Consider the following 57,671-nt stretch of genomic DNA (forward strand, 5'->3'; position numbering starts at 1 on the left):
CTAACTTGCTAACTTGCTAACTTGCTAACTTGCTAACTTAAACGCCTACTTTTTATCCGCTATGCTTGCTTAATCCGCTATCTGACCAAATAATTGCCCCCTAGACTCGACTATCATAAATATTAGGTTATAATGCCGCGTCTATTGTTTAACATAGTGCCCGAAGGGCAGAGCAGCATTGGTATCTTATAGTGAAGATGGGGTTGATAAGTCGCTTTAATGACTTTAAACGTGCCAAAACGCATAGTGATTACCGTGTTTGTAAGGAAGGCGAACAGTCGCCAAAATTGAAGATTGAGGTATATCATGCAAGTTTCTGTTGAGACGACTCAAGGCCTTGAGCGCCGTCTGACCATCACCGTTCCTGCAGAGAACGTTGAGACCGAAGTAAAAAAACGCTTACAACAACTGTCTAAAACCCAGCGTATTGATGGTTTCCGTCCTGGTAAAGTACCAACGTCTGTAATCAACAAACGTTACGGTGGCGCAGTTCGTCAGGAAGTTGCTGGCGAAGTAATGCAACGTAATTTTTATGAAGCTATCGTAGCTGAAAAAATTAACCCTGCTGGCGCACCAACATTTGCTCCTAAAGCACTTGAAGCAGGTAAAGATTTAGAATTTTCTGCAACATTTGAAGTTTACCCTGAAGTTGAAGTTCAAGGTTTAGATAAAATCACTGTAGAAAAACCAGCTGTAACTGTAACTGACGAAGATTTAGCAAACATGCTAGAAACACTTCGTAAGCAACATGCATCATGGGCTGAAGTTGATGTAGCTGCTGGCGAAAAAGACCGTGTAACGGTTGATTTCGTAGGTACTATCGACGGTGAAGTATTCGAAGGCGGAAAAGCTGAAGACTTCCCATTAGAACTTGGTCAAGGTCGTATGATCCCAGGTTTTGAAGATAACATCGTAGGTAAAAAAGCAGGCGAAGAAGTTGTTTCTGACGTAACTTTCCCTGAAGATTACCATGCTGAAAATCTTAAAGGCAAAGCAGCTCAATTCACTATCACAGTGAAGAAAGTTGAAGCGCAAGAGCTACCTGAACTTAGCGAAGAATTCGCAACTAAGTTTGGTGTAACTGAAGGCGGTGTTGACGCTCTTAAAGAAGAAGTTAAAAAGAACATGACACGTGAACTTGACCAAGCGGTTAAAGCTAACGTGAAAGACCAAGCAATTAAAGGTCTTTTAGCTAACAACGAAATCGATGTGCCTAAAGCGCTAGTAGATCAAGAAATTGATGCACTACGTCAACAAGCTGCACAACGTTTTGGTGGCGATGCTAAAAACATGCCTGAGCTTCCAGCAGAGTTGTTCCACGAGCAAGCTGTAACACGCGTTAAAACTGGCCTATTATTAGGTGAAGTAATTAAAGCGAACGAGATCAAAGTTGATGATTCAAAAGTTGAAGCGTTAATTGCAACAGTGGCTTCTGCATACGAAGATCCAACTGAAGTTGTAGAATACTACAAAGCAAATGATCAACTTATGCAACAGATGCGTAATGTAGCAATGGAAGAGCAAGCTGTTGAAGCTATTTTAGCTAAAGCAAATGTAACTGACGTTGAAAAAGCATTTGATGACATCATGAATCCGCAGCAAGGTGCTTAATAAGTCATTGACTTAAGTCCTCGCTAACGATTAAATGGCTCGTGTTACTCTGTTTTATGCAGCGTGCCCGAGCCATTTTAGTTTGTGGCCTTCAATTTTGCCAAAAAGATAACTATGCTTTTCTTATAATAAGGATAAGTATAAGCGCATAAGGAATAAAATAAGTATGAACACTGGTATTACAGATCCTCTAAATGCATTAGTTCCAATGGTTGTTGAACAGACAGCAAAAGGCGAGCGCTCGTATGATATTTATTCGAGACTATTAAAAGAGCGAATCATATTTTTAACGGGCCAGGTTGAAGATAACATGGCGAATCTAATTTTAGCGCAAATGTTATTTTTAGAATCAGAAAACCCAGAAAAAGATATCTTTTTATATATCAATTCACCGGGTGGTTCAGTGACTGCGGGTATGGCAATCTACGACACCATGAATTTTATTAAACCAGATGTAAGTACAATTTGTGTTGGTCAAGCGGCTAGCATGGGTGCATTCTTATTAACAGCTGGTGCAAAAGGCAAACGTTATTGTTTACCTAATTCACGCGTGATGATTCACCAACCATTAGGTGGTTTCCAAGGTCAAGCATCTGACTTTGAAATACACGCTAAAGAAATCCTGTCTATTAAAGACAAATTAAACCGTTTAATGGCAGAGCATACTGGCCAACCATTAGATGTGATTTCAAAAGATACAGACCGTGATAACTTTATGAGCGCAACTCAAGCCGTTGATTATGGTTTAGTTGATGCGGTATTTACTAATCGCGAAAGTAAGTAAATATAACAGCGAGTAGTTAACGCTACTTGCTGAAGTCGTTTACACTGTGAAAACCAAAGATTTTTGGTATAGTAAAACGTATTAAAATAGCTGCTAAGTAGTTTGGCAGCCAACGTATAAGATGAGGTAGCTGAATGTCTGACACTCCTACAGACGGCGACAAAAGTAATAAATTGTTATACTGCTCTTTTTGTGGCAAAAGCCAGCATGAAGTTCGTAAACTCATTGCAGGGCCTTCAGTATACATTTGTGATGAATGTGTTGAGCTGTGTAATGACATTATCAGGGAAGAGATCAAAGACATTGCGCCTAAGCACAATACCTCTGATAAACTGCCTGCACCAAAAGAAATTCGTAATCATTTAGATGATTATGTTATTGGTCAAGATCACGCTAAAAAAGTATTGTCAGTAGCGGTTTATAACCACTACAAACGATTACGTAATCAAAGCACCAAGGTCGACATTGAGTTAGGTAAAAGTAATATCTTACTTATTGGCCCAACCGGCAGTGGTAAAACATTATTAGCTGAAACGTTAGCGCGTTTATTAGATGTGCCGTTTACAATGGCCGATGCAACCACACTAACTGAAGCTGGTTATGTGGGCGAAGATGTTGAAAACATCATTCAAAAGTTGCTACAAAAATGTGATTACGATGTAGAAAAAGCGCAACGTGGTATTGTTTACATTGATGAGATTGACAAAATTTCACGTAAATCTGATAACCCGTCGATCACTCGTGATGTATCTGGTGAGGGCGTGCAACAAGCACTGCTTAAACTAATTGAAGGTACTGTGGCATCTGTGCCACCACAAGGCGGACGTAAACACCCACAGCAAGAGTTTTTACAGGTAGACACCTCTAAAATCTTATTCATCTGTGGTGGCGCATTCTCTGGTCTTGATAAAGTGATCGAGCAGCGTAGTCATAAAAATACCGGTATTGGTTTTGGGGTAAACGTAAAAGAATCTGCGGCGAGTCGTTCTTTAAGTGATACATTTAAAGATGTTGAGCCAGAAGATTTAGTGAAATATGGTTTGATCCCTGAGTTCATTGGTCGTCTACCAGTAGTGGCAACCTTAACTGAACTCGATGAGTCGGCTTTAGTGCAAATATTAAATGAGCCTAAAAACGCCTTAACGAAACAGTACGGCGCATTATTTGGTATGGAAGACGTTGAACTTGAATTCCGTGATGACGCACTGCGTGCTATCGCTCATAAAGCGATGGAGCGTAAAACAGGTGCCCGTGGTCTTCGTTCAATCGTTGAAGCGGTGTTACTCGATACTATGTACGAACTTCCTTCAATGGAAAACGTCAGCAAAGTCGTGATTGACGAAACCGTGATCAAAGGTGAATCAGATCCTATTTTGATTTATCAAAGCGCTAGCCAAGATAAAGCAGCGTCTGAGTAAAATTTACTCATTTTGATAATAAAAAGGAGCCTAGTGCTCCTTTTTTTATAATTTATTTAATCCAGTTGCGTTAAATTGTTGAACTTTACTTAGGTTATCCCCATATACTTGAGTAATCTTTAAAATAAATGAAGAGCGAAGAGAAAAATAATGACGCTTGAGAGAACAGATCGAGTCGAAATCCCGGTGCTAGCACTGCGCGATGTCGTGGTATATCCGCACATGGTGATCCCGCTTTTTGTAGGCCGTGAAAAATCAATAAAATGCCTTGAAGCGGCAATGGATAAAGACAAACAAATTTTCCTTGTTGCGCAAAAAGACGCGACCGTAGATGAGCCTGAGCAAGATGATATTTACCGTGTTGGTACCATAGCCACGGTATTACAATTGCTTAAACTTCCTGATGGCACAGTCAAAGTACTGGTTGAAGGCACACAGCGAGCAAAACTAGAAAGCTTTATTGATAATGAAGACTTTTTTGTTGCTAATGCGCAGTTTATTGGTTCAGAAGAAATCGATGAGCAAGAGCAAGATGTATTTATTCGCAGTGCCATCAGTCAGTTTGAAGGCTATGTAAAGCTAAATAAAAAAATACCACCAGAGGTGTTAACCTCGGTCAGTGGCATTGATGAAGCGCCGCGCCTTGCCGATACGATGGCAGCGCACATGCCGCTGAAAGTGCCTGAAAAGCAAAAAGTACTCGAAATCACCAATGTTACAGAACGTCTTGAATATTTAATGGCGTTGATGGAAGGTGAAATCGACTTATTGCAAGTTGAGAAAAAAATTCGTACCCGCGTTAAAAAGCAGATGGAAAAGTCGCAACGTGAGTATTACCTCAATGAGCAAATGAAAGCCATTCAAAAAGAATTAGGCGAGCTTGACGACGTACCAGATGAATTCGAAGCACTGAAAAAGCGCATTGAAGAATCAGGTATGAGCAATGACGCACAAGAAAAAGCGAACTCTGAACTTGCTAAGCTTAAAATGATGTCGCCTATGTCGGCAGAAGCCACGGTTGTACGTTCATACATAGACACATTAATTAATGTGCCATGGAAAAAACGTTCGAAAGTGAAAAAAGACTTAGCGGGCGCACAAAAGATTTTAGACAGCGACCATCATGGTCTTGATAAAGTCAAAGAACGCATCATTGAATATCTCGCCGTGCAACAGCGTACCAATAAACTCAAAGGACCAATTTTGTGCCTTGTGGGTCCACCAGGTGTTGGTAAAACGTCATTAGGTCAATCGATTGCTCGCTCGACAGGGCGTAAGTATATTCGTATGGCACTAGGTGGTGTTCGTGATGAAGCAGAAATTCGTGGTCACCGTCGTACTTACATAGGTTCAATGCCAGGTAAGTTGATTCAAAACATGAGTAAAGTGGGCGTTAAAAATCCATTATTCTTGTTAGATGAAATCGATAAAATGTCATCTGATATGCGTGGCGATCCTGCATCGGCACTGCTAGAAGTACTTGATCCTGAGCAAAATAGCCATTTTGCGGATCATTACTTAGAAGTCGATTATGACTTATCTGACGTAATGTTTGTTGCTACATCAAACAGCTTTAACATTCCTGGTCCGTTATTGGATCGGATGGAAGTGATCCGGTTATCGGGTTATACCGAAGATGAAAAGCTGAATATTGCCAAAGAGCATTTAATTGTTAAACAAGTTAAGCGCAATGGCTTAAAAGATGGCGAATTAATCATCGAAGACAGTGCAATCATCGGCATTATTCGTTATTACACCCGTGAAGCGGGCGTACGTAACTTAGAACGCGAAATATCTAAGTTATGCCGTAAAGCGGTGAAGAATATCTTGCTTGAAAAAGGCACTAAAACAGTCACTATTAATGCTGACAACCTTGAAGATTTCTTAGGTGTGCAGCGCTATGATTATGGTAAAGCTGAAGACGGCGATCGCATTGGCCAAGTTACAGGTTTAGCGTGGACTGAAGTGGGCGGTGATTTGCTGACCATCGAATGTGCCGCAGTACCAGGCAAAGGTAAACTAAGCTACACCGGGTCACTAGGCGATGTAATGCAAGAGTCGATTCAAGCAGCTATGACAGTTGTACGTAATCGCGCTGATGCATTTCGTATCAACAGTGATTTTTACGAAAAACGTGATATTCATGTTCACGTACCTGAGGGGGCAACTCCAAAAGATGGACCAAGTGCTGGCGCCGCGATGGTAACAGGTTTGGTATCAAGTCTTACAGGTAACCCGGTACGTGCTGATGTGGCGATGACGGGTGAAATCACCTTACGTGGTGAAGTATTACCAATTGGTGGCTTAAAAGAGAAACTATTAGCCGCTCATCGTGGTGGAATTAAAACGGTCATTATTCCAAAAATTAACGAACGTGACTTAAAAGAGATCCCTGACAATGTATTGGCAGGACTTGATATTCACCCAGTTACGTGGATTGATGAGGTTTTAAAACTGGCTTTAGTACACCCAGTTGAGAGTTTTTCAGTCGAAACATCAAAAAACCAGTAAAAAAGCGAAAAAAAGTGCTTTAAAGGGCTTTTCAAATCTAGATGGTATGATAAGTTAAGCACTGGTTTTCAAGCCGAGGCCTTATGTGGCCTAGGCTGAAGAAAAATTACAATCGTATGAGCATGAAAAAGTTTGCTCTAAAATTTTCAAAATAGTGATGTTAGTTTAAAAAACAATCGCTCTTGATAATAACAATGAAAGAGGATGATATTGTGAATAAATCTCAATTAATCGATCAAATCGCAGCTGATGCTGACATTTCTAAAGCGGCTGCGGGTCGTGCACTTGATTCATTCATCGAGGCTGTTTCTGGCGCTCTTAAAGATGGCGACTCAGTAGCATTAGTTGGTTTCGGTACTTTCTCAGTACGTGAACGTGCTGCACGTTCAGGCCGTAACCCACAAACTGGCGAAACAATTCAAATCGCTGCAGCGACTATCCCAGCTTTTAAAGCAGGTAAAGCGCTTAAAGATGCATGTAACAGCTAATCACTGCTCTTTAGTGAGTTAGTTTGGTAGTGTAAGAAGTTAATCGCTTTTACAGCTTAATTAACGTTCTTTCTCGCCAACTGCTTCAAGTAAAAAAGCGTATCTGGTAAGATACGCTTTTTTTACATAAGCAAGGCGATTTCTGCCTCGAATAGAATAGAGATAAATAAATGCTTGAGAAAATCAGAGAAGGTTCACAAGGACCGGTAGCTAAAATTATTTTAGGCGCGGTGATTTTATCTTTTGCCTTAGCAGGGATCGGTGGTTACTTAGGTCAAACCACAGAGCAGCCCGTAGCTGAAGTAAATGGAGTTAAAATTAGCCAAACCGAGTTTAGCCGTGCGTTCCAAAATGAACGTGCACGTTTAGAGCAACAATTTGGCGAATACTTTGCACAAATTGCTGCTGATCCAAATTACATGGCACAAATTCGTCAAGGCGTCGTTGACCGTCTAGTACAACAAGAATTGCAAACTCAACTAGCGGCCGAACTTGGCTTACGTGTTAGTGACGACAGTGTTCGTAAAGCGATTTTAGAATTGCCATACTTCCAAATTGGTGGGCAATTTAACAACGATCGTTACTTACAAGTTATCCGTCAAATGAACTTTCAACCTGACGCATTTCGTGAATATTTACGTGAAGAAATGACTCGTAGCCAGCTAATTTCAGCGGTTGCAGGTACCGATTTTGCTCTAAATAGCGAACTGACTAATGCCGTTGCGCTACAACAGCAAACGCGCAATATTGACTATGTCGTGATCAGCAAAGAGTCTTTACAGCAAAACGTGACAGTAACAGAGCAAGAAATTGCCGATTACTATGATCTAAATATGTCGCAGTTTTTAGCGCCAGAGCAAGTATCAGTAAACTACATTGATTTAAATGCAGCTAACTTAACACTTGAAACTCATGTTAGCGAAGCAGACGTTAAAGCATATTATGATCAAAACAAAGCACAATACGTCGAACCTGAAAAACGCCGTGTATCGCATATCTTAATTGATAACAGTGAAGATGATGATGCAGCAAAAGCCAAAGCAGAAGACTTGTTAGCACAATTACAACAAGGCGGTGACTTTGCGGCATTAGCAGAATCATCATCTGATGATACCGTTAGTGCTGAAATGGGTGGTGACTTAGATTGGATAGAACGTGACATGATGGATCCTGCTTTTGAAGATGCGGCATTCGCATTAGCAAATAAAGGGGATTTTTCAGACGTTGTACAATCTGAGTTTGGTTACCATATTATTCAGTTAACTGATATTCAGAGCCAACAAGTAAAAGCGTATGACACTGTTAAAGCTGATTTACGTGCTGAGCTTGAGCGTACTGAAAAAGTAAATGCATTCTATGAAAAGCAAACAGAAATGGGCGCTATTGCATTTGAAATTTCAGATACCTTGGTTGATGCTGCAGAAGTTGCCGGTGTTGAAGTACAAACAACAGCATTAGTTGACCGTAATTCTCTACCTGCGCCGCTTAATACACCAGCGGTATTAGCTGCAATCTTCTCACCAGATGTGCTTGAAGATAAAATGAACTCTGAGGTTATCGAAGTGGGCGATGAGCATGTTGTGTTAGTGCGTGTTAAAGAGCATGTACCAGCTGCAACAAAAGCACTTGCTGATGTATCAGAGCAAATTAAAGCACGTTTAGTTAGTGAAAAAGCTTCAGAGCTTGCGAAAGAAAAAGCAACAACACTATATGCTGAAATTGAAGCTGGCAAGAGCTTAAATGACCTAGTAACTGAGCAAAGCTTAGAACTTCGTCAAGAAGCGGCACTAACCCGTCAAGCTTACACTGTTTCGCCTGCAATCGTTCAACATGCCTTTAAAATGGCACACCCAACTGACACACCAGTAGTTGAAAAAGTTGACCTAAACAACGGTGACGCGGCAATCGTAGCACTTAAAACAGTGACTAACGCTACTGTTGAAGACGAAATTGACGCACAGCTTAAGCAAAATATTACTATGACCCAAGTTAACAAAAACTACATGGTATTCATTGAAGCTTTAAAAGCAAATGCAGAATTAAACTTACCTAAAGCGCAAGCCGCCACAGAGTAATAGTTAATTAAGCAAACCTAAAAAAGCGCCTAATGGCGCTTTTTTTGTGGGTAGAATATAAAGGTTAAAGGTGCTAGGTTAAAGTTAAAAGGTACTAGGTGAGTGGCTTGTAGGCTCGAGTTTACCCCGCGCAATTATGTATAAGTTTTAAGTGCCGTAGTGGTATCTCAGTTGTGCGATTAAAAGCGTATCGTCTTGGTACTTGTATACTATTCTGTGCTCATCATTTATCCGTCGAGACCAATAACCTGATAAACCATGCTTGAATGGCTCAGGCTTTCCGAGTCCTTCATGTGGACTGCGTTGAATATCTTTAATCAGTAAATTTATACGTTTTAGTATTTTTTTATCATGGCCTTGCCAATAAAGGTATTCTTGCCACGCATGGGTAGAGAAGGTCAATTTCACTCAAGCAACTCTCTTTGTGTGCCTTTACCTTGCTCAAGTTCGGCAATTGACTCCAAAAGCTTGCGGACATTGGCCGGGGATCTAAGTAGGTAAGTGGTTTCTTGCATGGCGTTATAATCTTCTAACGACATCATAACCACTGGGCTTTCACTTTTACGGGTAATAATAATCGGCGCATGATCATCGCACACCTGCGCCATGGTACTCGCTAAATTAGCACGAGCAGCAGTATAACTAATAGCATCCATAACAACTCCAAAATGTTCATGTACGTTAATTTGTACATTATAACCTATACACAAATAATAAGTCACTTTAAATTAAGACACAGGAGATAGGTTAAAGGTTGAAGGTGCTAGGTAATTAGGTGCTAAGGGAGTGTGGTGTTGTAGGCTCGAGTTTACCTCGCGCTGCTACGCGTAGGTTGGGTAGAGTGAAACGAAACCCAAGGAAAAAACACCCTGTCAGTCTGGATCTAGGTACTGCATTATCGAGTGTTTTTATTTCTTCGATGTATTCTGAATTTTGGCAAAGCCACAATGTGCGGATTTTAAATGTGGAGGCGAAGGCGGAACTTTGAAAATCTAGAACCATTGCCTTGTTATACCTTACCTTTAATCTTATCTAATAATTTTTTAGGATGAAGCTTCAGCGCTCCCCATTTAATTTCTCCTAAACTAAGAGAGCCGTCTAGTATTTCAATATCATCTGAATTCCTCATGCTTTGAATCAGCATCAACTCCGAACTCTTTTTATCATAACTCTCTTTTAAATTCATGATAGAAAGCTCCTTCATTTCAATGATAGCATCCTTCATTTGAATTTGTGTTTTAAAGCTCTCAATCTGATTTGTAAGCATTTGAACTTTAAATTTATCCTCTGTAGATATTTTTGTATCTAATGCAGGCAAATACTCTGAGTATGGCAAAGAAATGTATTGATAAAACAGCATTTCAATTTTACTTGTTAATTCACTTGCATCTTCAGGAGATACAATTATAGATGTTTGACCGTTTTTATTTTCTGTTGAAACACTTGCATCTATCCCAAGGTTTCGTAGAAATTCACCAAACCAGATTAAATATTGTGAGCAAATAGATTCATACTCTTTGGGGAATTCAAAAACTTTTACAAACAAGTCTTTTGATTTGTTTTTAATAAGTTTTATTAGTAAAGACTGGTAGGTTTCTTTAGCTATTATAATGAGTGGCTCTATTTGCTTTATAATTTCTCCTTGGCTAACAACTAAGGTTATATTTAGAGACGCCCAGCCTTCATCCTTTGTTATTTGAGAATTAAAACCAGAGCGCCTAATTTCATCTTTATAGCATTCCAAAAACTCTTGGATTGTTATAGGCTGATTCCAATCTTCCCAATTAAAGGTAACATGGAGTATAAGCTCTACAGAATTACCATCACATTTGAAATCAATCCAATTTACATTAGAGAACTCATCTGATTCGAACTCAGACAAGTATTGAAGACCTGATGGTATTTCATCTACTTTTTTTTCAATGATTTTCGTTGTGAGATCAAAATCTATATCCTCACAATAAAACCTCAATAGATCTTTGTGATAACTTTGCTCAGGTATAACAAGAAGCTCTGTGTCATTTTCTAGCAAAATTAAGGAGTTTTCTTTTTCAATAAATTTCAAATTCAAAATTTACCCCTTTGGGATACAATTTAATCAGAGGGCACTTTCCTCTTTTACACAAAAGGCGTGTCCTCTTATTTACATTACATACTAATAACAAATTATGTAACGGTTTGCTACTTATATACTTTCAGTCTATTTATTATCAAATGGAAAAATAAATGCACTTTCCCCATATATTGACTTCATGAATCACAGTTCATGACTGACCGCATATTGCTTTAAATTTCTTATCAACTCGAACAATAAACGTTGGGTTTCGTTGCTTTCTACCCAACCTTGTTAAAACTCCGGGCTGCTCTGGCTTTTCCTAGAACCTTTCGCCTAGCACCTCGTAGCTATATTCAACAACTCAACAATTTCTGGGTGACTTTTGATTGGGGCTTTTGGAATATATCTTCCGTTCTACCGTATTCAACGATTTCACCGTGATCGAGTACTACAAGTTGATCGCTGATGTGGCGTACTAAACTTAAGTGGTGAGTGATCAAGATATAACTGAGACCTGTGTCCTGTTGTAGCTTGAGTAGCAGATTGACAGTTTGTGCGCGTACAGAAGGGTCCAGAGATGATAATGCTTCATCAAGTACTACAACCTTAGGGTCGAGTATTAATGCACGTGCTAGAGCGACACGTTGCAGCTGACCGCCACTGAACATATGTGGGTAGTAATACTGATGGTCGTTTAATAAACCTACTTTAGACAGTGTTGCGGTGATTTTTTCAGCGCGAGTTACTTTATCCAAAGAAGTATTATATTGCAGGCAATCGTCGAGCATATCGCCGATCGTTAAACCTGGGTTTAGCGAGGCTTCGGAGTCTTGGAAAATCATCCGAATATGGCGGCATTGCTGATCGCGAACGCCTTTGTTTTCGATGATGTTGCCATCGAGTAGGATTTGCCCAGTATCTGCGCTGTCTGCTCCAGCGAGTAATTTTGCTAGGGTACTTTTACCTGAGCCAGTTTCGCCAATAATAGCCAGTGTTTCACCTTGCTCTAAACAAAACGAGATGTTTTTTAATACCTCAAAACGCTTACGTGAAAATAACCCAGCACGCAGGTTAAAGCTTTTTGACAAGGCTTGCACTTTTAACAGAGGTTGCATTATTTCATCACCTTAATGAGAGGGAAATGACACGCATAACTATGGCCATGTTGTTTAGTTAAAGGCGGAGTTACTACACAGGCTTTTTGTGCCTGCGGACAGCGAGGACCAAGACGACAGCCTATAGGCAAATGCTGTAAGGTTGGGATTGTACCTTTTAGTGCATAAAAAGGTTCTTTATGGGCAAGCCCTTGCTCATAATCCGGTAAGCTTTTTAATAATGCTTGTGTATAAGGGTGGCGAGGCTGGGCAAAAATACGCTGGGTTGGACCTGCTTCAACCATTTGCCCGCAGTAAAGTACATGCATGCAATGAGACCAATTAATGATTTCTTCAAGTTCATGAGAGATCATTAAAATTGACATGTTTTTAAGCTGATTTAAACTTTTTAACAACCGAAATACTTGCGCGCGGGTGGTACTTTCCAGCGCGGTGGTTGGTTCATCGGCAATCAGTAACTTAGGTGTACGAGCAATGGCCATAGCAATCATGACCTTTTGACATACGCCTTCTGAGAGCTCGTGAGGGTAGCTCGATAGTACTTTTTCGTGATCTTTAATGCCCACTTTATGGATCAACGCTTTTACTCGGTCTTTACGTTCGCGGTTACGCTTTAAGAAAAACCCGGAGTTTGCTATTTCTGGGAGCGTTTCGGCTATTTGCTCAAATATTTTTGCGGTTGGATCAAGACAGCGACTGGGATCTTGATAAATCATTGCGATGTCACTACCAACAATTTTACGTCGTTGTTCGTTTGATAGACGCATTAAATCTACGCCACGCCAATGCATTCGGTCGGCTGTAATGTGCCAGCGTTTATTTAATACACCCACAATGGCTTTAGCAATTAAGCTTTTACCTGAGCCAGATTCGCCCACTAATGCATGTACTTCACCTTCTTTGAGGCTCAAGTTCACTCTATCTACGGCGCGAATAACAGTATCAGAGGTGCGCAGCTCTATGGTCAGATTTCGTATATCAAGTAATTGCATTTAGTCAGCCTTACGTGCTTTGAGCACTTGGCGTAGCCCGTCGCCCACTAAGTTGGTCGACAGCACGGCTAAAAAGAGTAATACCCCAGGCAAGCCAACGGTCCAAGGTGCTAAATAAATTAAACCCAGGTTTTCAGCTAAAATTGCACCCCACTCTGTGGTTGGTGGTTGCGCCCCTAGTTTTAAAAAGCCCAAAGCGGAAATATCTAAAATAGCGGTTGATAATGCCATAGTAAAAATAACCACAATATGCTCATAAATATTTGGAAAAATCCCTCTGGAGAGAATATGCCAATTCGATGCGCCATCAAGTTTAAATGCAGTAATGTAATCTTTATTAAGCTCAGTGACGATGAGGTTACGCACCGAGTGAATAAATTGCGGTAATAGCGCTAAAATAATTGCCCACACGGTATTCATCAGGCCTGGGCCTAATATCGCAATAATAATAATCGCTAATAATAAAGACGGTATTGATAAGGTTATATCAAGTAGATGATTTAAAAAGCTTGAGCGAATACCTCGGCTAATGCCGGCAAATGTGCCTACTAACACACCTATGATGGTGGTGATCAGCGCAGCAATGACTGATAAGCCAAAGGTATAAGTTGCGCCATTCATAAGCCGTGAGAGTACATCGCGACCTAAGTCGTCAGTACCGAGTATAAAACGTACATCGCCCATTTCATGCCACGATGGAGGAATAAGTAACGCATCACTGTGTTGCTGGTTTACCCCATATGGTGCAATCAGTGGTGCAGCCGCAGCTAAAATAGCAAAGGCGATAAAAATCCATAACCCCACTAAGGCAGGGTGATTGGATTTAAATTTGCGCCAAAATCGCGCTAATGGCGATTTGTTTGACTCTTCTGAAAATAAATTAAACTTTGCCATGCGCTTGATTCCGTGACAGCGGGTCGAACAAGGTATAGGTTAATTCTGCAATAATAGTCGCCAGAATTACAAACATCGATACCGCTAATAAGCCACCTTGAATAGCAGGGTAGTCTCGTTGATAAATACTATCAATTAACCAACGGCCAACACCTGGCCATGAAAAAATCACCTCGGTGATCATCGCCAGAGTGATCAAGGTACTAAACTGCAAACCAATTTGTTTTATAACCGGTAATAAGGCATTACGTAAGGCATGATGCATAATTAATTGGGCACGGTTTAAGCCTTTGGCTCGGGCAGTTTTAATAAAACTTTGCTCAAGCACATGCAACATTGACTCTCGTGTAAAGCGCACTAATACAGTGGTTGGGTACATTGCCAGAACAATGGTCGGCAGGGTTAAATGATGCAGAGCATCAAGCATAGCCAGACCAGAATAAGGAAAGTCTGCTAATACAATATCAATCAAAATAAAGCCAGTTTGGGAGGGGATCTCGTACAGTAAGCCCATTCGCCCTGACATCGGGAACCAACCTAGTTGTAATGAGAACACCATGATCAGCAGCAAAGCTAACCAAAATACCGGCATTGAGTAGCCTACTAACGTTGTGGAGTTAACCAGTTTATCTGGCCAGCGCCGATGATAGGCCGCCGCCAAGATACCTGCCGGAACGCCAACCACAACAGAAATAATTAACGCATAAATACTCAGCTCTAACGTGGCTGGGAATAGCTCGATAATATGAGTAAATACGCTGTCGCCCGAAGCGAACGACACGCCCCAGTCGCCTTGCACAATACGCGCAATAAAAGCAAAATATTGCATTAAATAATTATCGTTAAAGTGATATTTTTCTTGTAGTTCACTGGTTTGTGAAAAACTGGTATTACTGATACCACTTAAATTACTAAGCGGATCGCCGGGAAATAAATAACTGAGTGAAAATGTAAATACACTCAAGGTAAACATCATAAATAACAGTAAGCCTAAACGGCGTAAAATATAATTTAACACCATTATTTTTTCCTCGCGTTGGCTAAGGAAATTGCGCCAAATGGGCCAAGTGGAATACCTTCTACATCGGCACTACTTGCTTGAAAACGCATACCGTGGGCAAGTGGTAATAAAGGTAGTTCACGCACTATCATCGCTTGTGCTTGTTGATAATAGGCTTTTCGTTTGGCTAAATCGGTGGTATCAAGCGCTTGTGTCAAGAGTAAGTCAAACTCAGGATCACACCAATTCGCAGGGTTTTTACCACTAAATGCCGCGGTGCAACTGAGTAGCGGGCTAAAAAAGTTATCTGGATCCGGTGTATCTGCAGCCCAACCTAATAACACGCTGTCATGGCGGTGTTCACCTATTCGTTGAATAAAGGTGTTCCACTCATACTCAACGATACTGACGTTTACACCAATTTTTCGTAAATCGCTTTGCATTAGCTCGGCCATTTTACGTGCGTTAGGATTATAAATTCGGCTCACTGGCATAGCCCAAATGGTCATATCAAAGCCATTAGGAAGGCCAGCCTCAATCAACAGTTTTTTAGCTAGATCAGGGTTAAATCCGGGTAGTTTAGCTTGTGGTTGATATGCCCATGATGTTGGCGGTAATAACGATTGCGCACGAATACCGTTGCCGTAATAAACTGCTTGCATGATTTTTTCAACGTCAATGGCATGGGCCAGTGCTTGGCGTACTCTTAAATCGTCAAATGGTGGGCGCTCGGTATTAAACGCCCAATAACCTACATTAAGATTGGTTTCTTTTTGTACGTTAATGTCATCGCGTTGGGCTAAAATACTTAATTGTGCGCTACTTGGGTGTGCGGTTACATCGCACTCTTTAGTGAGCATTTTTGCAATTCGGGTGGTGCCATTTGGGGTGATGTCGTAAACCAACTGCTCCAGCACTACATGGTGTTTCCAATAGTCAGGATTACGATAATAGCGGACTAAATGATCGCGGCGATACTCTTTATAAACATAGGGGCCAGTACCAACAGGGTATTGATCAAAAAGATTAACTTGGTCGCGCTGTTTTAATTGCATGGCATATTCGCGAGACAAAACCACTGCAAAATCAGTTGCCATATTGGCTAAAAAACTGCTTTCGGCATTAAATAATTCAAAGCGCACTTGGTAGTCGGACACGCGAACAATTTGCCGAATTAGCTGGTCGATGCCGACACTTTGAAAATAAGGGTAATTGGCATCCCCAACAAAGTGATAAGGATTATACACATCGAATAAACGGCTAAAGGTAAAGATTACATCATCAGCGTTAAACTCTCTGCTTGGGGTAAAGTATGCAGTAGTATGAAACTTCACTCCTTTGCGCAAGGTAAAGGTAACTGACTTGCCGTCTTTACTTATTTTCCAGTCAGTGGCCAGTTCACTTTTAAATTCAGCGGTCACGGGATCGATACTGATCAAACGGTCATACAATTGATTTGCAATAATATCGATCGTCGAACCTGTGGTCGTCACTTGGGGATTGAACGACACAGGGTTAGCCTCAGCGCAATAAACTAAGCCCTGATTCTTTTCTTCTAGTGTTTTTTCTTTGGTATCTAAGCAACCCGTTAGGCATACCGTTAAGATACCAAGTAATAATTTATACACTCGTTTAGCCTCTGACTATTATTGTTGATCTAACAAGTTGTATTTTTTCAAATAGCCTCGTAGTTGATGATACGTTAAACCAAGTACTTCTGCAGTTTTCTTTTGATTAAATTGACTATATTCAAGCGCTTTTTTTATTAAATCAATTTCAAATTCATTTGAGAGGTCTTTTAAGCTACATGGAAACTGAAATTGCGGGGTACTTGTTGCAACTATCGGTTCATTGGCTACAACTGCAACAGGAGCTGCTTCTACGGCTTTAGTGGGGAGTTTTTTAATTCGTTGCTTAGGTCTAAAGCGGCTTTCAAATGGGTCTAAAATAATCTGGTGAACGGGAATATGTTCACTGCCATGGCGATATAAGCTTCGTTCCACGACATTTTTAAGTTCACGTATATTACCTGGCCAATCATGCCCTTGCAGTATTTCCACAGCACTGCGGGTGAAACCACTGAATAGTTGCCAGTCCAAATCACGGGCCATATTCATCGCAAATTGCTCAGCGAGTAACATGATGTCTTCCTGACGTTCGCGCAGTGGCGGTAAAGTGATTACATCAAATGCGAGCCTGTCGAGTAAATCGCTTCTAAATTCACCTTGCTCGGCTAAATAAGGAAGGTCTTCATTGGTTGCGCAGACTAAGCGAGTATCGACCTTGACGGTTTGTTTGCCACCGACTCGCTCAAATTCACCGTATTCAATTACCCGTAATAGTTTTTCTTGCACCATGGCAGAGGTATTTGCTAGTTCGTCTAAAAATAGCGTACCGGCATTGGCACGTTCAAACCGTCCTTCGTGGCGTTTACTTGCGCCGGTAAAGGCACCACTTTCATGGCCAAACAATTCGCTTTCAAGCAAGTTTTCGTTAAGTGCCGCGCAGTTGAGCTTAATGTAGCTTTGCTCCCAGCGCTTTGATAAAAAGTGTAAACGGGCGGCGATCAGTTCTTTACCTGTGCCACGTTCACCAATAATCAGTACTGGTTTATCTAAACTTGCCAGCTGTGAAACTTGATCAAGTACCGCTAAAAAGCTGTCTGATTGGCCGAGTAAATTATCTTGTTGGCGAAATTGGCTCATATTCCCTAACTCTTAGTCATTTTTACTAACAGTTAGTGTATTTCATAATTAGGGAGAACTAAAGGAATTTGTATTTTTAGTTTAACATTATGAAAATATTACTGTATTTTATGTTTTATAAAGTTGGCAAGCATATTGTAACAGTAACAGCAGACCAATTAAGTTAAACACTACAGAGGTAAATGTTATGGGAATTTTTTCGCGTTTTGCAGATATTGTTAATTCTAATATCAATGCCATTTTAGATAAAGCAGAAGATCCTGAAAAAATGGTACGTCTGATCATCCAAGAGATGGAAGACACATTAGTTGAAGTACGTTCAACCTCTGCGAAAACATTAGCAGAGAAAAAAGAATTAGTACGTCGTGTCGATACATTAAAAGAGCAAGTCGCTCAATGGCAAGATAAAGCCGAGCTGGCATTGAGCAAAGACCGTGATGATCTAGCCCGTGCTGCATTGCTTGAAAAGCAAAAGTCAGCACAAGCGGTTGCTGCTGTTGAAGATGAACTCAGTCACATAGAATCTCACATTGATAAGCTGCAACAGGAAGTAAGTACGCTACAAGACAAGTTAGCGGATGCAAAAGCACGTCAAAAAGCGATTATTTTACGTCAACGCTCAGCTGAGTCACGCCTAGAGGTGAAAAAAGCATTAGACAGCTCTAAAGTTGAAGATGCATTAAATCGCTTTGAGCGCTACGAAACTAAGATTGATGGACTAGAATCACAAGTAGAATCGTACGACTTAGGTAAAAAGTCATTGGCTGATGAAATTGCTGAGTTACAGCAAAACGAAAAAATCGATGATGAATTAGCTGCACTTAAAAAGAAGCTTGCTGATAAATAAAGATAATAAATAAAGGGGGAGTCATCCCCCTATGCTTGATAAATTAATGGATGTGTAGGAGAGGGTTATGTTTGATGCAGAAGTGTTTGTTGCTCCAATTATCATTTTTATGGTTGTGGTAGCACCCCTTTGGTTAATTTTACATTACCGAAGTAAAAAGCAAGTAAGCCAAGGCTTGAGCGAACACGAACACCGCCAGTTACTTGAGCTTGCTCAAAAAGCAGATAAAATGGCTGACCGAGTAGAAACTTTAGAAGCACTACTTGATCAAGAGGCCCCACAGTGGAGGCGTAAGGTATGAGTGCTAAACGTGAACTGCTAAGAGATCCAGCACGTGGTAAAATAGCCGGTGTATGTGCAGGGCTCAGTGATTATTTCAATATGGAATTGTGGTTAGTACGTATTATCGTAGTAACGGCAGTGTTATTAGCTGGTGGCCCGTTGTTTGTTGTGGCTTACATCGCAGCGTGGTTTATTTTAGATAAAAAACCTGCCAATGCACAAAGCAAAACTGATGCGGCAAAACACGAAGATCCTCTTGAAGTAAAATTTAAAGTATGGCAAAAAGGTGAGCCACCACGTCGTGCTTTACAAGATTTAAAAGACCGTTTGGGACGTGTTGATATACGTTTACAAGATATGGAACGTTATGTTACTTCAACCGAGTTTACGGTTAGCCGTGAAATCAATAAGCTGTAAAGGACTTAATAGCACTTTAGCCACCTAATTTATAATGGCGCTGAAGTGCTAGCTCATTATGATAAACACTTCATCTGCAAAAAACGCCTTTAATAAACTCAAAGGTAAGGCTGAAAAAGCTGTTCACCGTAGTTTAGATCAACACGTAAAATTAGCGGTAACTGGCCTCAGTGGCAGTGGTAAAACCGCTTTTATTACCGCTTTAGTAAAGCATTTAACCAGCCAAGCAACAGACAAAAACTTACCGTTTTTTGATGTTATGCAGCAACAGCGTCATATCGCCACAAAAATAGTGCCGCAACAAGCGCTGACCATTCCTACATTTGATTACCCTAAAGCCCTGAGTGCTTTATTGCCGCTTGAAGGGCAACCACACTGGCCTGCATCAACCGAGCGCATAAATACTTTACGTCTAGCAATTAAATACCGGAGTGACGCAGGCTTACGTGGTCACTTTGCACCGCAATCAACCTTATATTTAGACATTATTGATTACCCCGGTGAGTGGCTGCTTGATTTACCCATGCTAGAGCAAAGCTATCAACAATGGAGTGAGCAGCAATATGCACTGTTACAGCGCTCTCCTCGGGTTGAAAAGGCACAAGCATTTTTAACTGCACTGAGCGAGCTTGATTTAACAGCCCCAGTAGATGAAAGTGCGCTAAGCGCGATTGCTACGCACTATCAAACACTGTTAGTGAGTCTTAAAAAAGACACTAAATTGGCGATGCTACAACCTGGACGCATGCTGATGCCAGGTGAATTACAAGGTGCACCGTTATTACTGTTTTTCCCAGTTGCACAGGCTAATGATGAGGTGGTTGCAGGGTCTAATTTGGCGCACTTGCAAAAGCGCTTTAATGCTTATGTGAAAGAAGTGGTTAAGCCATTTTATACACAACACTTTCGCAACTTTGATCGGCAAATAGTGCTTGTTGATGTGCTCAGTGCGCTCAATGAAGGGCCTGAGACGTTGCAAGAGCAAGGGGATGTGATCAAACAATTACTTGCGCATTTTAACTATGGCGAAACTGGCTTTTTGAAACGCTTGTTTAAACCCAATATAGATAAACTATTGTTTGCTGCGAATAAGTCAGATCATATTAGTAGTGCACACCATAAAGATTTAGCGCTGTTGTTGGACTCATTAGTGCACGAGCAAAGTAATCACTTAAAATTTGATGGCGTTAAAATAGAAACTATGGCGATGTCATCTATTACGGCAACCATGCCAAAACAAGTGGTTGAGCAAGGTAAAACCCTCAATTGTATTTATGGTAAGCCGTTATCAGAGTCGCAATGGTTGACCTACTTACCACCGCAGCCACCAATGCGCATGCTCAATAAAGATGAGTGGCCAAGCCATGGTTTTGAGTTTTTATCGTTTGCACCAATGCCAAGTCCAGACAAGCAACTAAAACACATTCGTTTAGATCATGTCATGCAGTACCTTTTAGGAGACAAACTAACATGAGCAAGACCGCTTCAGGCTTTCAAGCCGGCAGACGTATTGATACTAGTGAACAGCCAATAGACAATGAACTTACCTTGACCCCAGCTAAAGTGATCGATCAAGGGGAGTATGAATATGAGCACGTTATCGATGAGCCCCAAGATGAAGAGATTGATTTAACCCCTGTTTATAAAAAGTCAAAATGGCAAACTCTGAAAGGGGTGTTTGCGATTAGCTTTATAACTTTAGTGTTAGCTGAATTTATATTTTCTATGGTTGTGACATTTCAGCAATCCATCATTTTAGGCAGTGTATATTTAATTGCAGTGCTCAGTGGCGTGTTGTTGTTAGGCAAGCTCTTATGGCGTGAGTATAGAATGTTGCGCAGCTTAAAGCGCAATCAATTACATCGTCATGAAGCGGATCGTTTGCTCAATAGCGAACAGGTTGGTGGGGCACTACCTTGGCTTGAAAAACTCAATAAACATCAGCAGTTAACTGGGTTTGATGAGTTTAAAGCAAGCATTGATAGCCATCATAGCGATAAAGAGATCATGACCTTGTACGCCGATAGTTTGTTAGTGAAACAAGATACTCAAGCTAAAAAGCTGATCAACCGTTTTGCCACTGAATCAGGCTTGTTAGTGGCATTAAGTCCATTAGCGCTGGTGGATATGATGGCTGTGCTTTGGCGGGGCACAAAACTGATTGAGCAAATAGGTAAGATTTACGGTATCGGATTTGGTTATGCTAGCCGGATCAAGCTCTATCGTATGTTGATCAAGCAAGTGATGTTTGTTGGCAGTGCTGAGTTAGTATCGGATTTAGCTGCTACAGCGCTCAGTGCTGAATTACTAGGTAAATTATCAGGACGTGCAGCACAAGGCTTAAGCGCGGGTATATTTACCGCACGCATTGGTTATAAAGCGATGGAACTAAGCCGTCCTTTACCACGACTTGAGCATAAGCGCAGCTTGCTTAAAGGTACTGCGCAATTGATTGCCAGCAAAATTATGAGCCGCAAAGCTTCGCCGTCAGGAGCAGGCACGAAAGAAACGAGCTGACAATAAATCTGTACAGTGGTGAACGGCCACTGTACTAACTACATCCAAATTTATAGCCATCTGAGCATCTGGCATGCTTGTGCTTTATCCTGCGATACGTTTTGATTATGGGATCAATAATAATCAAAAAAGATCAGACAATGAACAAACTCCACATCGACAGCCAATGTATCCATGGACCAGAAAAAGCCAATGATCCGCATGGTGCACTTACTGCTCCTTTATACCAAACTTCAACGTTTCATTTTAGCAGTGCCGCGCAAGGTGCAGCACGTTTTGCTGGTGAAGAACCGGGCTATATTTATACCCGTTTAGGTAACCCGACGACGACAGAGCTTGAACAAAAAGTCGCACAACTTGAAAGTTGCGAAGCCGCTGCAGCAACAGCCACAGGAATGGGCGCGGTTTCTGCATCGGTATTAAGTTTTTTATCGCAAGGCGATCACTTAGTCGCATCAAGCGCTTTGTATGGCTGTACGTTTGCTTTCTTCGCACATATGTTGCCGCGTTGGGGGATTGAAGTGACGTTTGTAGATATGACCGATGAGCAGCAATTACGCGATGCAATTAAACTGAATTCAAAAATGATTTTTGCCGAAACCCCAGTTAATCCAACTATGGCGGTAATTGATTTAGCGTTAATAGGACAAGTGGCAAAACAACACAATTTGATCAGTGTAATAGATAACACCTTTCTCACGCCGTTACTGCAAAAGCCAATTGATTATGGCATTGATTTAATTGTTCACAGTGCTACTAAATATTTAAATGGTCACGGTGATGTTGTGGCAGGTTTGGTGTGTGGCAGTCAAGAGCACATTACATTAATTAAAATGACCGTACTTAAAGATATTGGTGCAACAATTAGTCCACACGATGCATGGCTTATTAATCGTGGTTTAAAAACCTTAGCGATACGCATGCAGCGTCATTGTGAAAGTGCGCAAATTATTGCTGAATTTTTAGAGCAGCATCCCCAAGTTAATACCGTTTATTACCCCGGACTTGCATCTCACCCAGGGTTTAAGTTTATCGGTAAGCAAATGAAAGCCTCTGGTGGCGTTATTGCCTTTGAATTAAAAGGCAGCCTAAAAGATGGCGAGCAGTTTATTAATAATACCCAACTGTGCACACTCGCCGTGAGTTTAGGAGACGCCGAAACACTCATTCAACATCCGGCATCGATGACTCATTCACCGTATTCACCCGAAGAAAGAGCCGCTGCGGGTATTAGCGATGGCCTGATCAGACTATCTGTTGGCCTTGAAGATGTTAACGATATAATTAACGACCTTAACCACGCTTTTACTTTTATTGCATAGCTTGTAAGATTATATTTACGGTTTGTGTTGCTTCTAGCCCTTTGAAAATAGCGCTGTAAACTTTTTGATCTAAAAGTGTAATGTTTGGTGTACAAAAGGCGGTTTGGTGCTAATAGCTGATGTTGTCTCAGCTATTAAACTTTGCCTTACATTTGCTTAGTATCTCCTTAACAGGTTGACACCGATATCGGTTTAACACTAAGAAGGTTATTATGGCTAAAGCAAGTAAATACACCTCCAAGACACCAGATGAAAATGGCGTTATCCATTGGAGCGAAGCAGAAAATAAAATATGGTCAGAACTAGTCGCACGCCAACTAAAATGTATTGCAGGCAAAGCTTGCAATGAATACATGGAAGGGCTTGAAAAAATAAACCTGCCTCATGACCGTATTCCGCAGTTAAGTGAGCTTAATGAAGTATTACTAGCGACTACCGGCTGGCAAGTTACACCTGTGCCAGCTTTAATTGACTTTGATGAATTCTTTCGTTTATTAGCAAATAAGCAATTTCCAGTCGCAACCTTTATTCGTAGCCGTGAAGAGTTTGATTACCTGCAAGAACCTGATATTTTTCATGAAATATTTGGTCATTGTGCAATGCTTACTAATCCTGATTTTGCCAAGTTTACGCATAAATATGGCCAGTTAGGTTACGCTGCCGAGAAAAAAGATCGGGTTTACCTTGCCCGTATGTATTGGTTTACGGTTGAGTTTGGCCTAATGCAAACAGATGATGGCCTGCGTATTTATGGTGGCGGTATTTTATCAAGTCCAGGTGAAACACAATACGTGTATTCAGATAAGCCCGAGATAAACCCGATGAATGTATTGGATGTATTACGCACGCCGTACCGAATTGATATTATGCAGCCTTTGTACTACACCATTAATTCTATCCATGATTTATTTGATATTTCACAGCTGGATATTATGGCGTTAGTTGCGCAAGCAAAAGAATTAGGGTTACATGACCCAAAATTTCCTCCTAAAGAAAAATTAGCAAGTTAAGGATTTAAGATGTCATCATTAAGCGCACAAAAATGTGAAGCCTGTCACGTAGACGCTCCACAAGTATCAGATACCGAGTTAGCTGAATTAATTAAAATGATCCCAGATTGGGTGCCTGAAGTACGCGACGGTATTATGCAATTAGAGCGTGTTTATAAATTTAAAAACTTTAAACAAGCCATCGCTTTTACTAATAAAGTAGGTGATATGGCTGAAGATGAAGGCCATCACCCGGGCTTGCTAACAGAGTGGGGCAAAGTAACGGTAACGTGGTGGAGCCATTCAATTAAAGGCTTACACAAAAATGATTTTATTTGCGCTGCCAAAACAGATGAAGTTTTCGCTGCGCTATAAATAAAACACAGCAATTGTTCTGCCCAAAGAACATGAAAGGCGCTTAATTAGCGCCTTTTTTATTGTTTTAAGCTTTGGTTATTACATTTTATATCGCAGCAAAGTTAACCCCTGCGGCGAAGTTTGCTACAATCGCTCGTCTTTACTCAAATTTTATAAGGTAGTCGCGGGTGGTTAACCTAGGTCAATTGTTTGGTGAACTAAAAACGTGTTTAAGAAAAGATCAATTCATCTTTAAAAAACGCCTTCACGGCATAAAAAAAATAACCGATGAAACAAAACAAGCAGCCGTGATTGAAAAAATCACTGCAGATATAGCACGTAGCCAACAATTGCGAGAGGTGCGCTTAGCTCAGTTACCTAAAGTAACTTACCCTGAGCAGCTCCCCGTCAGTCAGAAAAAAGACGACATTAAAGAGGCTATCGCCAATAACCAAGTGGTTATTATCGCGGGTGAAACCGGCTCAGGTAAAACCACGCAAATTCCTAAAATGTGTTTAGAACTTGGCCGTGGCGTTGATGGTTATATCGGTCACACCCAACCAAGACGTTTGGCTGCGCGCAGTGTCGCGGATCGGATTGCTCATGAAATGCAATGTGAACTTGGCCAGCAAGTGGGTTTTAAAATTCGTTTTAGCGATCAAGTATCAAATAACAGCTATATAAAGTTGATGACTGACGGTATTTTACTGGCGGAAATTCAACAAGACCGATTTTTAAACCAGTATGACACCATTATTATTGATGAAGCTCATGAACGTAGTTTAAACATTGATTTTATTTTAGGTTATTTGAAAAACCTATTACCAAAGCGTCCTGATTTAAAAATAATTATTACCTCTGCGACCATTGATCCAGAGCGATTCTCAAAGCATTTTAATGATGCACCGATTATTGAAGTGTCAGGACGAACATTTCCGGTGGATGTGCGTTATCGTCCTTTGGTTGAAATTGATAAAAATGATATGGAGGCTGAAGGCGACCAGCTGCAAGGTATTTTTGATGCCGTTGATGAGCTGTGCCAAGAAGGCCCAGGCGATATTTTAATCTTCTTAAATGGTGAACGGGAAATACGCGATACTGCTGATGCCCTTAGTAAACGTAATTTAAAAGGAGCGGATGTTTTACCTTTGTATTCGCGCCTTTCTAACGCAGAACAAAACCGTATTTTTGCTCCCCATAGTCGTCGTCATATTATTTTATCGACCAACGTTGCTGAAACCTCACTTACTGTGCCGGGTATTCGATACGTTATTGATCCTGGTACCGCGCGCATTAGCCGTTATAGTTATCGTACTAAAGTGCAGCGTTTACCGATTGAGCCAATATCACAAGCCAGTGCCAATCAGCGAAAAGGCCGCTGTGGCCGTGTTGAAGCGGGTATTTGTATTCGTTTATATGCTGAAGATGATTTTAATTCGCGCCCAGAGTTTACTGATCCAGAAATACTACGTACTAATTTAGCCTCAGTTATTTTAAAAATGCTCGGCTTAGGGTTGGGCGATATGGCCGAGTTCCCATTTGTACAAGCACCAGATAGCCGTAATATCAACGATGGCTTAACGTTACTAGAGGAACTTGAAGCGGTAAAACCTAGTCGTCACAATAACAATACACAGCTTACTAAATCGGGTATTGAACTGAGCCGCTTACCGGTTGACCCGCGTTTAGCTAAAATGGTACTAACAGCACAAAAGCTGGGTGCGCTGCGTGAAGTGATTATTATTGTGGCGGCGTTATCGATTCAAGATCCACGCGAGCGCCCGCAAGAAAAACGCGCTGCTGCAAACGAAAAGCATGGCCGTTTTGACGATCCTGATTCAGATTTCATCGCCTTTTTAAATTTATGGAATTACTTAGAAGAGCAGCAAAGTGAGCTAAGTAACAGCCAATTCAGAAAGCTGTGCCAAAAGGATATGCTCGCTTATATGCGTATTCGTGAGTGGCAAGATATCGTTTATCAGCTCAGTACTGTGTGCAATGAAATGGGCATGAAAGCGACCAGCAATGTTGCCGATGGCGATAAAATCCATCAAGCGCTATTGAGTGGCATGCTCAGTCACATTGGTTTTAAAGATGAAAAGCAAGTATATAAAGGCGCTCGCAACAGTCAGTTTCATGTATTCCCAGGCTCTGGATTATTTAAGAAAAGCCCAAAATGGTTGATGTCGGCAGAGCTGGTTGAAACCAGTAAATTATATGCACGTATTAATGCCAAAATTAACATCGATTGGGTTGAACCATTAGCACAACACTTAGTAAAACGCAGTTACAGTGAGCCGCATTGGGAGAAAAAGCCCGGCGCAGTGATCGCTTTCGAACAGCAGGTATTATACGGGCTGATCATAGTGTCAAAGCGTCGCTGTGTGTACAGTAACATTGACCCGAAAGTTAGCCGCCAGTTGTTTATTCGCAGTGCCTTAGTAGAGCAAGATTTAGGTCAAAATGAAGGGTTTTTGCAGTTTAATCGCGAACTGATTGAAGATATTCAAACTCTAGAAAATAAAAGCCGCCGTCGTGATATTTTAGTTGATGAGCAAACCTTATATGAGTTTTACGATAAGAAAATTCCTGCTCAAATAAACAGTCGTGCAGCATTTAATAAATGGTATAAAACGCAAAAGCAGCAGGATAAACATTACTTGCAAATGACACGTGATGACTTAATGCAACACGGTGCTGATAGTGTTACTGAGTTTGATTACCCCGATGTATGGCAACAAGGTAATTTAATGTTGCCGTTGAGCTATCATTTTGATCCAGGCCAAGCGGTCGATGGGGTTGCAGTGCAAATTCCGGTGGCCTTACTAAACCAAGTAGAAGAAGCTGGCTTTGACTGGCATATTCCTGCATTTCGTCATGAGTTGATCACCGGTTTAATTAAATCTTTACCTAAATCACTACGTCGTAATTTTGTGCCTGCGCCAAATTATGCAGATGCGGTTCTTGCAGCAATCGAGCCTATGCAAGGTAACTTCATTGAGGCACTCAGTACGCGTTTATTACGTATGACAGGTGTAAAAGTTGATCCAGAGGCCTGGGATTTAACCACCCTTGCGACTCACTTACGACTGCAGTTTGAAGTTCGTGATGAAAAAGATAATGTACTTGCCCGAGGTATGGATTTAGCGAAACTCAAAGCGCAATTGCAGGGTAAAGTGACGCAAACGCTGTCTAAAGTGGCAGATAAAGGCATTGAAAAAGCTGACCTATTGCAATGGGATTTTGGCAAGTTACCGGTATCCTATGTGAAAAAACAAGGCCAGTATGAAATCAAAGCGTATCCTGCGCTGGTAGATAAAAAATCATCGGCGGCAGTGGAGCTATTTGATAACGAAGTTAAAGCGCAAACCGCCCATCAGCAGGGGTTACGCCGTTTGGTATTACTGAATGTACCTTCGCCGATAAAATATTTGCAACAAAACTTACCCAATAAGGCTAAATTAGGTCTATATTTTAATCCGTTTGGTAAGGTTGCTGATTTAATTGATGACTGTATTGCCGCAGGCGTTGACAGTTTATTGGTGAAATTAGGCGATGTACGCACCGAACAAGCGTTTGAGCAAGTAAAAGAGCACGTGCGCGGTGAGCTCGGCGATGCGGTTGTTGCTATTGCAACCCAAGTTGAGCAAGTGTTGAGTATTGCGCATGCGTTACATAAAAAAATGAAAGGGCGAGTTGATTTAACCATGATCACTGCACATGGAGATATAAAAAGCCAACTGGGATCTTTGGTATTCAAAGGCTTTGTTTCAAATCATGGCGCAGACAAACTTAGTGATTTAATTCGTTACTTAAAAGCAATAGAAAAACGCTTAGAAAAGTTGCCAGTTGATCCAAATCGTGACAGATTATGTGTACTTGAGTTAGAAAAGGTTGCTCAAGAGTATCAAAAACAGCTGAAAAAAGTGCCGCCTGGAATGCCTGCTCCGCAACAATTGCAGGATATTTTTTGGATGCAACAAGAGCTTAGAGTATCCTTGTTTGCGCAAACGTTAGGGACACCGTATCCGATTTCAGCTAAGCGTGTATTGAATGCTCTGAAAGAAATTGATTGAGTTTGGTATTTAGTAAACATCGAATACCTTGGAAGGAAATATTTGTTAGATGAGAAGGAACTGATATTAACCATGCGCTCATCCGCTAATACACACCCGCGTTTACTAGTTGTAGATGACGAGTACTTTAATTTTGAAATGCTCAAAGTCGCTTTATCAGCGGATTTTGAGCTCAGTTATGCTGAATCAGGGAAGAGCTGTTTATCGTCGGCTATTGCAAATCCACCGGATGCGATTTTACTCGATGTATGTATGCCCGGCCTAGATGGTTACGACACGTGTCGAATGTTGAAGAACACCCCTGAAACTCGTAATATTCCTGTTGTTATGGTGTCAGGCTTAGAATCCGTACAGGAACAACAAGCTGGTTTTGATGCCGGTTGCGATGCCTATGTGGTGAAGCCTTTTTCGGTCGTGGGGTTATTAGAAAAAATCAATACGGTTGTTTAGGAGTTATTATGCTAAATGAAGATAAACGTAATTTTAGACGTATGCAATTAAATGCACAGGCAAAATTAACCACACTTGAGCCAGTCGCTGATCAACATTTTGATGCTGTATGTGTCGATTTAAGTGCAACTGGGTTGTCACTGCAGTTGGATGAATTACTTGAACTGGGCACCATTGTGAAGGTGAATATTGATTCGACCAGCCCTGCCATTGCACCACTTGATGCAACAGCAAAAGTCGTTCGTGCCAGCAAAGAAAGTGATGGCACGGTAACCGCTGGGCTAGAAATAATGCAGTTTAATTAACCTGATGAACTCAGGTTAATTAGTTGCAGTCAGTTTAGTAAACTTTACAGATCAGGCCTTTTAGGTAAAAGCCTTCAGGGTAACTGCCTGCGATTGGATGATCAGCAGCTTGGTTTAAACGCTCCATGATCAACAAATCCTTACCAGCATCAAGGGCTGCATCAGCAACCACTTTTTGAAATAAATTTTGCTCCATTAAACCTGAACATGAGAACGTAAGCAACGTACCACCTGGTTTAAGAATTTGCATGGCAATCATATTGATATCTTTATAGCCACGACACGCACCCGTTAGTTGTGCTTTGTTATCAGCAAATTTAGGTGGGTCCATAACGATAGTATCGAATAACACCCCATCTTCACGGTATTGGCGTAGTAATTTAAATACATCTTGTTTTATGAAGTCAACTTTATCTAAATCAAGATTATTGTGCTCGACATTACGTTTTGCGGTATCAAGCGCGGGTTGCGATACGTCAACGTTAGTAACATGCTCGCAGCCGCCACGCAGTGCATACAATGAAAAGGTACCTGTGTAGCTAAAACAGTTAAGTACTCTTTTATCTTTTGAAAAACGCTCTAATGCAGCACGGCTATCACGTTGATCAAGGTAGAAACCGGTTTTATGACCTTCGAGAATGTCTACTTCAATTTTAAAACCATTTTCTTCAATTAATACTGGCTGCTCAGGCTTATTACCCCATAACACGCCCATAGTCGGCTCTAAGCCTTCTTTGGTGCGCACATCGACATCAGAGCGCTCATACACGTTACAGCCTGGGAAAATAGCGATTAAAGCGCCAACTATTTCACCTTTATGGCGCTCAGCACCGGCACTTAATAACTGACACACTAAAAAGTTGTCAAATTTATCAATGGTTACACCTGGTAAAAAATCAGACTCGGCGGCACATAACCGAAATCCCGTTAAGCCACCTTCAGTAATTACTTGCTCGCGTGCCGCAAAGGCACGACGTAAGCGACGTTCAAAAAAAGCTTGGTCGATGATTTCTGTTTCATCAAAGCTCCAAACACGCGCGCGGATCTGTGAGTGCGGACTGTAAGCCGCTGTAGCTAAAAATCTACCATTACTATCGTGAATGGTCACTGTGTCACCTAAACCTGGCTTACCTTTTATTTTTTTGATGGCTTTTGAAAACAACCATGGGTGTTTTCTTTTTAGTGATTTTTCACGACCAGCTTCTAGGTATACGACAGATGACATTAGGCTTCTCATTACGGATAAATTAAGAGCGTATTTTAGTGAAGCAGGCTCGAACATACAATGAATGTTTTGCACAACAGCCTATAACCGCGGTAAAGTAACAGTAATTCAATGCATTAATTTGAAATTACAGGATTTATGGAACAACGTTTGCCCGTTTTAGTATTATCTGAGCCGTTGCAACAGCTAGAAAATCATTGCCGTGCTTTTATTTTGTCGTTAGTGAGTGCTGATGTCGCCCACGATATTACCCATATTGAACGAGTCGTGCGTGTTGCAAAACAGCTCTGCTTTGCTGAAGATGCTTCGATGGACGTGGTGTTACCCGCAGCATGGTTGCATGACTGTGTTGCAGTGGCTAAAAACCACCCGGATCGCGCTAAAGCTTCAACAATGGCCGCAGATAAAGCAATTTCATTTTTAGCGTCAATAGGGTATGACGCGCAATATTTTGATGCCATTCATCATGCTATTGTAGCCCATAGTTTTAGCGCTAACATTGCAATTGAAAGTGTGGAAGCACAAATCGTTCAAGATGCTGATCGTATGGATGCCTTAGGAGCAATTGGTGTCAGCCGCTGTATGAAAGTAGGGGGCTCAATCGGACGCAATTTATATCACCCTGACGATCCATTTTGCGCCCACCGCAGCCCGGATGACAGCTTGTATACATTAGATCACTTCTTCATCAAGCTATTACATATTGCACAGAGTATGAATACACCTTCAGCAAAAGCAGAAGCGGTGCGTCGTACTGAATATATGCAGGTATTTATTGAACAACTTAAGTCGGAGATTGGCTAATGGCAATGCCTACTTTATCTGGTGTCGATCATTGCCATTTAAATGTGACTAACCTTGCGCAAGCCGTCACGTGGTACAAAACAGTCCTTGGATTTAATATTGTGCCAGAGCTTGCTTTTTGGGATGAGGGTACTGGGCCTTTAACACTAGAAGATCCTGCGGCAACTATTCGCTTAGCGTTATTTGAGCGAGAGGGCAGTAGTAAAGGGATTGCATTTGGCGCATCTGGAGAGCAGTTTATCGCTTGGCTTAAGCATTTGGCTGACTTAAATATTAAAACCGTGGTTGCTGATCACAAAGTTACATACTCTGTTTATTTTCAGGATTTAAGTGGTAATAGTCATGAAATCACCTCTCATGACTATGCATATATTTCGGCCAACATCTAGCATATGGTTAGCCTTGGTAGGCAGAGTACACTGCTAAAACAGCATCTAGCTGGCCTTCAAATAGTGCGATAAGCTGAGGATCAAAGTGTTTACCAGCTTGCTCGCGCATATGACTTATGGCTTCATCAACGCTCCAAGCTTGCTTATAGGGACGTTTAGAGGTAAGTGCATCGAATACATCGGCGATTGCCACAATACGTCCTTCAATCGAAATTTCCTCACCTTTAAGACCGTTTGGATAACCTGATCCATCCCATTTTTCATGATGCTCCATCGCAAGTATATAGGCGAGCTGCAATAACGGCGATGACGAGTTTGCTAAAATTTTAGCGCCGATTTTGGCATGCTGTTTCATGTGTTCAAATTCTTCGGCTGTTAATTTCCCTGGTTTAAGCAAGATTGCATCGGGAATGCCGATTTTACCAATGTCATGCATCGGTGCTGCTTGTTTGAGAAGCTCAGCATGTTGTTCAGTCATTCCATAGGCTAGTGCTAAAATTTTACTGTATTTACTCATGCGCACAATATGCTCGCCAGTATCGGTGTCTTTATACTCGGCAGCGCACCCTAAACGATGGACTAAATCAACGTGAGCCAACTTTAGCTGCTCAGCCTGAACTAGGGATAAATGAGTTTTAACACGCGCTCTTACGATTGCAGGACTAATAGGCTTGGTTATGTAATCTACCGCGCCAATTTCAAAACCTTTAAACTCATCACTTTCATCCGCAAGTGCAGTCACAAAAATGACTGGAATATGCTCAGTAGCAGGGTTTTTTTTAAGCAGCTGACATACTTCAAAACCACTCATATTTGGCATCATAATATCGAGTAGAATGAGTTTGGGTGGCTCTTTTTCAACTAACGCGAGCGCGGCATCACCCGATTTAGCAAAAGATAGGCGATATTGATTCCCTAATACTTCGCGCATGACTTTAAGGTTGGCGGGTTCATCATCAACAATAAGAATTCGTGGGCGTTCGGTTATTAAGTCCATCAGTGTGTTTCCAAATTTGCTGCCTGATTGAGCAGCTCTATTAATGCAATAAGAGTACTCTGGGCATTGTCAAAGTCAAACTGGTCGAAATATTCGATTAATGCATCCACATCACTTTGATAAGTAGCGGGGGCATTGTCTGCTAATGTTGCTAACAACTCATCATTGAGCTCTGCATTTTCTGCGTCTTTACGCAGTTGTTCACACAGTATTTTAAATTCGCTGAGCGATAGTACTTGGGTATTTTTTTCGCTGCTTTGCACTGCTATACAGCTGCTGGTTTTTCTAGCTAACAACTCATTGACCGCATTAAACTCTATCTGCAATTGCTGAATTATTTGCGCCTGCTGCTCAGGGGCTTGGCTGTTTTCTAAGGTTGAAAGTAGGGCCATCATAGTCGGTAAACCTAAATTACCAGATAAGCCTTTAAGGGTATGTAATGTGCCATTAATATCTTTTAAGGCATTTAGTCCATCATTAAAGATAATGTCACATGTTGCCTGCTGCTCTTTAAAAAAACGGTGTATTTCGCTCAGCTGTTTACACTTACTGCCCCAAAGTTGCTGTCCTTTTTTAAAATCAATATGCTGTGCTGCGGGATCAATGTGAGCAATTTGCGTTTCTATATTTAAACCAAAGCCAAGCACTTGCGCAATCTCTTGATTCAATTGATTGATATCAACAGGCTTATTGGCGAAGCCATTCATACCCGCTTTTTTAGCCGTTAATTTATCTTGCTGTAAGACACTGGCGGTGAGCGCAATGATCGGAGTCTTTTTTAGCTGTCGTTGTTGCTCAATTTCACGAATTTTTTCGGTCGCGGCAATACCGTCACATTCAGGCATATGGATATCCATTAAAATGACATCAAAATCTTGTTTTTCAAAAATAGCGATCGCTTCTAAGCCGTTGCTTGCAGAGCTAATCGTATGCTGATCTCGCGACAATAATAACTGTAGTAGCTCAACATTTTGTGCTATGTCATCAACGACTAAAATGCGCAGCTTAGGTAATTGCGTATGCAACTTATCAAAGTAATTGACTTGGGTTTCATCACCGACCTCTAAAGGCAATGAAAAATAAAAGCAGCTGCCTTTATCTTCTTCACTGACTACGTTGATTATGCCACCCATCAGCTCAACGAGTTGCTTACTGATAGTAGTACCAAGTCCAGTGCCACCAAAACGACGTGTAGTAGTCCCGTCAGCTTGTTCAAAAGGCTGAAATACCGCTTTAAGACGATCTTTAGCAATACCAATACCGGTATCTTGTACTTCAAAAAATAAGTAATTATTTTGTGTCGTACTGACAGTGACATTCACTGAGCCCTGAGCTGTAAACTTAACTGCATTACCAATTAAATTTGTTAAAACTTGGCGAATTCGGTCTGGATCACCGTAATAAGTAGGGTGAACAGACTCTTTGATGGTAAGTGTTAGTTCTAGATCTTTCTTTTTTGCTTCTAACCAAAATGTAGAAATAATACTATCAAGCACCGCTTGAAGATTAAAATGCACTAATTCAATGGTCAGCTTACCTTTTTCAAGTTTTGCAGAATCCAATATTTCATTTAATAGCCGTAACAGCGAGCGAGCCGCATTATTTACGATAATTAAGTGCTTTTGTTGGTCTTGATCAAGTGGGGTATCCATCAATAAATCACTAAAGCCAATAATCGAATTCATCGGTGTGCGAATTTCGTGACTCATATTCGCCATAAATGACTGTTTGGCTTGAGCTGCATCTTCGGCGGCTATTTTCGCCAACTTTAATTTATCTTCGTATTCACGACGTTCACTAATATCGATAATAACGCCGTCGATCCAAATCGCTTCACCTTGCTTGTTGAACTCAAAGCTACCTTTCTCAAGCACCCAAATTAGCTTGCCACTTCGATGACGTAGTCGGTATTCAATTGAGTATTGCGATTTAGCAGCGATCGCTTGCTCGACCGATTTATTGATGCGTTTGTTATCATCTTTAAAAATCAAATCACTAAACTGAATATGCTGATTAATAAATTCCGATGGCACATAGCCAGTTACTTCATTAATGCTAGGGCTAATAAAAATCATGCTCCAGCTTTTATCCAACTGGCAGCGAAATACCACGCCAGGCATATTATTCATCAGCGAGCGGTATTGTTGTTCTTTCGCTATGAGGTTTTGTTGTAGTTTGCGTTGCTCAGTCAAGTCAGTAATAAAGCCAACAAATATTGACTCTTGTCCTGGCTGGTTTGCTTCACCAATACCTAAGCGAATAGGAAATAGGTGACCTTGTTTATGTTTAGCAAGAACATCACGATTGACGCCAATAACTTTACCTAAATCGATGTGATGTGCCTTTAATAGATATTCATCATGCTCGGCTGCGATGTCATCTGCCATCAGCATTTTTATGTTTTTACCCTTTACATCAGTGCTATGCCAGCCGAAAATATTCTCTGCAGCGTTATTAAAGCTTAAGATAATACCGCGATTGTTAATTGTTACTATGCCATCTATAGCGGTCGATAAAATAGCCTCTAAGCGAGATTCATTCCCTGTTTTTTCTTCAAGTAACATGCGATAGCGTACCATACCGTTAATGATAGCAACTATCGCGGTTAGAATAATGGTGGCGAACACTACGCTAATAGCAACAAATGTAAGCTCTGAGCTGGCGCTGTCATTACCAATTAATGGCGAGGTTGCAACAAACCGTGTTGCCGCCATTCCCATGTAATGCATACCTGCAACAGCAAAACCCAAAATGATTGCGCTGATCAACCGCGTCTGCAAAGAATTTAGTGTTGGGAGGTGCTTTTTAATATTAAAGCGAGCATATAAAGATATAAACGCCAGTACAACGGCAACGATAATTGACAACCCAAACATCAATGGATCGTAGCGTAGCAGCGGGCTCAATTCCATTGCTGCCATACCACTGTAATGCATAGTGCCGATACCTGCGCCGAGTAATACCGAGGGCAGTATTAAACTGAAAATAGTGGCGTTATTTTTTACTAATAATGACACGCCAGTTAGGCAGGCTAAAAATGCTGGAATAAAAGATAAAAAGGTGAGTGTTGGGTCGTAGCTGATATTTGTACACAGTGAAAATGCCAACATACCAATAAAATGCATACTCCAAATACCGCCAGAAAGTACCAAGGAAGCCGTTGAGTTGGCTAATTTTTGATAACTTTTGAAGCGTGTTTCTTTGGCCAGATCGATCATGTAAGTTGCAAAAAATGCAGAGAAAATAGCCGTTAAAACAGACAGAGCGACTAAAAATGGGTCATAAACACCATTAATAAGAAGGCTCGGATCGTGATCGGTAATAAAAAAAGCGGTAAGCATAACGGCTCAATACACTGTTATTTCAGTAATAACTAATATCACCTGAAATATATGTTAAGACAATTAATTAATTTTGCGCAAATGCCTGTTATTTGTTTACATATTTAGCTGCAAAATTTAACAAAATCAAAAACTTTTTAAAATCAATTCGCTAAGTTTCATTGTGCGCAATGATAGCATCATTTATAACCAGTTTTATAGCAGGTATTTAGCTGAACTATTTATTTTCGCAGATAAAGTAATCGGTAATTATCGGGTCATACGTTTGACAAATACGACTACGAATAATGCCAGAGAGAAACTCCCGCAAAACGCTTCAACTGCAGCAACGAATCGGGAGAAACCAACCGGAGTAATATCGCCATATCCTAAGGTTGTAAAAGTAACCACGCTAAAATAGAAGCTATTAAGTAGGGCTAATAAATTATCACTTAATGTTGCCGCCGGATTGAACTGCATAATACGACCAGCATCCATCACCCCAAAAATAAAATAACACAGGGCGCAGCAGATGATCAGTGACAAACTAAAACGGATCACATTTTCAGGCTTTTCACCATACCCGCACAACATATCAATACAGCTCGAGGCTAATCGTTTTTTTGAACCTCGTGGATATTGTGCGTGACGCATCCGCAGTTCTTTGTACGTGAAATTACCCGCCAGTTCAAATAAGCCTTGTTGTTCTGATGCTTTACGTAAATTGCGAAATATTTCTTCTGATTGTTCAAATAAGTCAAGGGCTGCGCTTTTATCTGTATGTTTAAGCGCTGCTTTAGCTTGTTTTTCCTGTAATAGTTCAGCGCCTAGCTCAATGTTATCAATACGGGTGTTGTTTAGTTTTATACCCAATAAATTTGTATCTTGTAGGTTGCAGTAATGCAGGCTTGCTTCGTGCAAGTTGGCTTTCATCAGTGAACTGTGGGCTATTTTATTATTAAACAGATGAGCGTTGGTGAGCGTTGCACGATAAAAATTACTGTAAGATAAATCAAAGCCATCCTCATCATCTTGTTTTATCAAATTAAGCCCATTAAGGTTAGCGCGTTTTAATTGCAATCCCTGTAATAATCCTCCCTTTTTTGCATAGCGCTCTAATTTTTGGGTCAGATCTAAGCCTGACTTATCAAATTTGGCATCATGCCAAAAACAAAAACCTGAACCCATGTCTGTTTCTTGACAATGATGGCCATCGGGAGAGGTATAACGACAACAAGGCTTATCAGGCATGTTTGATATCGCTTTATTTAATTCTACTTAGATATAGATTAGCAGTTATTTTGCAAGGTATTATAGTGACCTGTTAATTAGTTTAATGACTGTCGGTCAATTACAAGAGTTAGGTTTGTTTGAATATACATTAAAACGTAGTCGCCGCCGCAAAACTGTCGCTATCAAAGTCCAGCAACAAAGTGTCACAGTTTATGCGCCTGTTGGGGTTGCTAAAAAGGAACTTGAAAGCTGGCTGCTAAGTAAAACTGACTGGATCAATGCGCAAATTAACAAGCAAAGTCAAATGCTTGATACTCGCCAATACCCATTACAAGATAATCGCGTACTGGTTTTTTCACAACTTGTGATACTGACTTATGGTGTCAGCTCGCGCAGCGCATGGCAGCTAGTAAAAAATCAGCAGGGAGATGTGTTACAGCTAAATCTTTCTGGACGGGTTAAGCATCAGCAGCCAATGTACCAAACCTTGCTCGAAAGTTTTTTACATGAGCAATTAGAAAATTATATTGAAATGCGTGTACATGCTTATTGCCTACAAATGGCAGAGACTTTACCTAGCAGTATTCGCATTCATACTTATAAGCGTCGTTGGGGCAGTTGTAATCGACGACGAGAATTGACCTTTAATTTGTTATTAGCCAGTGCGCCGCAGAGTATTATTGATTATGTGATTGTGCATGAACTAGCTCACTTGAAATATTTAAATCACAGTGCCGCATTTTGGCAGCGCGTCAGTGAGTTTTATCCTGATTATAAGCAAGCAACAAAATGGCTAAAGCAACACGGTGCGAGTTTACAATGGGTAGTCGAATGAGTTAGCGAGAATAAAGTTTTGCTGATAGATAAGAAAAGTGGTGGAGGGAGCTGGATTCGAACCAGCGAAGGCTGAGCCGTCAGATTTACAGTCTGATCCCTTTGGCCGCTCGGGAACCCCTCCACACTAATTTTGTCGCATTTGGCCCCACTTAACTTAGCGGTAAGAAAAGTGGTGGAGGGAGCTGGATTCGAACCAGCGAAGGCTGAGCCGTCAGATTTACAGTCTGATCCCTTTGGCCGCTCGGGAACCCCTCCAATGCAACGGCGCTGATAATAGCAAAGTGAGCATTTAAGTAAAGAAAAAAGCTAAAGAAATATTAAATAAAGCCGATAAATATCTATTACTAACTGCAATCGGCTAAAGTCTATGCAAATCGATGATTTGTTAATCACAGAGAGTCAACTTAACAATCGTCTTGCCAAAAGTGTCTCAGAACACCGTCGTGGCGAGTTTGCATTATTATTGGCAATGCTTTCTCATGACGTGTTAGATTTTAGTCAATTTCATCTCCCTAAAACCCCATTTGATGCACATGCTTCAACACCAACTGAAGCGCAATTACGTGAACAATTAGGGGCAGGGCCTGAGCAAGCATTGGCTCCAGATGAATTTGATATGCTCATTGGCCAACATAATGCACAGCTATTACAACAAGGCAGCATGGCAGATATTCGTTTACGCTCGTGCCTTGCGCCGGAACCATTAGTGATCAGAGATGATAAAAACCATATTCCACTAATGGTGATTGATAATTGCGAACTTGTCGTGCGAAAGCGTCATTTAGATAAAGAAACACAGCTGGATCATCCGCAAATGGATGCGGCTGCATTTTACGATAGCCTTAATAATGCTGAGCTTCATCAACCCTTACACCTTGCCCAAGCGTGATATTAAGCTGTAATAATTATCGGTAAAAATATTTTATTTATTTTAGTGTAAAAAAAGCATCCACAAACTAAATGCAATTGCTATAATGACCCCAAATGGCATTTCCAATTTACTTGGTATTATTGCCATCATCATTAAATCAAGGTAATTAGGAACGTAATGAAGAAAACATTCACGCTGAATCACGAGAAAATCAAATACCCTCGCATGGTAGATGCTGCAAAGCATGAAGTAAAAAAGTATTTGAAAAGAGAGCGTAATAAAACGTTGCCAATTGATGCTGATTACTGGGCATTTGATTGTAAATTTGGTAACACTGCTGAAGATGCCCAAGTGGTGCACGTTGCTGAAATTAGCAACTCAATCAGCGAAATTGAAAAACAAGGCTTAGAGTCGTTTTATGTTGAAATCATTGCTAGAGCTGCACAACGTCAAGTGCAAGACTCTGATGATGAAATTTAAAAGTAATTGATTTAATGAAAGAATGGGCTAAGTAGCCCATTTTTTGTGCTTGCAAAAAAGTAAGTCCAGCACTTTATTTTGCACCTGGTTGGTGCGAAATAGATTTTTTATTTTATTTAAATAATACAACTAATTGATTTATAAGTTTTTGTAAAGTTGGTTCTGTAATTGCTATTACTTTTAATTATGCAGTTAGGAGCAAACACATGGCAAGAATGAGTTATATCATTAGCGTCGAACGTTACCAAGAATACCAAACCGTGATCCACGACTTACTTGACTCAGTGCTAGCAAGCTTAGAAGACGGTGTTAAAAAACAACAAGATAATCGTTACTTAATCGCTCAATACCCATTTTTAGAATTACAATACTGTTTAGATAAAAATGGCGTGCAGCTAGGTAATAATGTCTGCTTTAAACGTCAGTATATGAAAACCTTAAATAATCGTGGCGATTCACAGGATTTGAGTGAAAGGCCGTATTTTCAAGGTATCCAACAGCAGCAACATACTCGTTTTACGCCGCCCTATATTTCGATCGCGACCAATCACTTATGTATTTCAGCAATAAAATCGTTACATGCTTCATATGGCGAAAATCGCTATTTAGTGATTGATGTATGTCTAACGCAATTAATCGAATTTATTATGGGGGATCGTACTCGCGCCACGATGACGCCATTTTTTAAAGCGGGTTATGGCATTATTGTCAGTTGCTTATTTATCTTAGTGTTATTTTTGCTTGGTCGGGTGTTTGGTGATATTTATAGCTTACTGTTTGTCCGCTCTATAGAAAATGATCCGCTCGAACCGTTTACGATCATCATTTTTATCACCCTCGCATTAGCAATATTTGATTTAGGTAAAACGATTCTCGAAGAAGAAATTTTAATGCATAAAGATATCTTTAGGCACAGTTCAACGCGGCGCACTATCACACGGTTTATTTCAACTATTTTAATTGCAGTGTCTATTGAAGCGTTATTAACGATGTTTAAGGCAGCGCTGGGGCAGTCGCAGTATTTATTACCGGCAATTTATATGATGTTGGCGGTTGTAGGGCTATTGATTGCGCTGGCTATTTATGTGTATTTAGGGGCAAAAGCCGAAACCTTATTATTGAGCGCACAACGCAATAAGAAAGGGCATTAATAAAAATGGGGTAGGCGATGAATGCCTACCCCAACTCAACTTAGTTTATTCTGCGCGGTCTTGGGCGCGACGAGTTTTAAAATCTGAATCGGCTTGCCATTTTGGCCAATCACCGTTGTTTGCCAATTGTGATGCGATATCAACAATTAACTCGATGTCTTGTTTTACACCACCTAATGACCACTGAGCAGAGTAATCATCAGCTTCTTTATGGTATTTATGAGCAATATAATCTGGATCTGTATCACCTAAACTCATAAACAGTAAACCAGGTACGCCTTGTTTAGCTAGTGAGAAGTGATCTGAACGGAAGAATAGGCCGTTTTGTGGCACGGGATCCATTTTTACATGACGGCCTTGTTTGCTTGCGGCTTTGCTAAGGTAGTCTTCCATTTGTGATAAACCTTTACCGTATTGCAGTATGTAATCGGTGCCATCTAGCACATTCATACCATCAATATTTAACAGAGCGACCATCTGCTTGGTAGGGATAAGTTCGCCACTGGCAAATTGCTCTGAGCCAATTAACCCTGTTTCTTCGGCGGTAAAGTTTGCAAAAATAATCGAGCGCTTAAACGGTTTTTGTTTATGCATGTTACTTAATATACGAGCGATTTCAATTGTGGCAGCACTGCCTGAGGCATTATCAACTGCACCATTATAAATTTTTGGCCCGCTATCAGTTTGCTTAGTGCCAAAATGATCCCAATGTGCGCTGACCACAATATATTCATCAGGCGCTTCACTGCCCGTTAATTGCGCAACAACATTGTGTGATTTAGCGTGTGACACTTCGTTTTTAAATGCAAGGTTTGCTGTTAAATTAAGCGCAGTAGCTTTAAAGTCGTCGTTAAGTGCTTGTTGCTTTAATTGTTGATAGCTCAAGTTTGCTGATTTAAATAGCTGCTCGGTTGCATCGAGTGTTAGCCAACCCATAACCGGTAGTTCTGATGCGTTTAGGTTGTTATCCATCAAGGTATATTTTGTGCCTGTATTTGAGCTTTCAACTACGCCCCAAGGATATGCAGCTGGCGCTGTTTCGTGCACAATAAATACTGCGGCTGCGCCTTGGCGAGCGGCTTCTTCGTATTTGTAAGTCCAGCGACCGTAGTAGGTCATGGCGTTGCCGGTAAATAGCGCATCGTTTTGCGTAGCAAACCCAGGATCATTTACTAACACAACAACCGTTTTACCCGTTACATCAATATTTTTATAATCATTCCAATTATACTCGGGCGCATTAATGCCATAACCAACAAATACTACCTCTGAATTACGAACATCAATAAGTGGCTGTAATTGTTTCGTTCGCGCCGTAAAATCTTTTCCAGCGGTAAAGCTCAAGTCGCCAATTTTTAATTGCATGTTTTGATCAGCGGTTACCATCGCCATTTTTACCGGCTGTAAAAACTTATTATTATATGCGCCAGTTAATCCAAGCGCTTGGTATTGGTCACTTAAGTAACCCACAGTTTTTACTTCACCGCGCGTTAATGGACCGCGTCCTTCAAATTCGTCTGAGGCAAGGGTTTTAATATGTTGTTTAATATTGCTTAAATTTACACTGGTTGTATTGTCAAGCGTTGCCTGTTCTTGAGTAGGCTCTGAACAGCCAGTTAAGCCCAATAATAAAGTTATACTGAGTGATTTAAAAAGAGGAGACATAATTGCAGGTTTTTAAGGATACATACTGTGACTATATGGGGTGTCGGTTTTGCTGTCTAGTTTTTTGCCATGAAGCGCAGATATTTTTATAAAATACAATTAGTTGATTTTGGATACTATGATTTAGTGATTGAATTAAATTTCGTTGGGTGAAAGGGACTGGCGCAGAAGTTGTGTGAAAAAAAGCTAAAAGCCAGCGAAGAGTGCTGGCCTTTTGCAACAAAATAACACGTTTAAGCGTCAGCTTTCTTTACGCGGATCTTGCTTTTATCAACAGTACTTTGATTCAATGCTTTTATTGCTACAGCAGCTTCTGCATCGTTTGGCATTTCTACAAAGGCAAAGCCTTTCGATTGGCCGGTTTCTTTATCTAGTACTAAATTACAATCGGCTACTTTACCGTGTTCAGTAAAAAGTACGCGGATTTCATGTTCAGTGATAGTGCGTGATAAGTTTCTAACTAATAGTTTCATAAAGAACCATGTTTTAAAAATAACAGGGGTGATTGTCTCAAGGAAAAGCCGTTTGACCTAATGATTAATTACAAACCGCATAAATAGTTTTTGGCTGATAGCCAAAGAATAAAGTAGGTTCCTTTTTTGGGGGGGAATAGTTAAAGCATAAGAATAGTTAGCCGATAACAACTTAGCTATAAAAAAACAAGGACGTAATATGCAAGTTAACTCGCAAGATACATATCCACTATTGCAACCTACTTCAAACAGTTCGGTGGTCGAAATCAACACTCCAGTGAATAGTAAAGAGCAATTAAAAAGTGAAATGGAGCGCCTAGCGAAGGACATCTATCATAAAGGGCAGTTTAAAGAGCCTGATGCAACATACTATAAGCCTGTAAATAAAGATGCCAATATATTAAGACCTATTGAAGAGGTTATGTATGATATTGGCGTTGCTACAGTTCATTTGTATATGCCTGGTGGTGATGTCCCTAAAGCAGTTGAGAAGATGCTTTCACCCTATGATAGCGTTATGGCTGAATTAAGGAGTGAACAGCCTTCTTTAGCAAATAAAAGTTGGGGTATTTCTATCAATGAGTCAGGTGAGCTTACAGTAACGGGTTCTCTTAATGATGATGAAAAGGCAATCATTGCAGAAAAACTAAATAGTAATGAAGAGCTAGTCACTGCCGTTAATGATTTTAAGTCTAATTATTTAAAGTATATTAAGATGGAGCCTAGGGGCTGGGGTACTTATGACGTAAATGAAAGTAATTTTGCAGACGTCTTTGATTTTAGAGAAATGTTAGAAAGCTCAAGGAGTAGCGAAGAGTTTAAAGCAACGTGGGATTATGAAACAAATTGGCTTAAGTTGAACGATAATGTTTCAGCACAATTGAGAAGCAATGCTTCGAAACGAAAATAAACGTTGAAAAATATATGCTAAAAATTTTACAACAACTAAGAAGAAATGCTCTTAAAATTAACTTTAAAGGTTTAGCATGAAAGGTAAGACCATTAATATAACAAAAAAGCCGTTAGTGATTTAATCCATTACTAACGGCTTTTTCAATTCTGTGAAAATTATTACTTCACTTCTTTACCCGCAGCTTGTTGATCAGCATGGTAGCTTGAACGAACAAATGGGCCTGATGCGGCATGAGTAAAGCCAATTTCATCAGCGTACTCTTTAAGCGCGTCAAACTCTGCTGGTGGCACGTAGCGCTTTACAGGTAAGTGATGCTTTGATGGCTGTAGGTATTGGCCAACCGTTAGCATATCGACATTATGCGCGCGTAAATCACGCAGTACTTCTTCGATTTCGCTAATTTCTTCGCCAAGACCAACCATTAGACCTGATTTAGTTTTCACTTCAGGGTGTGCTTCTTTAAAGCGACGCAGTAATTCTAATGACCATTTGTAGTCAGCACCTGGGCGCGCAAGTTTATATAAACGCGGCGCAGTTTCAAGGTTATGATTGAATACATCTGGTGGCGTTTCGATTAGGATCTCAAGTGCTCGGTCCATACGGCCACGAAAATCAGGCACTAAAATTTCGATGGTGATTTTTGGGTTATACTTGCGAATTTCACGAATACAATCAGCAAAATGTTGTGCGCCGCCATCACGTAAATCATCTCGATCCACTGAGGTGATCACTACATAGCTTAACTTCATATCGCGAATAGTAAGAGCCAACTTTTCAGGCTCTGCGGCATCTGGTGTTAACGGACGGCCATGGGCAACATCACAAAATGGGCAACGACGAGTACAAATTGCGCCTAAAATCATAAAAGTTGCTGTACCGTGATTAAAGCATTCTGATAAGTTAGGGCAAGAGGCTTCTTCACACACTGAATGCAGTCCGTGCTTACGCATGGCTTGTTTAATGCCGTCGATCCGCTCAGTTGATTTAGGTAAGCGAATTTTTAGCCACTCTGGCTTGCGTAACATTTCGTTTTTTTCAGTGGGTAATACTTTTACTGGGATCAACGCCATTTTTTCAGCGTCGCGTAGTTTTACCCCTGGTTCCATCTTGACTGGTTTATTCATTCGTTTTCAAACCCTTCAGTATACTTAACCTGTGTCGCATTAAGTTTTTTAATCATATGTTTTACGAGCCCAGCACCTGCTTGCGCAAGGTTTTCTGGGCCGTTCAAGTCGGTTGTTTGCACCATGTTCATACCGGCGTAACCACATGGGTTGATACGTAAAAACGGGCTCATGTCCATATTTACATTCAATGCTAGACCATGAAAAGAGCAGCCACGGCGAACACGAAGTCCTAATGATGCTATTTTGCTATCGTTAACATAAACCCCCGGGGCATCTGCTTTTGCGTAGGCTTTAATACCGTAATCATTGAGTGTATCGATAATGCACTCTTCAAGCCATGTGACCAATTCTCGTACGCCAATTTTCAAGCGACGTAAGTTAAATAATACGTACATCATTTGCTGGCCCGGTCCGTGATAGGTTACTTGACCACCTCGGTCAACCTTGATCACTTCTATATCTCCAGGTGCAAGTAGGTGTTCATCTTTACCTGCTTGGCCTTGCGTAAATACTGGCTCATGTTCAACGAGCCATATTTCATCCGCATCATGCTCAGTTCGAACATCAGTATAGTTTTGCATTTGTTGCCAAATTGGCATGTAACGCTGTTTACCAAGTTGACGGACGATTAAGGTATTTTCGCTCACAGCTTACTCCGCTTAGCGTTTAAAGCATGTGTCGTACGTCATCAATCGCACTGATCACGTTATAAATTTCTTCAATATGAGTGCCGCTGGTCACGGTAACGACTAAGCTAACTGACTCATAATTACCTTTGCTGCTAGGTTTAACTTTTGGAGCGTAGTCGCCAGGGGCAATAGGTTGTAACTTAGTTAGAATTTGGTCAGTTAAGTTGACGTTTGCCAACCCCATTACTCTAAATGTAAAAGGGCAAGGGTATTCTAAATATTCATCAAATTTAGTATTTTTTACCGGTGTAGCCACGACGTTGACTCCTCATACTTATATGTGTGTTTAGTATTTATTACCAAACAATAAACCGATTAGATAACCTGTTCTCGACCTTTATAACAATTGAATTAATCGCTTACATAAGACAATTGGTATTCTGGTTATTTGCGGGTTAGATATGGGGCGCATTCTACCATCTTTAAAGCAAAAAAAAACGCCTTGCTTTGCAAGGCGCTTATATTATTTGGTAGCGTTTTACATTATTTGTAAACGTAGGTAATCATAAATTTTACTAAAGAAGCTACCTTCTTCAACTTCTTCAAGCGTTACCAGAGGATACTGAGCAATTACTTCGCCTTCAAGTTGTAAAGATAAAGTACCTACGGTAGAGCCTTTCGCTAATGGTGCCTCTAAAACTTTATCAAGTTTAAAGTCGGCTTTTAAATTTTTACGTTGGCCGCGTGGAATAGTGATCGGCGTATCAACTAAAATGCCTAACGATACATTTTCTTTGTTACCCATCCAAATACGTTGCTCGGCAAAACTGTCGCCGGCTTTGTAAGGTGTGATTGTTTCAAAAAAACGAAAACCATAGTTAAGTAATTTTTTACTTTCTACTTTACGTGCACGTTCACTCGAAGTACCCATAACCACGGCGATTAAACGCATATCATCTTTAGTCGCTGAACTTACTAAGCTGTAACCTGCTTCCGATGTATGACCGGTTTTTATACCATCAACGTTTAAGCTTTCATCCCATAACAGTGAGTTACGGTTGTATTGCTTAATGCCGTTAAAAGTAAATGATTTTTGTGAGTAAACCGCATACTCGTCAGGTACATCACGAATAAGTGCTGCACCTAAGGTGGCCATATCTCGAGGGGTTGTGAAGTGTTCGTTGGTATCTAAGCCATGGCTATTAATGAAGTGGCTGTTACTCATACCTAATTTCTCAGCATGGGCATTCATTAAGTCTGCAAATGCGCTTTCGCTACCGGCAATATGTTCTGCCATTGCTACGCAAGCATCATTACCTGACTGGATAATAATACCGTGGTTTAAATCGTTAACACTAATTTGCTTACCCACTTCGATGAACATTTTCGAAGATTCAGGAAAGTTTTTAGCCCACGCTTTTTCGCTTACCGTAACCATATCTGTTGGCGCTATATTGCCTGCTTTGATTTCGGTACCAATGACGTAGCTGGTCATCATTTTAGTTAAACTGGCAGGTGCTAGGCGAGTATCAGCTTCACCCTCGGCAATAACTTTACCAGTGGTGAAATCAACAAGAAAATAACCTTTTGCATTAACTTGAGGCGGTGCAGGGATGATTTGGGCGGTCGCAGAAAAAACGGCAGCAGAGCAAACTACGCCACATACACCGCTAATAATTTTGGATTTAATAGATTTCATCATACTCATTAATGGTTAAAGTTAAAGATTCGCGTTTACCTCATTCTAAAGGTGTTATTCACTATAAAGCAAGAACGCGTTTTGAAATTGATCCTGTTTTAGTTTTTCAAGTACTTGCTGAGCTTGCTCAGCATTTTTAATTGGCCCTAAACGCAGCCTATAAATAGCATCTTTTTCCACAATATTAGTGGGTAATTGATATTGCTGGCGTAAAGTGTACGCTAATGCTTCAATATTTTTTAAGGTACTGCCTGCAGCGACTTGAATATAACTCAAACGCGCAGTCGAATCGGCCATTGTAATAGCTTCAAGCTTAACCTTGGCTGTACCATGATGATAGTAACCAAGTTTATACGCTGCTGCATAGGATAAATCGATTAAGCGATCATCATGAAATGGGCCACGATCATTTACACGGACAATCACAGATTTGCCATTACTGGTGTTGGTTACTTTTACAAAGCTAGGCAAGGGTAACGTTTTATGAGCGGCAGTCATCGCAAACATATCGTAGACTTCGCCATTTGAGGTGTGATAACCATGAAATTTACGGCCATACCATGAAGCGATACCTTCTTCGCTATAACCAGTTTCATCTAGCATCGGAGTATAGTTTTTGCCGTTAACTGTGTAAGCGCGCCCAGCACTGGCACTTTTGCTAACCTCTGTGACTATGGCATCTTGCATTTCTAATTCAGTGGGTACTCTCAGTGGTGCAGAATCATGGCGCATACTATACCGGTCACTGTGATTTATACCTGAAGAGCTACAGGCACTTAAAAAAACCACTAACCACAAACAGCTGAATAATTTTAAACAGTAGCGCATTATTTTAACAGCATCCTTTTATCAGTTGCGATAGACATAATAATGCCAAACCCGGCCATTAAAGTGACCATCGACGTACCGCCATAACTTATCAATGGCAATGGTACACCCACCACAGGTAGTAACCCTGATACCATGCCAATATTTACAAATACATAAACAAAAAAAGTCAGCGTGAGTGCCCCTGCCAGTAATTTACCAAATGCATCTTGAGCATTAACTGCGATATACAAACCGCGACCAATAATAAATAAATACATGGACAATAAAACACATACACCAAAAAGGCCAAATTCCTCACTAAGTACTGAAAAGATAAAATCAGTATGGCGTTCAGGTAAAAACTCTAATTGTGATTGCGTGCCTTGCAGCCAACCTTTACCTTCAATACCACCAGAGCCGATAGCTATTTTTGATTGGATAATATGATAACCAGAGCCAAGAGGATCGCTTTCTGGATTGAACAAAGTTAGTACCCGCTGTTTTTGATAGTCATGCATACCGTAATGCCAAAAAGGCCATGCAGCTAAAGCAACCAAAGCGCTTAAAAAGCCGATTAATCGCCAGCTTAAACCAGACAAAAATAATACAAAGATCCCTGAACTGGCAATTAAGATGGAGGTACCTAAGTCGGGCTGTTCTTTGATCAGGAGTGTGGGAACCATAACAATGGTAAAACCAACAACTAAGTGCAGTGCTCTTGGCGGCAAATGATTACGGCCAATATACCAAGCCACCATCATAGGCACGGCTATTTTCATTAATTCAGCAGGTTGAAAGCGGGTAATGCCTAAATCTAACCAGCGCTGAGCGCCTTTGGAGCTGACGCCAAATAACAGCACCCCAACCAGCATCATTAACCCAACACAATATAAAGGAATAACTAAACGCTTTAAGGTCGCGGGTGAAAATTGCGCTAAAATAATCATACCTAAAACAGCGCCGCCCATCCTAGTAATATGACGGATCATCATTGCAGGGTCTTGACCACTGGCGCTATAAACAACGGTTACACTGCCTGCCATCATTAATAGCAATGCCAGCAGTAGCGGCAAGTCAAGATGCATACGCATCCAGATTGAACGGCCATCATGCAAACTGGTCATGGTGTGTTATTCCTAGCAAGATTAACGGGATTTGCGGCAAAGTAGTAATCCATTAGTTGGCGAGCAATTTGCACACCGCCATGATTGTTTTCTAGAACAACAGAAACAACGATTCTGGGATCCTCATAAGGTGCAAAGCCTACATAGATAGTGTTATCACGTTGACGCCCTTTGAGGGATTTTGCATCGTATCGCTCACCTTGAGCAATACTGACTATTTGTGCGGTGCCTGTTTTACCTGCTGAATCGTAATTTGTTCCTTTAAATGCTCTGTGTGCAGTACCTGAGGTTTTTTGAACAGTGTTATGCATAGCATCTAATGCGACCTGCCAATGGCGAGGATCTTTTAAAATAACGGGTGGCTTTTCTTCATTATTGATCTGTGTGACGTCATTGTCTTTTTTTACAACTTGTACTAAGTGTGGAGGGTGATTAACGCCACGATTTACTAATATATTCATCGCGTTTGCGATTTGTAGGGGAGTTGCGGTCCAATAACCTTGGCCAATGCCAACAGAGATAGTATCGCCGCGCCACCATGATTCTTTAAAACGGCCTTCTTTCCATTCTTTTGATGGCAAAATAGCCGTGGTTTCTTCATGAATATCAATACCGGTTAAATCACCGTAGCCAAACTGTGCCATAAAATCACTGATTTTGGTGATCCCTAATCGATAAGAAACATCATAAAAATAGGTATCACAAGACTCTTCAATGGCTTTGTAAACATCAACATGGCCATGGCCCCAACGTTTCCAATCTCGCCACTTATGATCAACATTCGGAATTTGGAAGAAACCAGGATCCCACATTGACGTTTGCTCGGTAACGAGACCTTCTTCAAGGGCCAGAACAGCCATGTGAGGTTTTACCGTCGATGCTGGCGCATAACGCCCTTGTGTGGTTCGATTGATTAGAGGTCGGTCAGGATTTAATAAGGCTTTGTAGTTTTTACTGCTAATGCCGTGAACAAATAAGTTCGGATCATAACTGGGATTGGAATAAAGCGCCAACACGCCTCCGTCTTTGGCGTCCATGACGATCACAGCGCCACGCATATCTTTAAGTGCATGTTGGGCAATTTGCTGCAAGCCAACATCAAGAGTAAGAACAAGATCATTACCCGGCTGCGGAGGAGTCATACTTAAGGTGCGAATGACGCGACCACGATTATTGACTTCAACCCGCTGCGAACCTACTTGGCCATGCAGCAGTTGTTCATAATATTTCTCAATACCGAGTTTACCAATATCATGGGTTGCACGGTAATTAGTACCTTGCTCTTGTGCTTCGAGCTGAGCCAGTTCTTTTTTATTGAGTTTAGCAACATACCCTAACGCATGAGTTAGGGTGTCTGCAAACGGGTAGTAGCGTGCCAAACGTGCTTCGATACTAAACCCTGGGAATTTATGCTGATTGACCGAAAAACGGGACACTTCTTGTTCGTTTAAACGTGCTTTTAATACTTGACTCTTAAAGCGACGGTTATGTTTTATATCATCAAGAAAATCGTTTTTTTGTTGCTCTGAAATATCAATAAATTTTGTCAGTGCTGACAGTGATGCATCAAGATCGTCAACTTCTTCAGGAATAACTTCTAAATTGTAAACAGGCTTATTTTCAGCGAGCAACACACCATTGCGGTCATAAATAAGGCCTCGGTTAGGAGCAATAGGAATAACTTTAATGCGATTGTCGTTAGAACGTGTTTGATAATCTTGGTGATCATCAACTTGAATGGTATATAAATTGGAAAGTAAAACCGCGACTAAAATAGTAACAAATACAAACCCCACAAAGGCGCGACGAGCAAATAGGTTAGCTTCTGCTGAGTGGTCTCTAATTGTGGGTCTGTGTTTGCGCATGAGTAAATGTTACTCGCGGTGATACGGGTGGTTATTGTTTAAGCTCCAGCCTCTATATAGACTTTCAGCAACAATAATACGCACCAATGGATGTGGTAGGGTCAAATTTGATAATGACCATTTTTGCTCTGAGGCAGCAATACATTCTGGTGCTAAGCCTTCAGGGCCGCCAATTAGCAAACTTACATCGCGGCCATCCAGTTGCCACTTCTCCATGTCTTTTGCTAATTGGTGAGTATCAAGCGCTTTGCCTGTTACCTCAAGCGTAACAATACGATTGCCTTTAGGGATAGCGGCTAAGGTTTTTTCGCCTTCAATATGCAAGATTCGTTTGATATCTGCATTTTTACCACGTTTACCTGCGGGAATTTCAATTAACTCCAGCGCCATATCTTTTGGAAAGCGGCGCTGATATTGTGCAAAACCCGTTTCTACCCACGCTGGCATTTTGGTGCCAACGGCAATCATCTGTATTTTCACGTGTTACATCCAAACTCGATTAAAATTAGTGAGCGGTTAGCTTGATATTAGCTCCATAGTTTTTCGAGGTCGTAATAGCTACGTGCTTGATCTTGCATTACGTGTACGATTACATCGCCTAAATCAACCAGTGCCCATTCACCATCGCTTTGGCCTTCATACCCTAGAGGCTCTTGACCTGCGTGACGAGCTTCTTTTGCTAAATGATCAGCAATTGACAATACATGACGTTTCGAAGTACCAGAGCACACGACCATAAAATCGGTGATGTCTGAGCTTGCGCTTACATCAATATTAACCACATCACGTGCTTTCATATCGTCAATTTCGTCTATTGCAAAGGCGAGTAGTTGTTTCGTATCCAAGGTGTTATCTCATTTAAAAGTGAATAGCTGTTATTTTATCACGCAACTGGTATTTATTCATCACTTAGATAAAGTTGCTGTGATTGAATATACTGACTCACGCCAGTAGGAAGAAGTTCATTGTAATCTATGCCATTTTTAATCGCCTTGCGAATATCGCTTGAGGCAATAGCCATTTCTTCGCCAGCTAAAAAATATAATTTTCCACCAGCTTGCGTTGTAAGCTCTGCGCTATTGCTACATTCTGCGGCTTGTTGGTATGCGAGTAACTCGCCATGGGCAGTGAATTTTAGGCCCGGGCGTTGAAATACCACAATATGACAAAGCTGAGTAATTGTTTGCCACTCAAACCATTTATCTAAGTTATTAAACGAATCCATGCCAATTAAAAATAATAATGGTTGATCTGGAAATTGTATGCGGATCTCTTGCAGGCTTAATAATGAATATGACGGGCCACTGCGATTGAGTTCGCGTAAATCGAGTTGAAAATATGGGTAAGGTGCAATCGCAGCATTGAGCATTGTGATGCGATGCTGCGTACTTATCCCAGGTGCAGTCTTATGAGCTGGAATAGCACATGGCATAAAGTATAAAGTTGTTAAATTGAAATGCTCGACACAATGCTTAGCCATATTGATATGGCCTAAATGAACGGGGTCAAAAGTCCCACCAAACAGTGCAATCATCATAAACGCCTAATAATTAGTTGAGCGGATGCGCAGGCAAAGGAAACGTCAATGGTTGGCAAAATACTAAACAAATATGTGCTAATGCTTGATACGGTTTGACTAAATTACCTTGCTTATAACTGGCATCAAATTGTGCGAGCAACTGGGTGATTTGCTCTAAAGTATGTATCGACAAACGATTAAGTGCTTGTTGAATCGGCCCTTGCTGATTTTTCCAGATGGCTTTTTGTTTAAATAGCGTTGCCAGTTGTTCACCTTGTTGTAAGCCTAATTGTAGGCTTAGTAAGGTATTTGCTTCTTTAGTAATGGTCCATAAGATACTCACAGCTTCAGTGTTATCGCCAGCGAGTTTATTTAATACTTTAATTGCTTGGTGACTATTACCTTGTAGCAGTGCATCACTTAAATCAAAAATATCAAACTTGGCTTGATTAAGTAGGCCTTGTAAAACCTGCTGTTGATCGATCATAGCAGTGCCATGCAATAACGACAGCTTTTCGAGCTCTTGAAAACACGCTAACAAATTACCTTCAGTAGCATCAATTAGGGTGCGTTTGGCATCTGCTTGCATATTGATTTTTAAGCGCTGGCACTGCTCATCAAGCCAACGGCTTAAATGATTGCCGGTCAGGGGGTAGCAGGGTACAAATACGCCCAGTTTATCTAACGACTTAAACCAAGCACTGCGCTGAATATCTTGACTGGCCTTGGCCCCTTTTACAATAAGTACGGTGTCGGGGTTGTTTAGTGCTACGAGCTGTTTAAACGTTTGGCTACCAACAATACCTGGCTTTTGAAAATTAAGGTCTAGCTCGATTAAAGTACGAGCACTAAATAACGACATACTTTGATATTGCGCTATTAGCTCTTGCCAATCAAAACCGGGCATTAAGGTAAATTTAACAACCTCATCAAAACCTTGCTGTTTCGCAATCTGACGAATTTGTTGAGCGCATTGTGCTACTTGAAAGGGTTCTTCACCAAATACTAAATAAAAAGGCTGTAAGCCTTTTTTTAATTCATTGGGTAATTGATTCGCATAACAGCGCATTATAGTTGCGACAGCTCTCTAACAATACGACGACTAGCTTGCATGCGAATTTCATTCAATAGCAACTCTAACTCTTTTGCTTTTGCTAAAGCGTTATCAGGGTCGTCTTGATAATTACGATAAAGCTCAAAACGTTGTTCAATTGCTTCTTTGCCAGGGCGCTTGAGTAAGTAGCGAACACTATAAGCTAACTCGTACTCGGCAACCTGACCATTTTTAAATAATGATAAGGTTTGACGTTCAAGACGATCTTTATATAAATACAGCTGAGCGACGTTTTTCTTAGGCGTGTCGAGTAACTCAACTTTGCTCAATGTGAGTTCTTTGCCAAGCATCGCAAATAACGCTGATTTTTCATCATCACCGTTTAAAGTTAAGGTGGCCAAGTCATCAGGCAGACTTGAGGCTTTTTTAAGGTGAAAGCCGCAGCTAGATAACAAAAAACAGACTAGCGCTAAGGCTAGTCCGTTTTTAATGGCATGAATAGCAGCCATAATTAGTTAGCAACCACGTTAAGTAGTTTACCTGGTACGTAAATAACCTTACGGATTGTTACGCCATCAGTGAACTTAGATACGTTAGGTTCAGCAAATGCTAGTGCTTCTACTTGCTCTTTAGTAGCATCGGCTGGCACCGTTAATTTTGCGCGTAGTTTACCGTTAACTTGCACGATGATCAGTTTTTCATCTTCAACAAGGGCAGACTCATCAACTACGGGCCAAGACGCATCTAAAATATCGCCTTCTTTACCCAATTCTTGCCACAATTGATGTGACAAATGCGGCGTAATTGGTGCAAGCATAATTAGCAGCGCTTCAAGCGCTTCGTTGGCAATCGCTACATCTTGTTTGTCAGCTAAAGGTGCTTTTAACAATTTGTTTGAGATTTCCATGATTGCCGCAATGGCAGTGTTGAATGTTTGACGACGTTCAACATCATCAGTCACTTTTGCAATTGCTTTGTGCAGCTCACGACGAAGCACTTTTTGCTCGTTGTTTAATGCTGATTTGTCTAATGCTTGGAAACCAACAGTGTTTACATCAACCGCATATTTCCATACACGTTTAATGAAACGATGTGCCCCTTCAACACCTGAATCAGACCATTCAAGCGTTTGCTCTGGTGGTGCGGTAAACATCATAAATAAACGTACCGTATCAGCGCCGTATTGAGCGATAACTTGTTGCGGGTCGATACCGTTATTTTTTGATTTAGACATTTTGCTCATGCCTGATGAGAATACTGGCTCGCCGTCAACTTTATGCCATGCTTTAGTCACGCGGCCTTTGTCGTCGGTTTCAGTATTTACATCACTAGGGGAAATCCAAATGTCGCCACCTTTTTCATCTTTACGATAAAATGTTTCGGCAAGTACCATGCCTTGGCATAATAAGCGGTCAAATGGCTCATCTGAATTAACTAAGCCAAAATCACGTAATAATTTATGGAAAAAGCGCGAGTACAATAAATGTAAAATAGCGTGCTCAATACCACCAATGTATTGGTTTACTGGTAACCAGTAGTTTGCCGCAGCTGGATCTAACATACCTTTGTCATGGCGTGGACTACAGTAACGTGCGTAGTACCAAGATGATTCCATAAACGTATCAAAGGTGTCAGTTTCATGAAACGCAGGAGCGCCATTAACCGTGGTTTTAGCCCATTGTGGATCTGCTTTGATTGGCGATGTTACACCGTTCATTACCACGTCTTCTGGTAAGCGCACCGGCAGCATATCTTCAGTCGCAGCAAGTTCGTTACCGTTTTCATCGCTTAACATTGGGATTGGTGAACCCCAATAACGCTGACGGCTAACACCCCAATCACGTAAACGGAAGTTTACTTTACGCTCACCAACACCCAGTGCTTCAAGTTTGTCGGCAATAGCCTTAAATGCGCCATCAAAATCAAGGCCATCAAATTCAGCTGAATTTACCAGCACACCTTTTTCAGTGAATGCCGCTTCATTTAGGTTTACTTCAAGATCTGAACCTGCGACAGGTGCAATGACTTGTTTGATGTCTAAACCGTAAGCGGTAGCAAATTCAAAGTCCCGTTGGTCGTGCGCGGGTACGGCCATTACAGCACCTGAGCCGTAATGCATTAATACAAAGTTGGCAACCCAAATTGGTACTTGCTCACCGGTAAGTGGGTGAGTAGCAAAAAAGCCCGTTGCGATGCCTTTTTTCTCCATCGTCGCCATATCTGCTTCAGCTACTTTGGTGTTTTTGCATTCATCAACAAAGCGTGCCACAGCGTCGCTATTTTTAGCTGCTTCTTGTGCGATAGGGTGTCCGCCTGCAACAGCAACATAAGTCACACCCATAAAGGTATCAGGGCGAGTGGTATAAACACTGAATGTTTCGTTGTTATCGGTGCGTTTAAACTCAATATCTAACCCTTCAGAGCGACCAATCCAGTTGCGCTGCATGGTTTTAACTTGCTCTGGCCAATCTTCTAACTTGTCTAAGTCGTCAAGTAGCTCTTGCGCGTAGTCAGTGATTTTAATAAACCACTGTGGAATTTCTTTTTGTTCAACTACAGCACCTGAACGCCAACCGCGACCATCAATAACTTGCTCGTTAGCAAGTACTGTTTGGTCTACTGGATCCCAGTTTACCGTTGACATTTTTTTGTACACTAGGCCTTTTTCGTAAAGCTTAGTGAAGAACCACTGTTCCCATTTGTAATATTCTGGATGGCAAGTTGCGATCTCACGATCCCAGTCATAACCAAAACCTAATTGCTTAAGTTGGGTACGCATGTAATCGATGTTCTCGTAGGTCCATTTTGCTGGCGCAGTTTTATTTTTAATTGCCGCATTTTCAGCCGGTAGACCAAACGCGTCCCAACCCATAGGTTGCATTACGTTTTTGCCTTGCAAGCGTTGGAAACGAGAAACAACATCACCAATCGTGTAGTTACGCACATGACCCATGTGGAGTCGGCCGCTTGGGTAAGGGAACATAGAAAGGCAATAATACTTTTCTTTGCTCTCGTCTTCAGTGGCTTTAAATACTTGGTTTTCTTCCCAGTAGGCTTGGACTTTTGACTCTATGTCTTGCGGGTTATATTGCTCTTGCATCTACGGTTCCAGACTTCTTGCAAACTAATAAAAAATTGCCGTTAGGATACCCCAAAAAAAGCACTAATCACAGCGTCAAATCAGTGGATTTTATATGAAATTAGTTTTCAGGGCAGGTTAACCTATACTTGTGTAAGGTATAGGTTCGCTAAACACAGTTCTGAAGGAGTAAACAATGGCTGATTATAAGACGTGGTTAACAGATTTGAGCACATGGTTGAAAGACGTAAAAGATCATGAGCTAAAAGATGCGATGGATAAGTTTATTGAATCTGAACAAGCGCTAAAAGATTTAGGACAAGAAAAATTAACTTTATACAGTGAATATTTAAAGCGCGATATTGAACACATCCAAGAGCACGATCAACACTATGGTTCCCTTGCATGGCAAGAGCTTAAAGAGTCTTTGTGGTTTGAACTTTCACATATCGAAGACAAAACTCAACTTGAGTGGCAAGCATTAAATCAAGATTTTAAGCACAATGGGGTATATCACCAAGGCGAATGGATAGCCATGGGCACATTAGTATGTAAGAATTGCCAATATAGTTATGATATTTACCACGCTACGCAAATTACAGCGTGTTCGCAATGTGATGGTATCTACTTTAGCCGCAAGGCACTACAACCTTAAATAGTTAGTGAACAGTGCCTTTTAGTGCACTGATGCCACCTTACAAAATCAACGAATATGTTGGTATAAAAAGAAGTTAGAATGACGAAGAAACTGCTGCCTTTATCTGTGTCGGCCCTTGCGCCGACAATTTCACTTAATCATGTACAAACGTGCATGAACAATCCATATCCTGAAACCTTGACTTTCATCGGTCAACAGCGGGCGCAAAGTGCGCTTGATTTCTCGTTAGGGATGGAATTACCTGGTTACAATGTGTATGTAATGGGGGAGGCCGCGCATGGTCGGTTTACCTTAGTCAAAGATAAACTTCAAGCACACAGCAAAGGCCGGCCAACACCAAATGAGTGGTTATACGTTAATAATTATGACGACCACCGCGAGCCTATCGCAATGTTTTTACAAGCAGGTCAAAGTAAACAGTTAGCTGATGATATTGACTCATTTATTGATGAAGTACTCGACACCTTTCCTGCAGCGTTTGATAACCCAGCGTACCAGCGTAAAAAGAAAAAAATCGACCGTGAATTTAACGACGCTT

At 40.9% G+C, this 57,671-nt stretch carries 54 protein-coding genes and 2 tRNA genes (1 of these 56 running past the window's edge); 26 read left to right on the forward strand and 30 right to left on the reverse strand.

Annotation, left to right across the window (positions count from 1 at the left end):
• Nucleotides 1-306: 306 nt before the first annotated feature.
• From tig to ppiD, 6 genes are all read left to right on the forward strand, one after another.
• Entirely contained in the window at nt 307-1,611 is a 1,305-nt protein-coding gene (tig, locus tag H5232_RS05405) for a trigger factor (RefSeq protein ID WP_149980757.1), read from the forward strand.
• 166 nt (nt 1,612-1,777) lie between these two features.
• Nucleotides 1,778-2,395, forward strand: a complete 618-nt coding sequence (clpP, locus tag H5232_RS05410; protein ID WP_064668127.1) for an ATP-dependent Clp endopeptidase proteolytic subunit ClpP — start codon at nt 1,778-1,780, stop codon at nt 2,393-2,395.
• 134 nt (nt 2,396-2,529) lie between these two features.
• Nucleotides 2,530-3,813, forward strand: a complete 1,284-nt coding sequence (gene clpX / locus H5232_RS05415) for an ATP-dependent protease ATP-binding subunit ClpX (protein WP_064668126.1) — start codon at nt 2,530-2,532, stop codon at nt 3,811-3,813.
• A 150-nt stretch (nt 3,814-3,963) separates the two neighbouring features.
• Nucleotides 3,964-6,324 (forward strand): endopeptidase La, encoded by a 2,361-nt coding sequence (lon, locus tag H5232_RS05420; protein WP_145241462.1) that lies wholly within the window; start codon nt 3,964-3,966, stop codon nt 6,322-6,324.
• A 185-nt stretch (nt 6,325-6,509) separates the two neighbouring features.
• A complete protein-coding gene (locus tag H5232_RS05425) occupies nt 6,510-6,812 on the forward strand; it encodes an HU family DNA-binding protein (protein ID WP_301562686.1) in 303 nt (100 codons plus the stop codon).
• A 170-nt stretch (nt 6,813-6,982) separates the two neighbouring features.
• Nucleotides 6,983-8,887, forward strand: coding sequence for a peptidylprolyl isomerase (ppiD, locus tag H5232_RS05430; protein ID WP_182830619.1), 1,905 nt, complete (start codon nt 6,983-6,985; stop codon nt 8,885-8,887).
• A 147-nt stretch (nt 8,888-9,034) separates the two neighbouring features.
• Here the strand turns inward: ppiD and H5232_RS05435 are convergent, their stop codons facing one another.
• The 9 genes from H5232_RS05435 to pspF all read right to left on the reverse strand — a co-directional run bounded on the left by H5232_RS05435 (nt 9,035) and on the right by pspF (nt 17,649).
• Nucleotides 9,035-9,295, reverse strand: coding sequence for a Txe/YoeB family addiction module toxin (locus H5232_RS05435; RefSeq protein ID WP_182830620.1), 261 nt, complete (start codon nt 9,293-9,295; stop codon nt 9,035-9,037).
• Nucleotides 9,292-9,543 (reverse strand): type II toxin-antitoxin system Phd/YefM family antitoxin, encoded by a 252-nt coding sequence (locus tag H5232_RS05440; RefSeq protein ID WP_182830621.1) that lies wholly within the window; start codon nt 9,541-9,543, stop codon nt 9,292-9,294. Before H5232_RS05440 ends, H5232_RS05435 begins: the two co-directional genes overlap by 4 nt.
• Before the next feature lie 353 nt (nt 9,544-9,896).
• On the reverse strand, nt 9,897-10,958 hold the full coding sequence (locus H5232_RS05445) for a hypothetical protein (protein WP_182830622.1): 1,062 nt from the start codon (nt 10,956-10,958) through the stop codon (nt 9,897-9,899).
• A 338-nt stretch (nt 10,959-11,296) separates the two neighbouring features.
• A complete protein-coding gene (locus H5232_RS05450; RefSeq protein ID WP_182830623.1) occupies nt 11,297-12,058 on the reverse strand; it encodes an ATP-binding cassette domain-containing protein in 762 nt (253 codons plus the stop codon).
• Nucleotides 12,058-13,050 (reverse strand): oligopeptide/dipeptide ABC transporter ATP-binding protein, encoded by a 993-nt coding sequence (locus H5232_RS05455; protein WP_149980751.1) that lies wholly within the window; start codon nt 13,048-13,050, stop codon nt 12,058-12,060. The genes H5232_RS05450 and H5232_RS05455 overlap by 1 nt, the downstream gene beginning before the upstream one ends.
• Nucleotides 13,051-13,944, reverse strand: coding sequence for an ABC transporter permease subunit (locus H5232_RS05460; protein WP_145241450.1), 894 nt, complete (start codon nt 13,942-13,944; stop codon nt 13,051-13,053).
• Nucleotides 13,931-14,965 carry an ABC transporter permease subunit gene (locus H5232_RS05465; protein WP_145241448.1) on the reverse strand — a complete coding sequence of 345 codons (1,035 nt, stop codon included), beginning with the start codon at nt 14,963-14,965 and terminating at the stop codon, nt 13,931-13,933. The genes H5232_RS05460 and H5232_RS05465 overlap by 14 nt, the downstream gene beginning before the upstream one ends.
• Nucleotides 14,965-16,572 carry an ABC transporter substrate-binding protein gene (locus H5232_RS05470; protein ID WP_145241446.1) on the reverse strand — a complete coding sequence of 536 codons (1,608 nt, stop codon included), beginning with the start codon at nt 16,570-16,572 and terminating at the stop codon, nt 14,965-14,967. The genes H5232_RS05465 and H5232_RS05470 overlap by 1 nt, the downstream gene beginning before the upstream one ends.
• 18 nt (nt 16,573-16,590) lie before the next feature.
• A complete protein-coding gene (gene pspF, locus H5232_RS05475) occupies nt 16,591-17,649 on the reverse strand; it encodes a phage shock protein operon transcriptional activator (RefSeq protein WP_145241444.1) in 1,059 nt (352 codons plus the stop codon).
• Nucleotides 17,650-17,836: 187 nt separating this feature from the next.
• Between pspF and pspA the strand changes: the two genes are divergently transcribed.
• From pspA to H5232_RS05530, 11 genes are all read left to right on the forward strand, one after another.
• A complete protein-coding gene (gene pspA, locus H5232_RS05480; protein WP_145241442.1) occupies nt 17,837-18,496 on the forward strand; it encodes a phage shock protein PspA in 660 nt (219 codons plus the stop codon).
• Nucleotides 18,497-18,563: 67 nt separating this feature from the next.
• Nucleotides 18,564-18,797 (forward strand): envelope stress response membrane protein PspB, encoded by a 234-nt coding sequence (pspB, locus tag H5232_RS05485; protein ID WP_145241440.1) that lies wholly within the window; start codon nt 18,564-18,566, stop codon nt 18,795-18,797.
• The gene (gene pspC, locus H5232_RS05490) at nt 18,794-19,195 is read left to right on the forward strand and encodes an envelope stress response membrane protein PspC (protein ID WP_145241438.1); all 402 of its coding nucleotides are present in this window, start codon (nt 18,794-18,796) and stop codon (nt 19,193-19,195) included. Before pspB ends, pspC begins: the two co-directional genes overlap by 4 nt.
• 58 nt (nt 19,196-19,253) lie before the next feature.
• Nucleotides 19,254-20,669 carry a YcjX family protein gene (locus H5232_RS05495; protein ID WP_215909075.1) on the forward strand — a complete coding sequence of 472 codons (1,416 nt, stop codon included), beginning with the start codon at nt 19,254-19,256 and terminating at the stop codon, nt 20,667-20,669.
• Nucleotides 20,666-21,712 carry a TIGR01620 family protein gene (locus H5232_RS05500; protein ID WP_182732486.1) on the forward strand — a complete coding sequence of 349 codons (1,047 nt, stop codon included), beginning with the start codon at nt 20,666-20,668 and terminating at the stop codon, nt 21,710-21,712. The genes H5232_RS05495 and H5232_RS05500 overlap by 4 nt, the downstream gene beginning before the upstream one ends.
• A 140-nt stretch (nt 21,713-21,852) precedes the next feature.
• A complete protein-coding gene (megL, locus tag H5232_RS05505) occupies nt 21,853-23,034 on the forward strand; it encodes a methionine gamma-lyase (RefSeq protein ID WP_182830624.1) in 1,182 nt (393 codons plus the stop codon).
• A gap of 212 nt (nt 23,035-23,246) precedes the next feature.
• On the forward strand, nt 23,247-24,044 hold the full coding sequence (gene phhA / locus H5232_RS05510) for a phenylalanine 4-monooxygenase (RefSeq protein ID WP_145241432.1): 798 nt from the start codon (nt 23,247-23,249) through the stop codon (nt 24,042-24,044).
• A 9-nt stretch (nt 24,045-24,053) separates the two neighbouring features.
• Nucleotides 24,054-24,398, forward strand: a complete 345-nt coding sequence (locus tag H5232_RS05515; protein ID WP_149980747.1) for a 4a-hydroxytetrahydrobiopterin dehydratase — start codon at nt 24,054-24,056, stop codon at nt 24,396-24,398.
• 170 nt (nt 24,399-24,568) lie between these two features.
• The gene (gene hrpA, locus H5232_RS05520; RefSeq protein ID WP_182718138.1) at nt 24,569-28,456 is read left to right on the forward strand and encodes an ATP-dependent RNA helicase HrpA; all 3,888 of its coding nucleotides are present in this window, start codon (nt 24,569-24,571) and stop codon (nt 28,454-28,456) included.
• Nucleotides 28,457-28,528: 72 nt separating this feature from the next.
• The gene (locus tag H5232_RS05525) at nt 28,529-28,906 is read left to right on the forward strand and encodes a PleD family two-component system response regulator (RefSeq protein WP_145241521.1); all 378 of its coding nucleotides are present in this window, start codon (nt 28,529-28,531) and stop codon (nt 28,904-28,906) included.
• 8 nt (nt 28,907-28,914) lie between these two features.
• Nucleotides 28,915-29,211, forward strand: coding sequence for a PilZ domain-containing protein (locus H5232_RS05530; RefSeq protein ID WP_145241426.1), 297 nt, complete (start codon nt 28,915-28,917; stop codon nt 29,209-29,211).
• A gap of 34 nt (nt 29,212-29,245) precedes the next feature.
• On the opposite strand, the gene H5232_RS05535 is transcribed toward H5232_RS05530, so the two are convergent.
• Complete coding sequence (locus H5232_RS05535) at nt 29,246-30,436, reverse strand: class I SAM-dependent methyltransferase (protein WP_182830625.1); 1,191 nt, start codon at nt 30,434-30,436, stop codon at nt 29,246-29,248.
• Between the two features lie 138 nt (nt 30,437-30,574).
• On the opposite strand from H5232_RS05535, the gene H5232_RS05540 reads away from it, so the two are divergent.
• A complete protein-coding gene (locus H5232_RS05540) occupies nt 30,575-31,240 on the forward strand; it encodes an HD domain-containing protein (protein ID WP_145241422.1) in 666 nt (221 codons plus the stop codon).
• Nucleotides 31,240-31,629, forward strand: coding sequence for a VOC family protein (locus H5232_RS05545; protein ID WP_145241420.1), 390 nt, complete (start codon nt 31,240-31,242; stop codon nt 31,627-31,629). Before H5232_RS05540 ends, H5232_RS05545 begins: the two co-directional genes overlap by 1 nt.
• A gap of 7 nt (nt 31,630-31,636) precedes the next feature.
• Here the strand turns inward: H5232_RS05545 and H5232_RS05550 are convergent, their stop codons facing one another.
• The 3 genes from H5232_RS05550 to H5232_RS05560 form a co-directional block, all read right to left on the reverse strand.
• Nucleotides 31,637-32,626 carry a two-component system response regulator gene (locus H5232_RS05550; protein ID WP_182830626.1) on the reverse strand — a complete coding sequence of 330 codons (990 nt, stop codon included), beginning with the start codon at nt 32,624-32,626 and terminating at the stop codon, nt 31,637-31,639.
• Nucleotides 32,626-35,967, reverse strand: coding sequence for an MHYT domain-containing protein (locus H5232_RS05555; RefSeq protein ID WP_182735741.1), 3,342 nt, complete (start codon nt 35,965-35,967; stop codon nt 32,626-32,628). The genes H5232_RS05550 and H5232_RS05555 overlap by 1 nt, the downstream gene beginning before the upstream one ends.
• Before the next feature lie 249 nt (nt 35,968-36,216).
• On the reverse strand, nt 36,217-37,197 hold the full coding sequence (locus tag H5232_RS05560; protein ID WP_145241414.1) for an ion channel: 981 nt from the start codon (nt 37,195-37,197) through the stop codon (nt 36,217-36,219).
• Nucleotides 37,198-37,282: 85 nt separating this feature from the next.
• On the opposite strand from H5232_RS05560, the gene H5232_RS05565 reads away from it, so the two are divergent.
• Nucleotides 37,283-38,014 (forward strand): M48 family metallopeptidase, encoded by a 732-nt coding sequence (locus H5232_RS05565; protein ID WP_182830627.1) that lies wholly within the window; start codon nt 37,283-37,285, stop codon nt 38,012-38,014.
• A gap of 38 nt (nt 38,015-38,052) precedes the next feature.
• On the opposite strand, the gene H5232_RS05570 is transcribed toward H5232_RS05565, so the two are convergent.
• Both H5232_RS05570 and H5232_RS05575 read right to left on the reverse strand, forming a co-directional pair.
• A tRNA-Tyr gene (locus tag H5232_RS05570) sits at nt 38,053-38,137 on the reverse strand.
• 49 nt (nt 38,138-38,186) lie between these two features.
• Nucleotides 38,187-38,271 (reverse strand) — tRNA-Tyr (locus H5232_RS05575).
• 112 nt (nt 38,272-38,383) lie between these two features.
• Here H5232_RS05575 and H5232_RS05580 point away from each other — a divergent pair.
• The 3 genes from H5232_RS05580 (at nt 38,384) to H5232_RS05590 (ending at nt 40,518) form a co-directional block, all read left to right on the forward strand.
• Nucleotides 38,384-38,905: a VC2046/SO_2500 family protein gene (locus H5232_RS05580; RefSeq protein WP_145241410.1), complete on the forward strand. Its 522-nt coding sequence runs from the start codon at nt 38,384-38,386 to the stop codon at nt 38,903-38,905.
• Nucleotides 38,906-39,064: 159 nt separating this feature from the next.
• A complete protein-coding gene (locus H5232_RS05585) occupies nt 39,065-39,367 on the forward strand; it encodes a DUF6172 family protein (protein WP_145241408.1) in 303 nt (100 codons plus the stop codon).
• 206 nt (nt 39,368-39,573) lie between these two features.
• Nucleotides 39,574-40,518 (forward strand): general glycosylation pathway protein, encoded by a 945-nt coding sequence (locus tag H5232_RS05590; RefSeq protein WP_182830628.1) that lies wholly within the window; start codon nt 39,574-39,576, stop codon nt 40,516-40,518.
• A 45-nt stretch (nt 40,519-40,563) separates the two neighbouring features.
• Here H5232_RS05590 and H5232_RS05595 read toward each other — a convergent pair whose 3' ends face one another.
• Nucleotides 40,564-42,183 carry a M28 family metallopeptidase gene (locus H5232_RS05595; protein ID WP_182735576.1) on the reverse strand — a complete coding sequence of 540 codons (1,620 nt, stop codon included), beginning with the start codon at nt 42,181-42,183 and terminating at the stop codon, nt 40,564-40,566.
• 233 nt (nt 42,184-42,416) lie between these two features.
• Nucleotides 42,417-42,656, reverse strand: coding sequence for an RNA-binding protein (locus tag H5232_RS05600; protein WP_145241401.1), 240 nt, complete (start codon nt 42,654-42,656; stop codon nt 42,417-42,419).
• 199 nt (nt 42,657-42,855) lie between these two features.
• Between H5232_RS05600 and H5232_RS05605 the strand changes: the two genes are divergently transcribed.
• Complete coding sequence (locus tag H5232_RS05605) at nt 42,856-43,566, forward strand: hypothetical protein (RefSeq protein WP_182830629.1); 711 nt, start codon at nt 42,856-42,858, stop codon at nt 43,564-43,566.
• A 161-nt stretch (nt 43,567-43,727) separates the two neighbouring features.
• On the opposite strand, the gene lipA is transcribed toward H5232_RS05605, so the two are convergent.
• From lipA to leuS, 13 genes are all read right to left on the reverse strand, one after another.
• Nucleotides 43,728-44,693 (reverse strand): lipoyl synthase, encoded by a 966-nt coding sequence (gene lipA / locus H5232_RS05610; RefSeq protein WP_145240533.1) that lies wholly within the window; start codon nt 44,691-44,693, stop codon nt 43,728-43,730.
• Entirely contained in the window at nt 44,690-45,343 is a 654-nt protein-coding gene (gene lipB / locus H5232_RS05615; RefSeq protein ID WP_145240535.1) for a lipoyl(octanoyl) transferase LipB, read from the reverse strand. Before lipB ends, lipA begins: the two co-directional genes overlap by 4 nt.
• Nucleotides 45,344-45,362: 19 nt before the next feature.
• Complete coding sequence (ybeD, locus tag H5232_RS05620) at nt 45,363-45,641, reverse strand: DUF493 family protein YbeD (RefSeq protein ID WP_145240537.1); 279 nt, start codon at nt 45,639-45,641, stop codon at nt 45,363-45,365.
• Between the two features lie 222 nt (nt 45,642-45,863).
• The gene (locus H5232_RS05625; protein WP_149980736.1) at nt 45,864-47,024 is read right to left on the reverse strand and encodes a serine hydrolase; all 1,161 of its coding nucleotides are present in this window, start codon (nt 47,022-47,024) and stop codon (nt 45,864-45,866) included.
• 54 nt (nt 47,025-47,078) lie between these two features.
• The gene (locus tag H5232_RS05630) at nt 47,079-47,852 is read right to left on the reverse strand and encodes a septal ring lytic transglycosylase RlpA family protein (protein ID WP_182718130.1); all 774 of its coding nucleotides are present in this window, start codon (nt 47,850-47,852) and stop codon (nt 47,079-47,081) included.
• Nucleotides 47,852-48,958: a rod shape-determining protein RodA gene (rodA, locus tag H5232_RS05635; protein ID WP_182718129.1), complete on the reverse strand. Its 1,107-nt coding sequence runs from the start codon at nt 48,956-48,958 to the stop codon at nt 47,852-47,854. Before rodA ends, H5232_RS05630 begins: the two co-directional genes overlap by 1 nt.
• On the reverse strand, nt 48,955-50,823 hold the full coding sequence (gene mrdA, locus H5232_RS05640; RefSeq protein ID WP_182830630.1) for a penicillin-binding protein 2: 1,869 nt from the start codon (nt 50,821-50,823) through the stop codon (nt 48,955-48,957). The genes rodA and mrdA overlap by 4 nt, the downstream gene beginning before the upstream one ends.
• Nucleotides 50,824-50,832: 9 nt before the next feature.
• Nucleotides 50,833-51,303: a 23S rRNA (pseudouridine(1915)-N(3))-methyltransferase RlmH gene (rlmH, locus tag H5232_RS05645; protein WP_145240546.1), complete on the reverse strand. Its 471-nt coding sequence runs from the start codon at nt 51,301-51,303 to the stop codon at nt 50,833-50,835.
• Nucleotides 51,304-51,350: 47 nt separating this feature from the next.
• The gene (rsfS, locus tag H5232_RS05650; RefSeq protein ID WP_182830631.1) at nt 51,351-51,668 is read right to left on the reverse strand and encodes a ribosome silencing factor; all 318 of its coding nucleotides are present in this window, start codon (nt 51,666-51,668) and stop codon (nt 51,351-51,353) included.
• A 53-nt stretch (nt 51,669-51,721) separates the two neighbouring features.
• Nucleotides 51,722-52,357, reverse strand: coding sequence for a nicotinate-nucleotide adenylyltransferase (gene nadD / locus H5232_RS05655; RefSeq protein WP_182740492.1), 636 nt, complete (start codon nt 52,355-52,357; stop codon nt 51,722-51,724).
• Between the two features lie 16 nt (nt 52,358-52,373).
• A complete protein-coding gene (gene holA / locus H5232_RS05660; RefSeq protein ID WP_182740488.1) occupies nt 52,374-53,411 on the reverse strand; it encodes a DNA polymerase III subunit delta in 1,038 nt (345 codons plus the stop codon).
• Nucleotides 53,411-53,905 carry an LPS assembly lipoprotein LptE gene (gene lptE, locus H5232_RS05665; protein WP_145240554.1) on the reverse strand — a complete coding sequence of 165 codons (495 nt, stop codon included), beginning with the start codon at nt 53,903-53,905 and terminating at the stop codon, nt 53,411-53,413. The genes holA and lptE overlap by 1 nt, the downstream gene beginning before the upstream one ends.
• A gap of 2 nt (nt 53,906-53,907) precedes the next feature.
• A complete protein-coding gene (gene leuS, locus H5232_RS05670; RefSeq protein ID WP_145240556.1) occupies nt 53,908-56,496 on the reverse strand; it encodes a leucine--tRNA ligase in 2,589 nt (862 codons plus the stop codon).
• A 175-nt stretch (nt 56,497-56,671) separates the two neighbouring features.
• Here leuS and H5232_RS05675 point away from each other — a divergent pair, with 175 nt between their 5' ends.
• Nucleotides 56,672-57,130 (forward strand): zinc ribbon-containing protein, encoded by a 459-nt coding sequence (locus tag H5232_RS05675; RefSeq protein ID WP_145240558.1) that lies wholly within the window; start codon nt 56,672-56,674, stop codon nt 57,128-57,130.
• Nucleotides 57,131-57,211: 81 nt separating this feature from the next.
• On the forward strand, nt 57,212-57,671 hold the beginning of the coding sequence (locus H5232_RS05680; RefSeq protein WP_182740487.1) for a Lon protease family protein. It continues 1,949 nt past the right edge of the window; 460 of the gene's 2,409 nt are visible here — the first part of the coding sequence; it begins with the start codon at nt 57,212-57,214; the stop codon falls past the right edge of the window.

The organism is Pseudoalteromonas sp. SG41-5, assembly GCF_014164495.1.
Classification (GTDB): domain Bacteria; phylum Pseudomonadota; class Gammaproteobacteria; order Enterobacterales; family Alteromonadaceae; genus Pseudoalteromonas; species Pseudoalteromonas rhizosphaerae.

What these genes read in the sequence shown, in the direction of transcription:
- tig (WP_149980757.1), top strand. Translation starts at nt 307, where the DNA reads ATGCAAGTTTCTGTTGAGACGACTCAAGGCCTTGAGCGCCGTCTGACC.
- clpP (WP_064668127.1), top strand. Translation starts at nt 1,778, where the DNA reads ATGAACACTGGTATTACAGATCCTCTAAATGCATTAGTTCCAATGGTT.
- clpX (WP_064668126.1), top strand. Translation starts at nt 2,530, where the DNA reads ATGTCTGACACTCCTACAGACGGCGACAAAAGTAATAAATTGTTATAC.
- lon (WP_145241462.1), top strand. Translation starts at nt 3,964, where the DNA reads ATGACGCTTGAGAGAACAGATCGAGTCGAAATCCCGGTGCTAGCACTG.
- ppiD (WP_182830619.1), top strand. Translation starts at nt 6,983, where the DNA reads ATGCTTGAGAAAATCAGAGAAGGTTCACAAGGACCGGTAGCTAAAATT.
- H5232_RS05440 (WP_182830621.1), bottom strand. Translation starts at nt 9,543, where the DNA reads ATGGATGCTATTAGTTATACTGCTGCTCGTGCTAATTTAGCGAGTACC.
- H5232_RS05450 (WP_182830623.1), bottom strand. Translation starts at nt 12,058, where the DNA reads ATGCAACCTCTGTTAAAAGTGCAAGCCTTGTCAAAAAGCTTTAACCTG.
- H5232_RS05455 (WP_149980751.1), bottom strand. Translation starts at nt 13,050, where the DNA reads ATGCAATTACTTGATATACGAAATCTGACCATAGAGCTGCGCACCTCT.
- H5232_RS05460 (WP_145241450.1), bottom strand. Translation starts at nt 13,944, where the DNA reads ATGGCAAAGTTTAATTTATTTTCAGAAGAGTCAAACAAATCGCCATTA.
- H5232_RS05465 (WP_145241448.1), bottom strand. Translation starts at nt 14,965, where the DNA reads ATGGTGTTAAATTATATTTTACGCCGTTTAGGCTTACTGTTATTTATG.
- pspF (WP_145241444.1), bottom strand. Translation starts at nt 17,649, where the DNA reads ATGAGCCAATTTCGCCAACAAGATAATTTACTCGGCCAATCAGACAGC.
- pspA (WP_145241442.1), top strand. Translation starts at nt 17,837, where the DNA reads ATGGGAATTTTTTCGCGTTTTGCAGATATTGTTAATTCTAATATCAAT.
- pspB (WP_145241440.1), top strand. Translation starts at nt 18,564, where the DNA reads ATGTTTGATGCAGAAGTGTTTGTTGCTCCAATTATCATTTTTATGGTT.
- pspC (WP_145241438.1), top strand. Translation starts at nt 18,794, where the DNA reads ATGAGTGCTAAACGTGAACTGCTAAGAGATCCAGCACGTGGTAAAATA.
- H5232_RS05495 (WP_215909075.1), top strand. Translation starts at nt 19,254, where the DNA reads ATGATAAACACTTCATCTGCAAAAAACGCCTTTAATAAACTCAAAGGT.
- H5232_RS05500 (WP_182732486.1), top strand. Translation starts at nt 20,666, where the DNA reads ATGAGCAAGACCGCTTCAGGCTTTCAAGCCGGCAGACGTATTGATACT.
- megL (WP_182830624.1), top strand. Translation starts at nt 21,853, where the DNA reads ATGAACAAACTCCACATCGACAGCCAATGTATCCATGGACCAGAAAAA.
- phhA (WP_145241432.1), top strand. Translation starts at nt 23,247, where the DNA reads ATGGCTAAAGCAAGTAAATACACCTCCAAGACACCAGATGAAAATGGC.
- H5232_RS05515 (WP_149980747.1), top strand. Translation starts at nt 24,054, where the DNA reads ATGTCATCATTAAGCGCACAAAAATGTGAAGCCTGTCACGTAGACGCT.
- H5232_RS05525 (WP_145241521.1), top strand. Translation starts at nt 28,529, where the DNA reads ATGCGCTCATCCGCTAATACACACCCGCGTTTACTAGTTGTAGATGAC.
- H5232_RS05530 (WP_145241426.1), top strand. Translation starts at nt 28,915, where the DNA reads ATGCTAAATGAAGATAAACGTAATTTTAGACGTATGCAATTAAATGCA.
- H5232_RS05535 (WP_182830625.1), bottom strand. Translation starts at nt 30,436, where the DNA reads ATGTCATCTGTCGTATACCTAGAAGCTGGTCGTGAAAAATCACTAAAA.
- H5232_RS05540 (WP_145241422.1), top strand. Translation starts at nt 30,575, where the DNA reads ATGGAACAACGTTTGCCCGTTTTAGTATTATCTGAGCCGTTGCAACAG.
- H5232_RS05545 (WP_145241420.1), top strand. Translation starts at nt 31,240, where the DNA reads ATGGCAATGCCTACTTTATCTGGTGTCGATCATTGCCATTTAAATGTG.
- H5232_RS05550 (WP_182830626.1), bottom strand. Translation starts at nt 32,626, where the DNA reads ATGGACTTAATAACCGAACGCCCACGAATTCTTATTGTTGATGATGAA.
- H5232_RS05555 (WP_182735741.1), bottom strand. Translation starts at nt 35,967, where the DNA reads ATGCTTACCGCTTTTTTTATTACCGATCACGATCCGAGCCTTCTTATT.
- H5232_RS05560 (WP_145241414.1), bottom strand. Translation starts at nt 37,197, where the DNA reads ATGCCTGATAAGCCTTGTTGTCGTTATACCTCTCCCGATGGCCATCAT.
- H5232_RS05565 (WP_182830627.1), top strand. Translation starts at nt 37,283, where the DNA reads ATGACTGTCGGTCAATTACAAGAGTTAGGTTTGTTTGAATATACATTA.
- H5232_RS05580 (WP_145241410.1), top strand. Translation starts at nt 38,384, where the DNA reads ATGCAAATCGATGATTTGTTAATCACAGAGAGTCAACTTAACAATCGT.
- H5232_RS05585 (WP_145241408.1), top strand. Translation starts at nt 39,065, where the DNA reads ATGAAGAAAACATTCACGCTGAATCACGAGAAAATCAAATACCCTCGC.
- H5232_RS05590 (WP_182830628.1), top strand. Translation starts at nt 39,574, where the DNA reads ATGGCAAGAATGAGTTATATCATTAGCGTCGAACGTTACCAAGAATAC.
- H5232_RS05595 (WP_182735576.1), bottom strand. Translation starts at nt 42,183, where the DNA reads ATGTCTCCTCTTTTTAAATCACTCAGTATAACTTTATTATTGGGCTTA.
- H5232_RS05600 (WP_145241401.1), bottom strand. Translation starts at nt 42,656, where the DNA reads ATGAAACTATTAGTTAGAAACTTATCACGCACTATCACTGAACATGAA.
- H5232_RS05605 (WP_182830629.1), top strand. Translation starts at nt 42,856, where the DNA reads ATGCAAGTTAACTCGCAAGATACATATCCACTATTGCAACCTACTTCA.
- lipA (WP_145240533.1), bottom strand. Translation starts at nt 44,693, where the DNA reads ATGAATAAACCAGTCAAGATGGAACCAGGGGTAAAACTACGCGACGCT.
- H5232_RS05625 (WP_149980736.1), bottom strand. Translation starts at nt 47,024, where the DNA reads ATGAAATCTATTAAATCCAAAATTATTAGCGGTGTATGTGGCGTAGTT.
- H5232_RS05630 (WP_182718130.1), bottom strand. Translation starts at nt 47,852, where the DNA reads ATGCGCTACTGTTTAAAATTATTCAGCTGTTTGTGGTTAGTGGTTTTT.
- rodA (WP_182718129.1), bottom strand. Translation starts at nt 48,958, where the DNA reads ATGACCAGTTTGCATGATGGCCGTTCAATCTGGATGCGTATGCATCTT.
- mrdA (WP_182830630.1), bottom strand. Translation starts at nt 50,823, where the DNA reads ATGCGCAAACACAGACCCACAATTAGAGACCACTCAGCAGAAGCTAAC.
- nadD (WP_182740492.1), bottom strand. Translation starts at nt 52,357, where the DNA reads ATGATTGCACTGTTTGGTGGGACTTTTGACCCCGTTCATTTAGGCCAT.
- holA (WP_182740488.1), bottom strand. Translation starts at nt 53,411, where the DNA reads ATGCGCTGTTATGCGAATCAATTACCCAATGAATTAAAAAAAGGCTTA.
- lptE (WP_145240554.1), bottom strand. Translation starts at nt 53,905, where the DNA reads ATGGCTGCTATTCATGCCATTAAAAACGGACTAGCCTTAGCGCTAGTC.
- leuS (WP_145240556.1), bottom strand. Translation starts at nt 56,496, where the DNA reads ATGCAAGAGCAATATAACCCGCAAGACATAGAGTCAAAAGTCCAAGCC.
- H5232_RS05675 (WP_145240558.1), top strand. Translation starts at nt 56,672, where the DNA reads ATGGCTGATTATAAGACGTGGTTAACAGATTTGAGCACATGGTTGAAA.